Here is a 56,020-nt window from a genome sequence, read left to right as displayed (position 1 = left end):
GTACTGGATCTCCGGGATGGGGAGCATGCCTCCGAGGCCGGCGCCGAGGCCGAGCCCCAGGATGGACGTCTCGTCGAGCAGGGTGTCGAACACGCGGTCGGCGCCGAAGCGGTCCCGCAGGTTCTTCGTCACGCCGTACACGCCGCCCTTGGCCGCGACGTCCTCTCCGTAGAGGACCGCGCCGGGGTGGGCGAGCAGCGCGTCGGTGAGGGTGGCGTTGATGGTCTGGGCCAGGGTGAGCGGGCCGCCCTGCTCGGGGAGCCGGCCACCGAAGGCCTGCGCGCGGGCGGCCGAGCCGGCTCCCGAGGCGCGGGTGGCGGCGTCGGCGACGTGCCGGGCGACGCGCAGGGGCCGGCGGGGGGCGAGCGGCGCGACGATCTGCGCCGGGGTGGCCAGTTTGGGCTCGCCCAGGACCTCCTCGGCGACCTTGCGGACCTGCCAGCCGAGCTCGTCGTAGCGGGTGATGAGGTCGTCGGGGGTGGCCGCGCCGCCGGCGACGAGGAGCTTCGCGGTGGTCACCAGCGGGTCGCGGTCCAGGTCGCGGGTGATGTCCTCGTTCGACCGGTACGCGACCTCGGCGTCCGCACCGGCGTGCCCCATGAGCCGGACCGTGCTCAGGTGCAGGACGGCGGGGCGGCGCTGCTCGCGTACCCAGTCGGCGGCTTCGCGGGCCGTGTCGTACGCGGCGGCCAGGTCGCAGCCGTCGGCGGCGAAGTAGCGGATGCCGGGCCGGGCGCGCAGCGTCTCGGCGACCCAGCCGGGCGGGGACGCGACGCTGATGCCGTACCCGTTGTCCTCGCAGACCAGCAGCAGGGGCAGGTGCCGGTCGGTGTGCTCGTACCAGCCGATGGTGTTGAGGGCGGCCGTGGCGCTGGCGTGGTTGACCGAGGCGTCGCCGAACGAGGCCACCGCGATCGCGTCGCCGGGCCAGGGGCTCTCGACGCCGCGCAGGGCCGGCGCGTGGCTGATTCCCCACGCGAGGCCGACCGCCCGGGGCAGGTGCGAGGCGATCGTGGACGTGGTGGGGACGATCTGCAGGTCGGCCCGGCCGAAGACCTTGTGCCGGCCACCGGCGATCGGCTCGGACGCCGACGCGACAACCCCGCGAAGGACGTCCCGCGCGGCCTCGACAAGCGCGTCCACGTCTTCGCCGGAGGCGCGGCCGGCGGAAGACCCGGAGGCGCGGCCGGCGGAAGACCCGGAGGCGCGGCCGGTGGCGGGCTCGAGCGGCGGGACCTGGGCGGCGCGGACACAGTAGAACGCGCCGGAGCGGTAGTGCAGCAGAGTCGGGTCCGTGGGGCGCAGCGCGGCCGCGACGGCGGCGTTGCCCTCGTGGCCGGAGGAACCGATCGTGTAGAAGCCTTCGTTGAAGCTGCGCAGCCAGCGGGCCGCGAGGTCGAGGTGGCGGCTGACCAGCTGGGCGTCGAAGAGCTGCCGGGCCCGGGCGCCGGTGAGGGCGGAGCCCTCGCGGACCGGGTCGTCGCCCGGCCGGCGGGACCCGGCCGGCGGCAGGCCGGCGACGGCGTCGCGGAAACGCTCGTCGAGGTTCTGCGGGGTGGTCACCCGACCCAGCATTGCCGACCATGGCGAGCCCCGCCACCGCCGATGTGGACGCCCGCGCGGGCGTTCGGGGTAATGCCGGCGAACGGCCTGCGCAGACCCGGTACGGCGTGCTGATCTTGTGACATGGCGCTGTGGGCGGGCCTGGCCCGGCTGGGTCTGTGCGGGCTGTGGTTCGTCGCGGTGGGGACGGCCTTCCTGGCGATGGACCTCTACGTGTAAGACTTCCCGGTCATGGACACCACGGTGATCACCGTCCGGACCGGGAACCGGCCGGTCGTGCGCGACATCACGAGCGAGGCGGAGGATTTCGCCCGCGGTCGCGGCGACGGGCTGCTGCACGTGTTCGTGCCGCACGCCACGGCGGGACTGGCGATCATCGAGACCGGCGCCGGCTCGGACGACGACCTGCTCACGGCGATCGACGAGCTGCTGCCCGCCGAGGACAAGTGGCGGCACCGGCACGGTTCGCGCGGCCACGGCCGCGACCACGTCCTGCCGGCCTGGATCCCGCCGTATGCGACCCTGCCGGTCGTCGGCGGCCGCATCGCCCTGGGCACGTGGCAGTCCATCTGCCTCGTGGACCCCAACGGCGACAATCCGGAGCGCCAGGTGCGGTTCAGCTTCCTGCCCGGCTGAGCCCGAAGTTACTGCTCAGTACGTGTGTCGCGCGTCGCGTAGCCGGACCGTAGGCGTGACGCCGGCCACCGTCAGGGGGCAGGATGGAACCATTCCCGTGCGATTCACACAATGGGGCGCACGGTCCGACACCGACCAAGAGGAATGCCTGTGGCCACGGAACGCAAGCGCCCGGTGATCAGCGACGGCCTGCCGAGCCAGCTTCCGGACATCGACCCCGAGGAAACCAGCGAGTGGGTCGAGTCGCTCGACGGAGTCATCGACGACCGCGGGGCCAAGAGAGCCCGCTACGTGATGTTGCGCCTGCTCGAACGGGCCCGGGAGCGACAGGTCGGCGTGCCGCCCCTGACCTCCACCGACTACATCAACACGATCCCGCCGGAGCAGGAGCCCTGGTTCCCCGGCGACGAGTTCGTCGAGCGGCGGATCCGGGCGTACATCCGGTGGAACGCCGCGATGCTGGTGCACCGCGCCCAGCGGCCGGACATCGGGGTCGGCGGGCACATCTCGACGTACGCGTCGAGCGCCAGCCTCTACGAGGTCGGCATGAACCACTTCTTCCGCGGCAAGGAGCACCCCGGCGGCGGTGACCACATCTTCTTCCAGGGTCACGCCTCCCCGGGCATGTACGCGCGGGCGTTCCTCGAGGGCCGGCTCAGCGAGAACGACCTGGACGGCTTCCGTCAGGAGCTGTCGCACCCGGGCGGCGGTCTGCCGTCGTACCCGCACCCCCGCCTGATGCCGGACTTCTGGGAGTTCCCGACCGTCAGCATGGGCCTGGGCCCGCTGAACGCGATCTACCAGGCGCGGTTCAACCGCTACCTGCACAACCGCGGCATCAAGGACACCAGCCAGCAGCACGTGTGGGCGTTCCTGGGCGACGGCGAGATGGACGAGGTCGAGTCGCTCGGCGCGATCGGGCTGGCCGCCCGTGAGGAGCTCGACAACCTCACCTTCGTCATCAACTGCAACCTGCAGCGCCTCGACGGCCCGGTCCGCGGCAACGGCAAGGTGATCCAGGAGCTGGAGTCGTTCTTCCGCGGCGCCGGCTGGAACGTCATCAAGGTGGTCTGGGGCCGCGAGTGGGACCCGCTGCTCGCCGCGGACACCGACGGCGCCCTGGTCAACCTCATGAACGTCACGCCGGACGGCGACTACCAGACGTACAAGGGCGAGTCGGGCGCGTACGTGCGGGAGAACTTCTTCGGCCGCGACCCGCGCACCCGCAAGCTGGTCGAGCACATGTCCGACGACGAGGTGTGGAACCTCAAGCGCGGCGGCCACGACTACAAGAAGCTGTACGCGGCGTACAAGGCGGCCATGGAGCACACCGGTCAGCCGACGGTGATCCTGGCGAAGACGATCAAGGGCTGGACGCTCGGGTCGCACTTCGAGGCCCGTAACGCCACGCACCAGATGAAGAAGCTGACCCTGGACGACCTCAAGGGCTTCCGGGACCGTCTCTATCTGGACATCTCGGACAAACAGCTCGAGGAGAACCCGTACCTCCCGCCGTACTTCCACCCGGGCGAGAACTCGGACGAGATGAAGTACCTGCAGGAGCGGCGGCGTGAGCTGGGTGGCTACCTGCCGTCGCGGCGCACGAAGGCGATCCCGCTGAACATCCCGGAGTCGGCGAAGTTCGGCGACGTCAAGCGCGGCTCGGGCAAGCAGAAGGTGGCCACCACGATGGCCTTCGTCCGCCTGCTCAAGGACATCATGAAGGACAAGGAGTTCGGGGCCCGCTGGGTGCCGATCATCCCGGACGAGGCGCGGACGTTCGGCATGGACTCCCTGTTCCCGACCCGCAAGATCTACTCACCGCACGGCCAGACGTACACGTCGGTCGACCGCGAGCTGTTCCTGTCGTACAAGGAAGCCACCAACGGGCAGATCCTGCACGAGGGCATCAACGAGGCGGGCTCCACGGCCAGCTTCATCGCGGCCGGCACGTCGTACGCCACGCACGCCGAGCCGATGATCCCGCTGTACATCTTCTACTCGATGTTCGGCTTCCAGCGCACCGCCGACGAGCTGTGGGCGGCGGCGGACCAGATGACCCGCGGCTTCCTGCTCGGCGCGACCGCCGGGCGGACCACGCTCAACGGCGAGGGCCTGCAGCACGAGGACGGGCACTCGATGCTGATCGCGGCGACGAACCCGGCGGTGGTCGCGTACGACCCGGCGTTCGCGTTCGAGATCGCGCACATCGTGGAGAACGGCCTGCACCGGATGTACGGCGAGTCGCCGGAGAACATCTTCTACTACCTCACCGTCTACAACGAGCCCATCGTGCAGCCGGCGGAGCCGTCGGGCGTCGACGTGGAGGGCCTGCTCAAGGGCATCTACAAGTACGCGGCGGCGCCGCAGGCCACAGGCCCGAAGGCGCAGCTGCTCGCCTCCGGAACGGGCATGCAGTGGGCGCTCAAGGCGCAGCAGCTGCTCGCCCAGGACTGGGGCGTCGCCGCGGACGTGTGGTCGGTGACCTCGTGGACCGAGCTGCGCCGCGACGCGGTCGAGGCCGAGGAGCACAACCTCATGAACCCGGGCGACCAGCCGCGTAAGCCGTACATCGAGCAGAAGCTCGAGGGCACGGAGGGCCCGGCCGTCGCGGTCAGCGACTGGATGCGGGCGGTGCCGGACCTGATCAGCCGCTGGGTGCCGAACGACTGGACGTCGCTGGGCACCGACGGCTTCGGCATGAGCGACACCCGGCACGCGCTGCGCCGGCACTTCCACGTGGACGCCGAGTCCATCGCGGTGGCGACGCTGCGCCAGCTCGCGCTGCGCGGCAAGGTGCCGTCGCACGTGCCGGCCGAGGCCGCCAAGAAGTACGCGATCGACGACGTGAACGCCGCCCCGGTCGGCGAGACCGGCGGGGACAGCTGACGACGCCCGGCACCGCGTGATGAGGGGGTGGCCCGCGCCACCCCCTCATTTCTTGCCCTGAACGGCCGAACAGGCCTGCATGGCGCGTCTGCAGATCGGCCACAAGCTTCTCGCCCTGGGCCTGGGCGGCATTCTCAGTACCGCTGCGGTCCTCTTCGGGGTCGGCGCGTGGCAGAGCGACGCGTTCGCCGACCGCACGCAGGCGCAGGTGGAGAAGCTGACCACCGAGGACCTGAACCGGACCACGGACGAGGTCACCCGCCTGGTCAGCTCGGTCGGTGACGAGATCCAGTCCGGTGTGAACGGCGACATGACGGCCGCCGGCCAGATGCTGGCCCAGCGCGGCGGCGTGGAGTTCTCGGACGGCACGGCGACCTGGACCGCCACCAACCAGTTCACCCAGGACAAGCAGACCGTCACCCTGCCCCGGATGACGGTGGCCGGGCAGTGGCTGGGCCAGAACCTCGATCTGCGCAAGCCGACGCCGTTCGTCGACGACGTCGTGTCGCTGCTCGGCGGCACGGTGACGGTCTTCCAGCGGATGAACGAGGCCGGCGACCTGCTGCGCGTCGGCACCAACGTCAAGACCACGGGCAACCGGCGGGCCATCGGCACGTTCATCCCGGCGGTGGGGGCGGACGGCGCGCCGAACGCCGTGGCCACGGCGATCAAGGCCGGCAAGCCGTACCGGGGCGTCGCGCTGGTCGTGGGCTCCTGGTACATCACCGCGTACGACCCGATCAAGGACGCCACCGGCCGGGTGGTCGGCGCCCTGTACGTCGGCGTGCAGCAGTCGGAGGCGCTCAAGGAGCTGACCGACGCGATCTCCGGCAGCAAGGTCCGGGAGAACGGCTGGGTGACCGTCTACAGCTCCACCAAGGCGGACGCGGGCCGGATCATCGCCTCCAGCATCGCCGGGGCCGCCGGACGCACGGACCTGGGCGCCACCGACGCCGACGGCACCAAGTACGTCGAGCAGATCGTCACCCAGGCGCCGAAGCTGACCGGGGGAGCGACCTGGCGGGCCACGTACCGGCTGCCCGGGGCTGCCGGCGCGCCGGCTGGGGACACGACCACGACCGTCGCGTCGTACCCGCAGTATTCGTGGGCGATCGCCGTGGGCGGGTACGACGGCGACACCGCCGGCGCGGTCGACGCGGTGCAGGACGGCCGCCGCGCCATGCTCATCGCCTTCCTCGTGGCCGCGCTGCTGCTCGCGGTGGCCGGCGGGCTGTTCGCCGCCTGGCAGGCCCGCACGATCTCGGGGCGGCTCCGTTCGCTCACCGCGGGGCTGTCGCGGCTGGCCAAGCGGGACCTCACGGTCCGCGTCGCGGCCGGCGGGCACGACGAGATCGGCCGGGCCGGCGCCGCGCTCACCACCGCGGCGGCGGAGCTGCGCCAGGTGATGGCCGAGGTGACCGAGGCCTCGCGCGAGGTCTCCCGGTCGGCGGGGCAGGTCGCGGCGACCGGCGCGCAGCTGACCGCCTCGGCCGCGGCCGCCGCCGAGCAGGCCGGCTCCGCCACCCGCGCGGCCGGCGAGATCTCGGCCGTGGTGCAGACCGTGGCCGCGGGCGCCGAGCAGATGGGCGCTTCGATCGGGGAGATCTCGGGCAACGCCCAGGACGCCGCGCAGGCCGGGCGTGACGGCGTCGGCCTGACCGCCACCGCCTCCGGGGTGATCGACGAGCTGCGCTCCTCCACCGGCCAGATCGCCGACGTGGTCCGGCTGATCGCCAGCATCGCCGAGCAGACGAACCTGCTGGCCCTCAACGCGACGATCGAGGCGGCCCGGGCCGGTGACGCCGGCAAGGGCTTCGCGGTGGTCGCCGGCGAGGTGAAGGACCTGGCCCAGGAGACGGCGAAGGCGACGGAGGACGTCACCGCGCGGGTGTCGGCGATCGAGGGCGACACCGCGCGGGCGGTCGAGGCGATCAACGCGATCACGGCCACGATCGCCCGGGTGAACGACTACCAGAACGCGATCGCCGCCGCCGTGGAGCAGCAGGCCGCGACGACCGCCGAGATGTCCCGCAACATCGTCGAGGTGGCCGGCGGCAGCCGGGAGATCGCCGGCGACATCGGCGCGGTGAGCGGGGCGGTGGAGAGCACCCGCGCGGCGGTGACCGTGTCGCACGAGGCGGCCGGCGAGCTCGACGCGACCGCCCGGCGGCTGACCGAGCTGGTCGACCGCTTCACCGTCTGAAGCGGGACGCGACCCGCTCAGGCCGGGACGTACGTGATGACCTCGACCCCGGTCTTCGTGGTCCAGGAGCCGGTGTGGGTGAGCGCCACCTTGGTGCCCTCGTGCCAGAGCTTGCGGCCCTCGCCGACCACGACGGGGTAGATCATGATCCGGTACTCGTCGACCAGGTTGTGCCGGGTCAGATAGTTGAGCAGGTCGGCACTGCCGTTGAGCAGCAGGGTGCCGGGCCCGGCCTTCAGCCGCGCGACCGCCTCGGAGACCTCGCCCTGCAGGAACGTCGCGTTCCACTCGGGCTCGGTGAGCGTGGTCGTGGCGACGTGCTTGGGCATCGAGTTCATCCGCTTGCCGAAGTCCCCGGTCGAGGCCTCCATCTGCGGCCAGGCGGCCTTGAAACCCTCGTACGTCTTGCGCCCCAGCAGCAGGGCGCCGGCCTCGCGCAGGTTGGCGTCCTGCCAGCTGCCCAGCTCGTCGTTGAAGTACGGCCCGCTCCACGCCGGCTCCTCGAAGACGCCGTCGAGGGTCACGTACGACACCGCCACCAGCTTGCCCATGGCTCCCACTCCCTCAGCTCTCGTCCACCTGCGGGCAATGATCCCGCACCGGCTGGCGATCCGCGGTCTGCGCCGAGTGGGTGGGCGGGTCGGCCGGCCGGTCGGGTTTCTCGGGACGATGCGGGGAGAATGCCCGCCGGAGACGCGGGCCACCCTGCAAGATCGGCGTAGTCGCCCGATCGTTGGCCCGATGTCAGGTGTCGACCGGCAATGGGAAGGTTGGCACGGTGAACGTGGTCATCGACGGACGGTTCGTGCTCAACGCCGCGGACCTGCACCGCAGGCTGGCCGGGGCGCTCGGCTACGGGCCGTACTACCGGCACGATCTCGCCGATCTCCGCCGGCACCTCGCCGCCGGGGACCCGCGCCCGGTGCAGCTGGTGTGGACCCACGCCGACAGCATCCGGATGGCGCTCGGCGCGAGCGCGTACGAGCAGTTCGTGTCGACGCTGACGGAGATCGAGGCCGGCGACGAGGGGCGCGGCTGGAACGAGCGTTTCATCTTCCGCGTACTCGACTGAGGCGGGTGCACCCGCGCTGCACCCGCGGCCGTCTCAGGTCCGGCCCGGCCCGCCCGATTCCTTCTGGCACCTGCGGACGGCTCCGCGGGTGAGCGGGCCCGACCGTACCCCCCTCGGCGGCCGGGCCCGCTCTGCTACCGAGGCCGCCCGGGTTCGGCGGATTCGTCAGAGGCACCGGCCGGGAAGGGCGTGCGATGAGCGGACACCACGGCTCGTCCACCGGCGCCGCCGGCGAGAAGCTGTTCATCGGTGTCGACGCCGAGAAGATCGTGGTGTCGCCGTACCCGATCAAGATGCGGTCGGGGCGCGCCAAGCGCGACCGGCAGGGGTCGGTCGTCGAGGTCGTGCCGGTGGCGGCGAGCGGGCGGAGCAGGGAGGACCGGGTGCGGTTCTCGTCTCAGCTCTCGCTGGCCCTGCTCGTGCTGGTGGCCGTGCTCACCGCGCTCGGCATTCCCTGGTGGGCGGGCGTGGCGGGGGCCGTGGCCCTGGTCGCCTCCGTCACCGCCGGGCAGGCACGGGCCGCCCGCACCGGGGTGCTGGCGTTGCCCCGCGGTGACGACTCCTTCGTTCTGCACGCCGCCGAGGAGCGGGCCGTCTACGGGCGGGCGCTGGCGGTGGCCCGGCGGGTACGGCTGACCTGGCCGGCGTTGCGGCACATGGTCGACGCCGACCAGGCCGACCGCGACCTGACCGCGGCGCTGCGGGACCTGGCCGGGATCATGGCGCGCCGGCAGCAGATCCGGCGGCTGCGGGACGAGCTGGGTGCGGCCTCGCGGCACAATCTCCCCGCCGACAGCCCGGCCGTGCAGGCCCTCGCCGAGCAGCGGCTCCGGGTGGAAGGGCTGTGGCGCTCCACGGCCGAGGCGGCCAACCGGATCCTGGCGAGCATCAACACCGCCGCGCTGGCGGGTGAGGACCTGCTCCGCGAGCAGCGCATCGGCCGGACCGCCCGGGATGCCGAGCTGGCCATCTCCCGGCTGACGGCCGCCGCCGCGGCGCCCGCGGATTCGGGTCCGGAGCTGGCCGAGCGTACGGCGGCCGTCATCGCCGCCTACCGGGAGCTGGCCGCGGACCGCTGAGCCCCGGCCACCGCCTGCTGCACCTCCTCGGTGATCAGATCCATGTTCAGCTGAGCCGCCGTGTGCAGCCCGGCCGCGGCCGCGCTGACCACCTGCGCCATCTGGTCGGCCACGTTCCCGGCCACCCAGACGCCGGGTACCGCCGTGCGCCCCGTGGGCTCAGCCGCCACGGCCGACCCGCGCTCGTTCCCGGTGGCCTCCAGACCCAGCAACCCGAGCACCCCGGCATTGGCCACGAACCGCGGGGCCACGACGAGCGCGTCACACGCCACGATCGTGCCGTCGGTCAGCCGTACGCCGGTCAGGCTGCCGTCCGTGGCGACCACCTCGGCGACCTTGTCCGGCACGACCGTGATGCCGCGTGCGGCGAGTTCGCGGGCCTGGGTCTCGTCCGGGGCCGGGGCCGTGTGCAGGAAGAGGGTGATGTCGTCGCTCCACTGCCGCCACATCTGGGCCTGGTGCAGCGACATCGGGTCGGAGCCCAGGATGCCAATCGCCTTGCCGCGGACCTCGTACCCGTGGCAGTACGGGCAGTGCAGGACCCCGTGCCCCCACTGCTCCCGCAGGCCGGGCACGTCCGGCAGTTCGTCGGTGAGGCCGGTGGTGACCAGCAGCCGCCGGGCGTCGAACCGCCGCCCGTCCGCCAGCGTCACGCCGAGCAGCCCGTCGCCCGGCGCTGCCGACACGACCTCTCCGTCGATCACCTCGGCCCCGTAGCGGACGGCTTCCGCGCGCCCGAGCTCGCGGAATTCCGCCGGCGGGACCCCGTCGCGGGTCAGGTAGTTGTGGATGCCCTCGGCGGGCGCGTTGCGCGGCTCCGCCGCGTCGACCAGCAGAACCTTGCGCAGCGCCCGGCTCAGCGCCACCGTCGCACTCAATCCGGCGGGTCCCCCGCCGATCACGATCACGTCGTACGTCATGCCGCAACGGTGGCCGAGCCGCCCCGAAAGTGGCAAAGTTATTTGCCGTGATGGCAAACGATGAGGTGCTCGCGGCGGTCGGGCCGCGGTTGCGCGCGCTGCGGCAGGAACGCGGCACGACGCTCGCCGCGTTGTCGGAGAGCACCGGCATCTCGGTCAGCACCTTGTCGCGGCTCGAGTCGGGGCAGCGCAAGGCCACGCTGGAGCTGCTCCTACCGCTGGCCCGGGCCTACCACGTGCCGCTCGACGACCTGGTCGGAGCGCCGCCCACCGGGGACCCGCGGATCTACGCCCGGCCGATCAAGCACAGCAGCGGCCAGACGATCCTGCCGCTGAGCCGTCAGGCGACCGGCCTGCAGGCCTTCAAGCACCTCATCCCGCCGGGCCCGGCCGAGGTGCCGGACCCGAAGACCCATGAGGGGTACGAGTGGCTGTACGTGATCAGTGGCCGGCTCCGCGTCGTCCTCGGCGAGCACGATCTGGTCCTGCCGGCGGGGGAGGCGGCGGAGTTCGACACCCGCGTGCCGCACTGGTTCGGCCGCGCCTCCGGCGAGGCGGTCGAGTTCCTCACCATCTTCGGGCCGCAGGGCGAGCGCATGCACGTCCGCGCCCGGTCAACCCGGAAGTAGATCTCTACGGTACGCGACCAGCAGCACCGTGATGTCGCCCGCGGCGCGACATGAATGGTGACCATGGCCCGCATCGTGCCAGGATCCGTTCGCCGGTCACGAGCGGGTTTCATGCGCGGAGGGTGATCATGTGTTCACCCGTTCGGGTGAGTGCCTACCGCAAGGTAGGTCAATACGGTGGCTGCGACATGCATGCCACCGGCAGTGCCCGAATACCGTCCGCCACCAGCTCCGAGGAGCCGGCCGCCGGTCGGTGCGCGGCGTCCGGGCACGAACGCGGCGAGGACGGCTCAGGCGGCGCGGCGGGCCGTGGACATCTGCCGCGGCACGCTCAGCGGGGCGCCGGGCTGCGGACGCCGTCCCAGCGCGTCGAGCGCGTCCAGCAGCATCGCCTGCACGGTCGCAGAGGCGGGCAGCCGCCAGCCGTTCTCCTCCGGGGTGACGGCCCAGCGGACCTGTCCGTCCGGCGTCCGGCTCGGCGCGGCCGGGATCCACGAGCCGCGGCCGTGCCGCAGGACGTCCAGGCAGGACGCGAGCTCGGGGCGCAGCTCGTCGCCGGGGCGTACCAGGAACATCCAGCGTCCGGACGGCGCCACCGCGACCGGGCCGCGGGCGTCCTCGCGCTCCGGTCCGATCACGCCGGTGTGCAGCCGTACCGCGCCGAGGACCCGCAGGCCCACCGCGGCCGGCACCTCCAGGACGTCGAAGGCGCCGCCGGTGGCGAGCAGCACCGTGTACGGCCGGTCGCGCCACCAGCCGGCGATGCGCGCGGGGTCCGCGGACGCGTCGTCCTCCCAGCACTCGATCGCGGGATGGCAGCCCATGATCGGACAGCCGGGCCGGCCGCAGGCGAAGCGGTCGCCGCTGAGGTACGCCCCCGGCGTCACCGCCCAGCCCTGCCGGGCGTAGCGCAGCGCCGCACGGCGCAGGCGCAGCCGATCGAGGAGGGCCCGTGGGCCGATCGGCTCTCGGTTGCTCCACTGCATGGTCGGTTTACCCCCGGTTCGGGACTCGCTGCCGCTATATCAGGCGGGGTTGCCGTTACCAAGCGCGACACGCGTCGTTGGTTCGGTCAGATCACCCATTGCAAGTTGCATGAGAAACTACGAGCAACGGTGGGCAGGCGATCACACAACCTGTGCGACCAGCACGGACGAGTGAGGTCCACACTGCACGTGAAGCACCGGGTGCTCACCGGCGGGAGTCGCCGGGTGAGTTTGGGGAGGCACCGTGGACGAGCTGCCGATCGGCCGGCGAGTCGCCTACTGGCGCGGCCGGCGCAAGATGTCTCAGCAGGTCTTCGCGGACCGGTTGGGCAAGTCCAAGAGCTGGGTCGACAAGGTCGAGCGGGGGGTCCGCCGGCTCGACAAGTTCTCGGTCGTGTACGAGATCGCCGACGTGCTCGCGATCGACGTCCAGCTGCTGCTGGGCAAGGACGTCGAACGGCGGCCGGAGACGCAGAACTGCATCGACCAGGTCGAGGTCGAGGAGATCCGCGCCGCGCTCGAGCGCTACGACCAGATGAGCGCGTTCTTCCATCCCGTCCCGCAGGCGCCGCCGCTGACGGAGATGCGCAAGGCGGTCAGCCACGCCTGGCTGACCTATCAGCACGCGAAGTACGGCGTGCTCGCCCGCAAGCTGCCGCAGCTGCTGCGTGACGCGCAGGCCGCGGACAGCGCCCACGCGAGCGGCGAGGAGGCCCGCGACGCGGCGCACCTGCTCGGGCAGGTGTACCAGATCGCCTCCTCGGCGCTGCGCAAGGTCGGCGAGCACGAGCTGTCCTGGCTCGCGGCGGACCGCTCCATCGCGGTCTCGCAGCGCGCCGGCGACCAGCTGCTGGCCGGGATGGCCAGCCACCGGGTCGGCATGGCGCTGCTCTCGCTCGGCCGGGTCCGCTCGGCCCTCGAGGTCAACGTCAACATCGCGAACCGGCTCGCCCCGACGACGCCGGACTCGGCGACGCCGGAGCGGCTGTCCGTGTACGGGCTGCTGCTGCTCACCGGCGCGATGGCGGCGGCACGCATCGGCGACAGTGCCACCGTGCGCGACCTGGTCACCGGCGCCGAGCAGGCGGCGGCCGCGCTCGGCGGCGACTTCAACTACTACTGGACGTCCTTCGGGCCGACCAATGTGGAGCTGCACCGGGCCGCGGCCGCGGTCGAGCTCGGTGACGGCGGCAAGGCGATCGAGACGCACAACCGGATCGACCAGGAGCACTTCGCCGCGATGCTCCCGGAACGGCGCGCGCACCACTTCCTCGACATCGCGCGCGGGTACACCCAGCTGGGTGATGTGGAGAAGGCCAGCGAGATGCTGCTGGAGGGCGACCGGCTCGCCCCGTCCGAGATCCGCTGCCGCCCGCTGGCCCACGAGGTCATCTCCGACGTGCTGCGACGCACGCGGGGCACCCCGCCGGCACCCATCGCGGAGCTGGCCGAACAGATGGGAGTCGGCGTATGAGGTGGGTTGCGCGGTGAGCACGGCCAACCCCACGCCCGGCGTGCTCTACATCCTGGTGTGCGGCTCACCGATCGCCCGGGACGTGGGTGTGCTCGTCGACCTGGCCCAGCGTGACGGCTGGGAGGTCTGCGTGATCACCACCCCGGACGGGCGCAAGTTCGTCGACGCGGCGGCGCTGCAGGCGCAGACCGGGCACGCCGTCCGCAGCTACTACAAGAACCCGGGCGACGACGATCTGCTCCCGCCGGCCGACGCCATGATCGTGGCGCCCGCCACGGTCAACACCGTGAACAAGTGGGCTGCCGGCATCACCGACACGCTCGTGCTGGGGCTGCTGATCGAGGGGTACGGCTTCGGCATCCCGACCGTCGTGGTGCCGTACACGAACAAGGTCATGGCGATGCACCCGGCGCTGCACGAGAGCATGGCGAAGCTGCGTACCTGGGGCGTCGAGGTCCTGTACGGCGACGACGTGGTGAGCCTGGGCGGTCCCGGCCAGAACGACCGGTTCCGCAGCCGGTTCCCGTGGCGGCGGGCGCTGCAGACCCTGCACGCGCGCTTCGAGACGGACAACCGGGTCGAGCCGGGGGCTCGCTCCTAGGGGGCGTCCCGCAGGCCTCCAGTAGAGTTGGCGGCCGTGACCGACTCCGTGCTCGCCCCGCCGACCGTCCGTACGGTCATCGCCGCCCTCGACCGGCGTTATCCCAGGTCGTGGGCGGAGCAGTGGGATCGGGTCGGTCCCGTGCTGGGCGACTTCGAGCTGCCGGTCGAGCGCATCCTGTGCGTGGTCGACTGCGTCCCGGAGACGGTCGAGGAGGCGGTCGCGGCCGGTGCCGGGCTGATCGTCGCCCACCATCCGCTGCTGCTCAAGGGCGTCTCGTCGGTGGCGCCGGACACGTACAAGGGCCGCATCGTGCACCGGCTGATCAAGGCCGACATCGCCCTGTACGTCGCGCACACCAACGCCGACGTCGCGAATCCCGGCGTGTCCGACGCCCTCGCCGCCCGCCTCGACCTCGTCGGGCTGCGCCCGCTGGCGCCCGCCGCCCCGGGCAGCCCGGCCGCCGGCGAGGGCCGGGGGATCGGCCGGATCGGCGAGCTGGCCGCCCCGATGACGCTGGCGGAGCTGACCACGTTCGCCGCGCGCCGGCTGCCCGCCACCGCGGCCGGGGTCCGGGCCGCCGGTGACCCCGATCTGCTCGTGCGTACGCTGGCCGTCTGCGGCGGCGCGGGCGACTCCTTCCTCCAGCAGGCGACGGCCGCCGGCGTGGACGCGTACCTCTGCGCCGACCTGCGACACCACCCCGCCGGCGAGCATCTCGCCGCGGGCGGTCCCGCCCTGCTCGACGTGGCGCACTGGGCCAGCGAGCGCCCCTGGCTCGACGAGGTGGCCGGGTGGCTGCGCGCGCAGTTCGGCGTGGCCGTCCTCGTCTCCGACCTCGACACCGACCCCTGGACCGTGCACGCGGTCGCCGACGACAAGGAGATCCACCCGTGAAGGCCGCCCCGGAAGCCCAGCGCCGCCTGCTCGACCTGCAGGCCGTCGACACCGCGCTCAACCAGCTCGCGCACCGTCGCCGGTCGCTGCCCGAGCTCGCCGAGATCGACACCGTGGCCCGTGAGCTCTCCGCGCTGGAGGACGAGCGGGCCCGCGCCCAGGTGGCCGTCGACGACCTGGACCGCGACATCTCCCGCTACGAGAAGGACATCGAGCAGGTCCGTACGCGTAAGCAGCGCGACCAGGCCCGCCTCGACGCCGGCGGCGCGCTGCGCGAGATCGAGGGCCTGCAGCACGAGCTGGCGACGCTGAACCGCCGGCAGTCGGAGCTGGAGGACGCCGAGCTCGAGCTGATGGAGCGCCGCGAGACCGCCGAGCAGACGCTCAACGAGGTGCTGAAGCGCATCGCCGAGGCGAGCGAGCGCCGGGCGGCGGCCGAGTCACGACGGGACGAGGCGTACGCGGAGATCACCAAGGAGCAGGAGTTCAAGAACCAGGCCCGCGGCCCGCTCGCCGCCGACCTGCCGCCCGACCTGGTCAAGCTGTACGACAAGATCCGCGAGGAGACCGGGCTGGGCGCCGCGCTGTTCCGCTCCGGCCGGTGCGGCGGCTGCCGCATCGAGCTGTACGGCGCCGACCTGGCGCGGGTGAAGTCCGCCCCCGCCGACGAGGTGGTCCGCTGCGAGGAGTGCCGCCGGATCATGGTGCGTACGGCGGAGTCCGGTCTGTGAGCGACCTCCGGGTGGTCGTCGAGGCGGACGGGGGGTCGCGGGGCAACCCCGGCCCGGCCGGGTACGGCGCTGTCGTGCGCGACACCGGCTCGGGCGACGTGCTGCTCGAGCGGCACGGCTCGCTGGGCACCACGACGAACAACGTCGCCGAATACCAGGGCCTCATCGCGGGACTGCGCGCCGCCGCCGAGCTCGGTGCGGCGCGGGTCGACGTACGGATGGACTCGAAGCTGGTCATCGAGCAGATGTCCGGCCGCTGGCAGATCAAGAACCCGGGCCTGCGCCCGCTCGCCGCGGAGGCGGCCAAGCTGGTGGACGGCTTCGCCGGGGTGACCTTCGACTGGATCCCGCGCGAACGCAACAAGCTCGCCGACGCGCTCGCCAACCGCGCGATGGACGAGGCCGCCGGCAAGCCGGTCCGGGACGTGATCGAGCCCGAGGAGAAGACGCCGCCGCGCAGCTGGGCGCCCCCGTCGATGGAGGCGGCGACGCGGCTGATCCTCGTGCGCCACGGCGAGACCGCCCTCACCAAGCAGGGCCGATACTCCGGCCGCGGCGACGTGCCGCTCTCCGACGAGGGCGAGGCGCAGGCCATGGCCGCGGCCGGGCGGGTGGCCGGCATCAGCCGCGACGTCGCGGCCGTCGTCTCCTCACCCTTGAGCAGATGTACGCGCACAGCCGAGCTGATCGCCGCAGAGGTGGGCGGCGTCTCGGTCACCGTCATGCCGGAGCTGATCGAGTGCGACTTCGGCGACTGGGAGGGCCTGACCTTCGGCGAGGTGCGTGAGCGCTGGCCCGCGGAGATGGACCGCTGGCTCGGCTCGACGAGCGTGGCGCCGCCGGGCGGGGAGTCGTTCCAGACCGTGTCGAAGCGGGTCCGGGGCGCGCTGGCGACGCTGCAGTCCGCGTACCCGTCCTCGGTCGTCGTGGTGGTCTCGCACGTCTCGCCGATCAAGCTGATCCTGCGTGACGCGCTCGCCGCAGGCGACGCGTTCCTGCACCGGCTGTTCCTGGACGCGGCCGGCGTCTCCACGATGGACATGTGGCCGGATGGGGGCATAGCGGTGCGTTCGGTCAACGAGACGGCGCATCTTCGATAGATCGGCTTATTGCTTCTCCAGATCAGGGCGTTTAGCTTCCTCAATCAGGAAAGTTTGTTAAATGCTTCGCCCCTGGAGGGCTTCATGCGCGGACACACCCGTCGCTTCCTCGCCGTCGCCGCGGCCGTCCTGGTCGGCGTCACCGCCGCACCGGGCACGGCCCAGGCGCACGGGAAGAAGCCGTACGTCAAGGTCGGGTACTTCACCCAGTGGGGGATCTACGGCCGGGACTTTCAGCTCGCCAAGGTGGAGAAGTCCGGCGCCGCCGCCCGGCTCACCCACCTCAACTACGCGTTCGGGCCGGTCACGGCGGCCGGCGTCTGCGAATCGGCCGACCCGTGGGCGGACTGGCAGACGCCGTTCTCCGCGGAGCTCAGCGTCGACGGCGTGGCCGACGTGCCGGGCCAGCCGATCGCCGGCAACCTCAACCAGCTCGCCGAGCTCAAGAAGAAGAACCCGGACCTGCGGGTGCTGATCTCGCTCGGCGGCTGGACCGGCTCGGCGCACTTCTCCGACGCCGCGCTCACCGACGCGTCGCGGCAGAAGCTCGTCAGCTCCTGCGTGGACCTGTGGATCAAGGGCAACCTGCCGGGGCTGTCCGCGGGCGTCGCCGCCGGCATCTTCGACGGCATCGACCTCGACTGGGAATGGCCCGGCTCGGAAGGCAACGCCGGTAACGTGATCCGGCCCGAGGACAAGCAGAACTTCACCAAGCTGACCGCCGAGTTCCGCAAGCAGCTGGACAAGCTGTCGCGCACGACGAAGCGGCACTACGACCTCACCGCCTTCCTGCCGGCCGCCCCCGCCAAGATCGACGCGGGCTTCGAGCCGAAGATCTTCAAGTACCTCGACTTCGGTACGGTCCAGGGCTACGACTTCCACGGCTCGTGGGAGGCCCGGACGAACCAGCAGTCCGCTCTGCGCGTGCCCAAGGGCGCGCCGGACAACCCCGACTTCTCCGTCGAGGTCGCGATCGGCGCGTGGCGGGACCGGGGTGCGCCGAGCGGCAAGCTCGTGCTCGGCATCCCGTACTACGGCCAGGGCTGGACCGGCGTGACCGGCGGTGGCAACGGCCTGTTCGCCCCGGCCGCGGGCGGCGCGCCCGGCACCTTCGCCGTCGGCACCGAGGACTACAAGGTCCTCAAGAACCTGCCCGCCCAGGGCTACACCGTGCACCGCGACTGGCGGGCCGGGCACTCCTGGCTCTTCGACGGCACCACCTTCTGGACGTACGACGACCCGGCGCAGATCCTGCAGAAGACGGCGTACATCCGGGCGCAGGGGCTGGGCGGGGCGATGATGTGGTCGCTCGACGGCGACGACGAGAACGCGTCGCTGACCCGTACGATCTCGGCCGGTCTCTGGTCGCCCTGGCGGCACTGATCACCGTACGCAAGGGTGGTGTGCCGTTCGGCGCACCACCCTTGCCGTTCGGCGCAAGGTGATCTCCACTGTGACTTCGCTGTGAAACGTCTCGGTAACGTGCGGCCGATAACCGTCATTCACTCCGATCAGGAGGATCCCACCCATGACGGAACCGGTACGGTCCCCGCGCAGTGACCGCAGCCCCTGGTACTGGCTGCTCCTCATCCCCATCGTCCTGCCCCTGGTGACCCCGCTGTTCAACCGCGACTCGCCGCGGCTGTGGGGGTTCCCGGCGTTCTACTGGTTGCAGTTCCTCTTCATCTTCGTCGGCGTCGCCACGACCTCGCTGGTCTACCAGATGACCAAGCGGCCCACGCGGGTGTCCGCGCCCGAGACCCGGGAGGCCGTCGATGAGTGACCACATCACCGAGATCGTCATCTTCACGCTGCTCTTCCTGCTGGTCAGCGGCATGGGCTTCGTGGCTGCCCGGTGGCGCGCCCCGAAGGACATGGCGCACCTCGACGAGTGGGGGCTGGGCGGGCGCAGCTTCGGCGGCTGGATCACCTGGTTCCTGGTCGGCGGCGACCTCTACACGGCGTACACCTTCGTCGCCGTGCCGGCGCTGATCTTCGGTGCCGGTGCCGCCGGGTTCTTCGCGGTGCCGTACACGGTGGTCATCTACCCGCTGTTCTTCCTGATCCTCATCCGGCTCTGGTCGGTGTCGCACCGGCACGGCTTCGTCACCCCGGCCGACTTCGTCCGCTCCCGCTTCGACTCGCCGCTGCTCGCCCTGCTCGTGGCGATCACCGGGATCGTGGCGACCATGCCGTACATCGCGCTGCAGCTGGTCGGCATCGAGGCCGTGCTCAAGACGATGGGCGTGACGGGGGAGAGCGCCTTCGCCCGGCACCTGCCGATCATCATCGCGTTCGCGATCCTGGCCGCGTACACGTACCAGTCCGGCCTGCGCGCCCCGGCGCTGATCGCGTTCGTCAAGGACACGCTGATCTACATCGTGATCATCGTGGCGGTGCTCTACCTGCCGTACAAGCTGGGCGGCTGGGGCAGCATCTTCGACGACGCGAACGCGAAGTTCCAGGCCTCGAAGGCGCCCGGCGACGGCATCATCCTCAACGCCAACAACCAGCTCCAGTACATCACCCTGGCGCTCGGCTCGGCGCTCGCGCTGTTCCTCTACCCGCACAGCATCACGGGCGTGCTGGCCAGCAAGAACCGCAACGTCATCAAGCGGAACATGTCGGCGCTGCCCGCGTACAGTCTGCTGCTGGGCCTGATCGCCCTGCTCGGCTACATGGCGATCTCGGCCGGCGTCAAGCCGCTGCCCGGCGCCAAGGCCGGCAGCGTGGACAGCAACACGGTGGTGCCGCTGCTGTTCGACCAGCAGTTCCCGTCCTGGTTCGCGGGCGTCGCGTTCGCGGCCATCGGCATCGGCGCGCTGGTCCCGGCGGCCATCATGTCGATCGCGGCGGCGAACCTGTTCACCCGAAACATCTACAAGGAATACCTGAAGAAGGACGCGACCCCGGCGCAGGAGGCCAACGTCTCCAAGATCACGTCGCTGGTGGTCAAGGTCGGCGCGGTCGCCTGCATCATCTTCCTCGACCCGCAGTTCTCCATCGACCTGCAGCTCATCGGCGGCATCATCATCCTGCAGACCGGGCCCGCGGTGGCGCTCGGCCTGTTCATCCGCTGGCTGCACCGCTGGGCGCTGATCGCCGGCTGGGCGGCCGGCATGGCCATGGGCATGTGGATGCTCTACAACATCCCGAACGCCGCGACCGGCCGCAAGCACTTCGGCGGTTCGGCCTTCCTGCTGTCCGACCTGGGCTTCGACAGTCAGAAGACCATCTACGTGGGCTTCGTGGCGGTCGCGGTCAACCTGCTCGTGGCGGTCGTCGTGACGCTGATCCTGCGAGCCGCGAAGACCCCGGACGGCATGGACCACACCACCCCGGACGACTACTTCGCCGACGAGGGCGACCCGCGCCTCGAGAAAGCCCGTACGACCCCCGACGCGGACCCGATCGCCTCCTCGACCTGACCCGCTCCCTCATCCTGCCGCGGCCTCGGACGTCCTATCCGAGGCCGCGGCCTTTGATGTACGAGTCCATGTCCCGCGTGAGCCGCTCGAGGACGCCGGCCAGCTCCTTGCGCTCGTGGCTCGTCCAGTCCTTGAGCACCACGTCGTACAGCTCCCGCCGCGCCTTCGCGACCGCGTCCACCTGCGAGAGCCCCCGCTCGGTCGCGGCGATGACCGTGCCCCGCCCGTCGTCCGGGTCCGGGGTCCGCTCGACCAGGCCGTCGCGGTGCATGGCGCTCACCTGCCGGGTCACCGTCGAGCCGTCGAGGTTCAGGCGGTGCGCGACGGCGGAGACGTTCTGCGGCCCGGACTCCTTGAGCAGGCGCAGAATCACGTACGCGGCGCGGTCCAGCGCCCGGTGCGGCCGCGGTGAACTGCGCCGGGTCGCCTCACCCAGCCGGATGAGCATCGCCACCTGCGTCTCGATGACGCCGAGCGCCGCTTCGTCGTTCGCCATGTGTCCGTCCCTTGTCGTCCCCGGCATTGTGATCGGTGCGGCTGGGGGATCGCTGACAGCCATTCTCAACGGAAGGCCCGCCACAGCAGCACCAATCCGATCAACCCGCCGAACGTGACAATAAGTACCTTCAACACCTTTGCCGGCAAACGCCGTGCCAGCCGCGCCCCCGCGTACCCGCCCACCACCGTCGCGGGCGCCACCACCAGCACAGCCCCCCAATGGATCGGCGCGAACACGGAGAACACCACCACGGTCACCAGCCCGACACAGGCGGACAGCACATTCTTCAACGCGTTGATCCGGTTCAAGGTCTCGTCCAGCACCAGCGCGAGGGCGGCCACGTACATCACCCCCAGGGCGGCGCCGAAGTAACCCCCGTACACGGCCCCCACGAACACCACGACCGGCAACACACCCCGCCGCCGCCGGCTCGCATGCCCCACCAGCGCCCGCAACCGATCCTGAAACCCCAGCGTGGCGGCCGCCCCCAGCACCAGAAACGGCACGATCACATCGAACGCCCGCGCGGGCGTCCCGAGCAGCAACGCACAGCCACCGGCGGACCCGGCCACACACACCGGCACCAGCGACACCAGCCGCCGCCACTGCCCCCGCAGATCCGCGCGGCTGCCCACAACACTGGACACGTACCCCGGAAACACAGCCACCGAATTCGTGACGTTCGCGGCAACGCTCGGCAACCCCACCCCGATGAGACTCGGAAACGTGATCAGCGACCCGCCGCCGGCCAACGCATTGACGGCGCCCGCGACCAGACCGGCGGCGAGCAGCAGAAGAACGTGTCCCACATCCATGATGCGAAAGAATCTACGGCGACGGCCCGACGCTTTCCCGCCGGGCCGGCAGGTCCGGGATCTTTCCCGCCGGGGGTGCCCACTCGCCCGCCCCGCGGGCCGCCGGCGTCTGCCTTTCTCTCCCGCCTCGGCCCGCCGCCTTCTCTCTCGCCGCTCTGCCTGCCGCCTCTCCGGGGCCTCGCCGTTCCGCCCGCGGGCAGCCTTTGCCCGCTGCGCCGGGCCTCGTGCCCGCGCGCCCGCCCGGCGGCAGGTGCGCCGCCTGCGGGCGCGGACCGGTCGCTGCCGTAGGATGACGGCGACGGACGAGTCGGCTGGGCGGTCGCGTCGGCACCCTTGATCGGATGCCGCCGAGGAACGTCCGGACTCCGCAGAGCAGGGTGGTTGCTAACGGCAACCCGGGGTGACCCGCGGGAAAGTGCCACAGAAAACAGACCGCCGGCCCACGGGCCGGTAAGGGTGAAACGGTGGGGTAAGAGCCCACCAGCACCCCGGGCGACCGGGGTGGCTCGGTAAACCCCACCCGGAGCAAGGCCAAGAAAGGCCGCCGCCGCAAGGCAGCGACCGGCGCAGGCGTCCGAGGGCTGCTCGCCCGAGCCTGCGGGTAGGCCGCAAGAGCCTGCCGGCAACGGCAGGCCGAGATGGATGACCGCCCAGCGGCGAGAGATCGCCGCGGACAGAATCCGGCGTACAGGCCGACTCGTCCGTCACCCTCCTGAATCAGCCGGCGTTCGTTCGTCGCCGGCATGCGGCGAAGAACGCGGCATGCGGGCGCCCAGGTCGAAGGCCCGGGGCTGCGAACCCCGGGCCTTCATGGGTGAAGCGATGTCGGGCAGTGCTACTGCCGGGTCCAGGTCCAGTCCTTGATCAGCACCTCGTGCTGCGGGCCCCAGGTGGCCGTGGAGCCGGGGTAGAGGGAGATCGCCTCGGCCTGCAGGCGCGCCGCGACCTCGGTGCCCCAACCGTTCTTGGGCGTCCGGGAGTAGGGCGCCGCGATCGGGGTGCCGTCGATGGAGAGCTCCACCCGCTGGCCGACCGGGTCCACGAGGAAGGTGACCCGGTGCCAGGCCGTGTCCGGCTTCAGGTAGCCGGCCGCCTGCCAGGCGCTGCCGGTCCATACCCTGATCTTGCCGAAGTTCGCGTCCCACGGGTTCAGCACCCACTGGAACGCGGTGCCGTGGTCGACGCGGGTGTTCGCGCCGTCCCAGACGAACAGGCCACCCTCGACGGTCTGGGCGTTACGGGGGCCGCCGGCCGTGGTCGGCACGAAGGGCATCTGGAAGGAGTAGGCGGCCTGGTGGACGAGCGTCATCATGGACGGGTCCGTGACCGGCTTGTAGGTGATGTTGTGCGCCATGATGCCGCGGTTGAGGATGTTGGCGCGCAGCCGGGAATCGGCACCGCGGTGCTCGGTGGTGATGTCGGCGGCGTTCACCGGCGCCTGGCCGGCCGCTGCGTAGAGGCCGTCACCGACGACAGTGGTCCAGCCGGCCAGGTCGGTGCCGGAGGTGGTGACCGGCACGGCGGCCATGGCGGGCGCCGAGAGGGTCGTCGAAGCCGCCACGGCGAGGGCTCCTGCGCCCGCGCCCAGCAGCGTGAGGAAGCGTCGCCGGCCGTGCACGGCCGACTCGTTCAGGTTAGGCATGGGCCACCAGTCGACGGGCAACCGGTAGGACTGAGGCCCGTACGCTGTGACCCTTGTCTCGGCACTTTCCCCTCATGGCGTCGGTGCTTGCGGGGTGGACGAACAGACGGCCTTGAGTGCGGTCGGAAGCGGGAGATGATGAGGCAAGCGACGCTGTTCCTGACCGTGGGACTCCCGGGTACGGGAAAGACCACGGCAGCCCGGCGCATCGAGGTCGAGCGGGAAGCGCTTCGTCTCACGAAGGACGAGTGGGTGAAGGCGCTCTACGGCCACGAGAACCCGCCGGCGGCCGGGGACGTGATCGAGGGACGGCTCATCCAGATCGGGCTGCGTGCCCTGGAGCTGGGTAACAACGTCGTGATCGACTACGGGCTGTGGAGCCGGGACGAGCGTTCCGCTCTGCGCCAGGCGGCGGCTGACCGGGGCGCGACGGTGGAGATGTACTACTTCGCGGTCAGCGTGGCGGAGCAGCGGCGACGACTGGAGCGGCGGCAAGCCGAAGCGCCGCATACGACGTGGCCCATGTCCGACGACGAGCTCGTGGAGTGGGCCGCCCGCATCGAGGTTCCGACGCCGGGCGAACTCGACGGCACTGAAGCCGTTGACGCCCCGCCGGCTGGATTCGCGACCTGGGACGACTGGCGCGGACGCCGCTGGCCGCCGTCGGTTCGCTGACGCGAACCTGCTAGCCGGCACTCCTTCGGCCGACGAGGTGGAAGACGCGGCTGAGCTGCCGGTACGGGTCTCGCCGGCTCGCTTCGAGCTCGACCGCTGCCGTCGCCGCCACCTGCTGGGGGTCGCTGGGATCCAGGGTGGTCCCGCTGAACTCGAGCCAGTCGACGAACAGCCAGACGCCGTACCAGCGCACCGGCTCGACGCCCTGGCCGGCGAGGTGCGCGCTGAGTTCCTCCACCGTGTCGGCCCGGCCCGGCACCCCGAGCACACCGATCTCGGTCCTGCTGTCGAACGAGGCGAGGGCGTCGTCCCAGCGTCGCTCCAGGGCCGGCCGTACCGCTGCGGCCTTGGCGTTCCCCGTCATGATCGAGACGATGCCGCCGGGGACGGCGCACCGGCACAGCTGGTCGAGCATCGGCTCGGGCCGCTCCAGGTATCCGAGGACGCCGTGGCACAACACCGCGGCGAAGCGTTCGCCGTGCACTGCCTCGTACGCGTTCTCGCCGTCGGCCTCCAGGAGCGTCACCCGTCGCTGGACGTCGTCCGGAAGCGTGCCGAGTCGCTGCCGGGCCTTGCCCAGCATCGCGGGGGAGGAGTCGAGGACGGTCACGTCGTAGCCGGCTTCGGCCAGCGGGAACGACTGGTGGCCGGCCCCGCCGCCGACATCGAGCACGCGGGCGGGTGGCGGCGGCAGGTGGTCCAGCAGGTGGTGATGCAGGACGTACGTGCGCACGTAGCCCTTCACGGTCGCGTACGCGTCGTCCGCGAACCGCGCGACCAGTTCGGGGCTTGACCAGCTGTCATCGGCCACGACCAAGAACGTACGCCGCGTCAGGGACGCTCGTGGAAGCCCGGCTGGAAGCGGGGGTCCGGCTCGCCGGACTCCGCCCAGACGCGGCTGCCCCTCGCGGTGACGCCGGGAACGCCGGCGAGCACGCGGTCGGGTTCGGCGAGACCGGCCAGGGAGTTCAGCAGATCCGCCTTGAGCTCATCGGCCGCCGTCTGTAGGTCGTCCTCCTCCGCGGACCAGTCGATGTCGGCGGCGCGGAGACGCTCGACGGCGAGGTTCGTGACGGCCTCGGCGTCGTGGACGGTCACTGTCAGGCGGCAGTAGATCTGGACCGTTGTGGGTTGCGGTGGTTTCACGGCTGCATCTCGCTACCGCTCCGAGGATCCGGCTACGTGGTAGCCGTCGAAGAGTGGTCCGCCGTGCTGGTCGAGGACCTCTCGGATGAGGGCTTCGATCGCGGTGACGTCGTCATGGGCTTCCAGCCATCGTCCGGCGAGGCCTTCGTCGAGGTCGCGGAGTTCGCGGAGGAGCCACTTGCTGGTACCGGTCCAGTGGTCTGCCAGGGCGAGCGCCTGGTGCGCGACCGACGTCCACGCCGTGGTGGCGATGACCGTCCGTTCACCGGGGTCGCCGGCGTGGACGAGGTCGTCGAGCAGGTCGGTGAGGTGATAGCGGGCCCGGTCGCGTTCGTGAGGAGGCAGGGGAGCCGGTCCCGCGGCGAGGACGGCCGCGCACCGGGTCTGCCATTGCCGTGGGTCGCCTGATATCGGGACGCCGGTGGCCACCATGCGGTGCATGACCGGCCGGCGGCCCGGGAGGTCTTTGGTCAGGTAGTGGACGAGTGACTGCTCGTCGTGGACGAACAGTTCGACCGGCCAGCCGCGGTAGCGGCGGGAGTCGCGGTGCGGGACTTGCCGGTCGCCCTCGGGCAGGACGACGACGATGTCGAGATCCGAGCCCGCGGTGCGCTGGGCGGTGGTGACGCTGCCCGCGAGCAGAGCCCACCGGTTCCGGGGAAACAGCTCGGCGACGAGGTTGCGCGCGTCGGCCAGGGGATCGCGATCCATGCGCCCAGCTTGTAAGGCGCGTGGCGGTGAGCAAAGCGTATTTCCGCCGATCGGCAACCGGTCGGTGAGGGGCGATCGAGCGGTGAGGTATCGGAATTGCGGGCCGCCGATATCGCCCTGGTGGCTCGGTTGTGCGTACTCTTCCCCCTGGATGGACTGGCTATCGGGGGAGCGGCCATGGCCGAGGAGAAGACCGGCTGGGGTGGCGGCATCTGGGCCGCCGCCGACCTGATGACCCCGATGGCGATCCGCGTCGCGGCGACGTTGCGCTTGGCGGATCACATCGCCGCGGGCACGCGTACGGTCGAAGCTCTGGCCCCGGCCACGCACGCTGATCCGGACGCCCTCACGCGGTTGATGAATCACCTGGTGACCGCCGGCGTCCTCGCCCGTACCGAACATGGCGCTTTCGTCCTCACCGACCTGGGGGAGCAGCTCCGCGACGATCATCCGGACGGCGCCCGGGCCTGGCTCGATCTGGAGGGTGCGATCGGCCGGGCCGACCTGTGTTTCGGTCAGTTGCTGCACACGGTGCGCACCGGTGAGGCCGCCTATCCGCGGCAGTTCGGCCGGCCGTACTGGGAGGATCTGGCGGCCGACCCGGTCCTGGCCGCGTCGTTCGACGCTCTGATGGGGTCCCGGCTCGTCGACGGCGACGTGGTCGCCGCTGCGTATCCGTGGGGCGACCTGGGGCACGTGGTCGATGTGGGCGGAGGTAACGGCACGCTGCTGATCGCGCTGCTGCGGGCCCATCCCGGCTTGCGCGGCACGGTCGTCGACCTGGCCGGTCCGGTGGCGCGTGCCAGGGAGGCGTTCGCGGGGCTGGACGGCCGGGCCGAGGCTCGGGTCGGAAGTTTCTTCGAGCCGCTTCCGGGCGGCGCCGGCGGTTATCTGCTGTCCGGCGTCCTGCACGACTGGGACGACGAGGCGGCGTCCACGATCCTCACGCGGTGTGCCGAGGCGGCCGGGGCCGACGGCAGGGTGATCGTCATCGAGGACGGCGACGGCGGCCCGCCGGACACCGAGGGGGATCTGCGGATGCTCTGTTATGTGCGGGGCCGGAATCGCACGCCCGGGCAGATCGGTGTGCTGGCCCGGGCGGCCGGGCTGGAGCTCGGACCGGTCCGGGTCGCCGGATTGCGGATGATCATCGAGCTGCGTAGCGGACGTCGCTGAGTCGTCGCAGCGCCGGGCGAGCCGGAACGCCCCCGGCGCGAACGCGCGACCGCGATCATCGCGCCGTGCAGGCCGGCCACGTCGGTCCATGGTGAGGCCGAGTCGTATGCAGCCCGAGGAGGACACGGTCGCGCCGACCGCGGCATCGCCATCGACGAAAAAATCTTCAGCCACCGTAAAAACCGTGCTACGGTATTTTTACGTTGGCTAGAGAAAGGCATGCCCATGGACGTCTCCACCGGGCTCGCGATCCAGACCCACCAGCTCACCAAGACGTACGGCGACCTCACCGCCGTCGACGCCGTGGACCTCGAGGTCCCCGCCGGTTCCGTGGTGTCGGTGCTCGGCCCGAACGGCGCCGGCAAGACGACCCTCGTCCGGATGCTGACCACCCTGCTGCGGCCCACCTCGGGGACGGCGTACGTGTTCGGCCACGACGTACGCGCAGACCCGGACGCCGTCCGGTCCGTGATCAGCCTGACCGGGCAGTTCGCGGCGCTCGAGGAGAACCTCACGGCGCGCGAGAACCTGATGCTGGCGGCCCGCCTCCGCGGCTACCGCAGGGCCGCGGCGAAGCGGGTCGTGTCCGGGCTCATCGACCGGTTCGAGCTCGGCGAGTTCGCCGGCCGGGTGGTCAAGTCGGTGTCGGGCGGCCAGCGGCGGCGGGTGGATCTGGCGGCCGGGCTCGTGGTGCCGCCGCGGCTGCTGGTCCTCGACGAACCCACCACCGGGCTCGACCCGCGCAGCCGCCAGGTGATCTGGTCGACCGTACGGGACCTGGTCGCGGCCGGGATCACGGTGCTGCTGACCACCCAGTACCTCGACGAGGCCGACGCCCTGGCCGACCACATCGTCCTCGTCGACCACGGCCGTACCGTCGCGAGCGGCACGCCCGCCGAGCTCAAGCAGCGGATCGGCGAGCAGCGGGTGGACGTGATCGCGGCGGATACCGACGGCTTCCGGGCCCTGCTGGCCACGCTGGGCGGGAGCTTCGCGGTCACCGGCGCGCCCGAGCGGCGGACCGTCTCCGTCCCGGCCCCGCGCGCCGCGGAGGACCTGGCGCACATCACCTCCGCCGTACGCGGCACCGGCGTCGCCGTGGACGAGATCGCGCTGCGGCGGCCCACATTGGACGACGTCTTCCTGGCCCTCACCGGCTCCGTGCCGGCCGGTTCCGCCGTACCCGAATCCGCTCCGGTCGCCGCGCGACCGGCCGACCCGCAACCGGCCCGCCGCTAGCGGCCGCTCTCAGCCGGAAAGGACCTCGTCATGACGACTCTCATCCTCGAATCCACCGCCTGGCCGGCGGCCGCGGAACCCGTGCCACCCCGGCCGGCCGTAGCCTTCCGCGCGCTGCGCGAGACCGCCCTGCTGATCTCCCGCGGGCTCCGGACGATCGCCCGGGTCCCGATGCGCCTCTCCGACGTCACCCTCCAGCCGATCATGTTCACGCTGCTGTTCCTGTACGTCTTCGGCAGCGCCATCCACATCCCCGGCATGCGGTACCAGGACTACCTGCTGCCGGGCATGATCGCCCAGTCGATCGCCTTCGGCGTCATCGGCTCGGGCGTCGCCACGGCCACCGACTTCGCCAGCGGCGTCGTGGACCGGTTCACGTCGATGCCGATCACCCGTCTGGCCGTCATCACCGCGCAGATCGCCGGGCAGATGATCGAGCAGATCATCGGGATGGTGATCGTCGCGGGCGTCGGCCTGGCGCTCGGCTGGCGTCCCCATCTGAGCGTCACCGGTCTCGCCCAGCTCATCGGCGTGGTCCTGCTCGGGCTCTTCGCGTTCACCACGTTCGGCGTGCTCATGGGCATGCTGCTCGACAGCCCCGACGCCGTGCAGGGCATCGGGTTCGCCATCGTCTTCCCGCTGGCGTTCCTCGGCGGCACCTTCGTCCCGATCGCCGGCATGAGCCTCGTCCCGCGGGTCATCGGCGAGTACAACCCGCTGTCCGCGATCGTCGCCGCGGTGCGGCACCTCACCCAGGGCACGACCACCACAGGCAGCTGGCCGCTGGAACACCCCGTCCCGGCCGCCGTCCTCTACTGCGTCGTCCTCATCGCCGTCTGCCTGCCCCTCGCGCTGCGGGCCTTCGCCCGGCGAACGCGATAACCGGGAGGGACCCGTGTCCGACAACGAACGCCCACCGTCGGCGCCGCTCAGCCGGCGCAAGCTGCTCGCCGCCGGCGCCCTCGGCGCCGCCGGTGTCATCGCCGGAGGCCTGGCGATCGGCCACCAGGGCCAGGCCCGCCCGCCGGCCCGCCCCGCCACCGAGCCGTTGCCCAGCCCCTCCGGAGGTGACGCCGCGCCGGCCACCGCCCCGTTGCGCGCCGGCGGTGCCCTCCGCCGCATCACCCTGACCGCCGCGCCGGCGACCGTCGACCTGGCCGGCCGGCGTGCCGCCACCTGGACCTACGGCAACGGCGCGACCGGACCGGAGATCCGCGTACGGCGGGGCGACACGCTCGCCGTCACAGTGACCAACCGTCTCCCCGACCCCACCACCGTGCACTGGCACGGTCTGGCCATCCGGAACGCCTCCGACGGGGTTCCCGGCCTCACCCAGCCCGCCATCGCACCGGGCGCCCGCTACACGACCAGTTTCGTGGTCCCGGACGCCGGCACCTACTGGTACCACTCGCACCACGGCGTCCAGCTCGATCGCGGCCTGTACGGGCCGCTCGTCGTCGAGGACCCGGACGACCCCGGCGCCGACCTCGACCGGGTCATCGTCCTCGACGACTGGCTCGACGGCCTCGGCGCCACCCCGGACGCGGTTCTGGGCGGGCTCGGCGGCGCACCGGGCATGGCCGGCATGCACGGCGCGGCGCATGCGGGCCAGGGCGCCGTACCCTCCGGCCTGCTCCCGCCGGCACCGATGATCTCGTCGGCGCTCGGCGGGCTGGCCGGCCACATCGCCTACCCGCTGCACCTGCTCAACGGCAGGCCGCCCGCGGATCGCCACACCTTCCGGGCCGGACCCGGCGACCGGGTGCGGTTACGGCTGATCAACGCCGGCTCGGACACCGCCTACCGGTTCGCGGTCGGCGGTCACGAGCTCACCGTCACGCACGCCGACGGCTGGCGCGTCGAACCGGTCACCGTGCCCACCCTGATCATCGGCATGGGGGAGCGGTACGACGTCACCGTCACCGTCCGCTCCGGCGCGTGGCCCGTGTACGCCGCCGCGGAAGGCAAGCCGGGCGGAGCCGCCGCGGTTCTGCGTACCACCGACGCCGCCGTGCGCAGTGCGCCGCCCGCCGGCACCCGGCCGGGCGAGCTCGCCCGCGAACCGCTGGCGTACGACCGGCTGCGTCCCGCGGCGCACACCACCCTGGCGGGGCGCGACCCCGATCGGGAATTCCGGATGTTTCTCACCGGCAGCATGGGCAAGGCGGGTGTGGCCGGCGCCTGGCAGCTCGCCGGCGACACGGCCATGCGCGTCCACAAAGGAGAACGCGTACGCATCACCGTCGTCAACTACAGCGAGGTGTTCCACCCCATGCACCTGCACGGGCACACGTTCGCCGTCGCCGGCCCCGGCACCCGGCGCGACACCGTCACCGTGCTTCCGGGGCAGGCGCTCGGCATCGACTTCGACGCCACGAACCCGGGCGCCTGGATGTACCACTGCCACAACACGTACCACACGGCGATGGGCATGATGGCCACGCTGACCTACCGGTGAGCGGCCCGGCGAGGGGCCGTACCGTTGCGGTAAGTTCCGTCGCGGGACCGCGTTCCGTACTGGCCTGAGGTGATGCGATGACCACCGCCGACATCCGAGCGGCCGGCGAAGGACTGCGCGAGCGCAAGAAGCGTCTGATGCGCCGGCAGCTCGCCGACACCGCCGCCCGGATGTTCATGGACCGGGGCTTCGATGCGGTCAAGGTGGCGGAGGTCGCCGAGGCGTGCGGCGTGTCGGAGAAGACCGTCTTCAACTACTTCCCGACCAAGGAGGCGCTGGTCCTCGACCGGCTGGAGACGATGATGTCGGCCGTGAGCTCCGGCCTGGCCGACCCGGCGGTGCCACCGGTGCAGGCCATGCTGCGGATCCTCGACGCGGAGGTGGCGGGGTTCACGGAGTCCCTCGACGGCCATCCCGACCCGGCCGCGCAGATCAACGGGTTCCGGCGCTTCGGGGAGCTCATCCGGACCACTCCCGCGCTCCGGACGTACCAGAGCAGCGTGCTCGACCGGATCGTCGCGGCAGCGGCTCAGACGCTGGCCCAGCGACTCGGAATGCGCGCCGAGGACCCGGAGCCGCAGATCGCCGCCACGGCCCTGCTGGGCCTGTGGCGGGTGCAGTTCGCCAGCCTCAGCTGGCACCTGGACGCCGGCCGCACCCCGGCCGAGATCCGGCAGACGGTCGCCGCGGACGTCCGGCGCGCCGCGGACCTGATCGACACCGGGCTCGCCGGTCTGGTGGCCGCGCCCAGCGTCCCGGCGGGGCGCTGACCACCCGTCCGCCGGCCCGTTCCGTCACGCCGCCGTGCGGGTGCCGGTGAAGGGGATCGTGATGAGTCCGGCTCGGGCCCTACCGGTGATGGTGTCTCCGTCGACCGATGCCGACGCCTTGATCTTCACCTTGAACGGTGAGACGAGCTGCGCCGTGAAGCTGAGCTCCCTGCCGTCGGTGTGGCCGTCCTGAATAGCGACGCCGTCGTACGTTCCGGTCAGCCGACCGCCGTCGGTCCTGAAAACCATCTCGGCTCGGCCGGGCCCGCCGGGGGTGCGGAAAGCGATTGTCCACGCGCCGTCTACAGCCATTGGCCCGCCCTTCCAGATTCTACAGTGGCGATAAGTTTACACTGACTGAATCTAACTGCAAGGGGTGTGGATCAGGCCGGCTTGGCGGCCGCGATGACCTCGGTCAGCGCCGCGTGCAGCCGCCGCAGGTCCGCGATCGGCAGGCCCAGCCGCTGCACTACCGCCGGTGGAATCTTCTCCGCCTCGGCGCGCAGCTCCCGGCCCTTGGGCGTCAGCGTGATCGCCAGGCTCCGCTCGTCCGACTGGTCCCGCTCGCGGACGAGGTATCCGATCGCCTCCAGCCGCTTGAGCAGCGGTGACAGCGTGCCCGGGTCGAGGGCGAGCAGGTCGCTGAGCCGGCGTACGGACAGCGGCGCGTGCTGCCACAGCGCCAGCATCACCAGGTATTGCGGGTGGGTGAGGCCCATGGGCTCGAGCAGTGGACGGTAGACGGCCACGACGCTGCGTGCCGCCACCGAGAGGGCAAAGCAGATCTGCTGTTCCAGGGCCAGCGGGTCCACGTTGTCGATCGGGTCACTCACTGAACTCTCTTCAACGTGGCGAGGCGGGCCCTGCCGTTCGCCGGACGCCGGCCCGGCGCCGTCGGGCTCGATGCCCGGTTGAAAAAGGTTCACTGCTGCTCTCCTCGGCTCGCCCGCTAGACTACAACGATTGGTGCACCAACTATTGGGTCACCAACGATTCGAGGGAGTGCGGGCATGCCGACGTCGAGCCCGGGACAGAACCGGTTCCTGCGCTGGTTCCACGCGACGTTCGACAACTGGTTCTTCCGGTCGCTCATCGGTCCGGCCCAGACGTCGAACGCGGTGCACGGCTGCGAGCAGGACGCGCGTGACGGATGGAAGCGCGACCTCGAGGCGCGCAAGCAATACACCCGCGAGCAACGCGAACGCAAGCGGCTGGAGCGGGAGGCCGGGCGCCGTACCTGACTAACGGCTGTGTGATGCATTTCTGTCGGGGATCCGGCTGCCGCGTTCCGGACACCGGGCCGCCGCCCTAATCTGCGGGCAAGCCGTTCCCCCAGGAGGCGAGCATGACCACCCCGCAGGACAACGCCGAGTTCGTGGCCCGGCCGGCGGACGCCGTCGCCGGCCTCTTCCCCGACGAGCAGTGCGCGCAGACGGCGGTGGTGTCGCTGCGTGAGGCCGGTTTCGCTCCTTCGGAGGTACGCCCACAGCATCCCGAGCGCTGCCGGCTGCGCGACTGGGGCGGCGACGCGGCGATCATGAATTTGTACGTCGAGGGCCTCCACAAGGGGCATTCGCTGCTGGTGGTCCCGGTGTCCCGGGCCGATCGCGAGCGGGTGGGCCGGCTGCTGGTCCGGCACCAGGGGCACGCCGTCTACTACTTCGCCCGGGACGCGGTCGAGTCGCTGACCGTCCTGGTGTAGGTCCGCTGCCCTCCCGGCCTCGTCCCGGTGCGAGCCGGCCCCGTGCGAGGGAATCGGCTGTCGCGACACGGAAAGCGGGACAGCGGGAATCCCGGCCGGTGTGATGCCGGCCGCGGCAGCCCGTTTCGCGGCACCGAAGTTGCACGGCACGTGAATGAATTCGCCGGGGACTCCGGGGCCGTACGACAGTTTGGTGATCCGTTCCGCCGGTGCCGCCGGCCGGGCGCAGAAATGGCGTCGGAACGCCATTCAGCTGCAGCGATGTCTCGCTGTGGCGGCGGTACGGGTGGTGACCGTCGCGCCCCGCGTGCGCCCCGGAGCGGACATTACGGACTTGCCAGGGTGTGACTACTCACGCAGATCGACTCCGCTCACCGGCGCACCCCCACGGAATAGGCTGAAATCGCTGGTGGTTAACTCTGTCCGGAGCGGACGGTCGGGTGAGTAGGCCGGCGCCGGTGTGACGTGCCATCGGCCTGCATGATCGTGAACTTCTCCACGCGCCGCTCCGGTTGACGTGCAACTTGCACACTCATAGTGTCTGATATGTGACGCCGAGTGTTCGCTGGATGTCCGGCGCGGTCGCGTCGCGGTGTGCGGGGAATTCGGCCGGCGCGAGGAGTTCTTTGTGGCTGTCAGGATCGGCATCAACGGTTTCGGCCGGATCGGGCGCAGCATTATGCGGATCGTCGACGCCGCACCGGAGTCCGGAATCACCGTCGCCGCCATTAATGACATCGCACCGCTGGACCGATTGGCATACGCGTTGAAACGCGACAGCTTACGCGGCCGTTTCGCGGGGACGGTGGAGGCGGCGCCCGGGCGGCTCATCGTCTCCGACCGTCCGATCTGGGCGTTCCACGAGGCGCAGCCCGGCCGGATCCCCTGGTCCGACGCCGATGTGGACGTGGTGATCGAGGCGACCGGCCGGTTCCGCAGCGGTGACATCGCCCGGACGCACATCACCCACGGCGGTGCGCGCAAGGTGGTGATCAGCGCGTCGGCCACCGACCCGGACGCGGTCCTGGTGTGGGGCGCCAACCAGCACACGTACGACCCGGTCCGGCACGACGTCGTCTCGCCGGCCTCGTGCGGGGTCAACGCGCTCTCGATGATGGCGAAGGTGCTGCTCGACCGGTTCGGCCTACGTGGCGTGCAGACCTCGGTGGTGCTGGCGGCGCAGGGCTGGCAGAAGATCCACGACACCACGACCGGCACCTCGCGCGACGATCCCCGGCTGGGCCGGGCCACGGCGGAGAGCATCATCCCGCACGACCACGTCGCCGGAGACCTGATCAGCGTCGCGCTTCCCCAGCTCGGTGAGGTCCGCTACAGCTACTACTGCGTGCCCACCCCGATCGGCTCCCTGGCCGAGCTCGGCGGGTACACCGACCGCCCGGTCAGCGCAGACGACGTCAACCGGGCGATGGCCGATGCCGCGACCGGCACGATGCGCGGCCTCATCGACTACGAGCCCGACCCCACCGTCTCGATCGATGTGCGCGACAACCCCGCATCCTGCCTTTTCGACCCGTCCGGCACGCAGACCACGTCCGACGGCGGTGTCAAGGTGCGAGGCTGGTTCGACAACGAGTGGGGCTTCTCGCACCGGCTGCTCGACCTGGCCCGCCTGGTGGGGGAACGTGAGCCCGTGCCGGCGGGCGCCCGCTTGCTCCTCGGCCGCGGGGTAAAGCATGGTGTAGAACGGATCTGGTGATCCCTGCCGACGCCATCCAGGCCGCCGCCCGCCGCATCGCCGGCCGGGTCCGGCGGACACCCGTCCTCACCGACGGCGCCACGACCTACAAGCTCGAGCTCGTCCAGCACGCCGGCTCCTTCAAGACCCGCGGCATGCTCAACCGGATTCTGGCGGCCGCCGAGCGCGGCCTGCCGGCGGCCGGGGTGGTGGCCGCGTCGGGCGGCAACGCGGGGCTGGCGGCCGCGTACGCCGCCCGCGAGCTGGGCGTGCCCGCCGAGATCTACGTGCCGGTCACCGCGCCGCCGGTCAAGGTCGCGAAGCTGGCCAAGCTGGGCGCGCGGGTCACCCAGGTCGGCAACGAGTACGCGGAGGCGTACGCGGCGGCCGTGGTGCACGCCGAGTCGTCCGGCGCGCTGTTCTGCCACGCGTACGACGACCCGGACATGGTGGCCGGCAACGGCACGCTGGGCCTCGAACTGCTGGAGCAGGTGCCCGGCGGGTTCGACACGGTCCTGGTCGCCGTCGGCGGGGGCGGGCTGATCGCCGGGGTGGCCGCGGCGTTGCACGGGCGTGCGAAGGTGGTCGCGGTCGAGCCGCGGACCGCTCGTGCCCTGCACGCCGCGCTCGAGGCCGGCGAGCCGGTGGACGTGCCGGTGTCCGGAGTGGCGGCCGACTCGCTCGGGGCCCGCCGGGTGGGCGACATCGCCTTCCGGACCGCGGTCGAGGCCGGCATCGAGGCGGTGCTGGTCGACGATCAGGCGATCGTCGAGGCGCGCCGCCGGCTGTGGGAGGACTACCGCCTCGCGGTCGAGCACGGTACGGCCGCGGCCCAGGCCGCCCTGACCGCGGGCGCGTACGTCCCCGCGCCGGGCGAGCGGGTCGTCGTGCTGCTGTGCGGGGCGAACACCGACCCGTCGACCCTTGCCTGAGCGGCACGAGCGGCTCATCGCGCGTACCGGCTGGGTATGGCGATCCTGCCGCGTTTCGCCGTACCGGAAGAGCTTGATCTGATGGTGCGGCCGCCGGCCGGCGCGGGCCTGGATTGGCCGCCCGGGGCGCTGCTCGGCGTGGCCGACCGGCATGTGCGGCCGCCGGCGGACTGAGCGAACCGTCTGCGCACGCAGGGTGATCTCCGCGATGCTGATGGTCATGACAACTGAGGACGTACGGGTGCGATCGGTGCGGCAGTTCCGCCGCTTCGCCCTCGCGGTCTGCATCGCCGGCGCCCTCGTCCAGCTCGCGCTGACGGCGTACTACCTGGGCATGGGGCACAAGGCGACGCCGCACGACGTACCCGTGGGGCTGGTGTCCCCGGTCGCCAAGCAGGCCGCGATCAACGACCTGCTGGAACGCGACGGCGTCTTCGAGGTCCGGATGTATCGCGACGCCGGCGAGCTGCGGGCCGCGATCGAACGCCGCGACGTGTACGGCGGCGTCGACGTGACCGCGGCGCAGCCGCACCTGTACGTGGCGGGCGCCGGGGGAACCGCCGCCGCGAGCCTGCTGCGGACGACGTACACGAGTGTCATAGCGCAGCAGAACGCCCAGCAGATAGCCGCCCTCGCGCAGCAGGGCGGCACGGTCCCGATCGCGCAGGCGCAGGCGCTCGCCACCCCGCCGCCGGTCACCGACGTGGTGCCGCTGCCCGCCGACGACGTCAACGGCGCCTCGCTCGGCTTCCTCACCCAGGCGCTCGCGCTCGGTGGCACCATCGCCTCCGTGGGCCTCGGCCGGCTCATCCCGCGGACCCGCCGGTCCTGGCGGCGCGGGCTCGCCCACCTGGCCACGCTCCTGGTGTACGCGCTGGGCTCGGCCGCCGTGGTGCTCTGGTCGATGAGCTGGTTCGGCGTCGGCGAGGGCGCGAACGGCTGGGAGATGTTCGGCATCTTCGCGCTGGTCTCGCTCGCGATCACGGGCTCGACCGCGGGTGCGGTGGCGCTGCTCGGCCCCGGCGGCGCGCTGGTCGGCGGCCTCTACTTCACCGTCGGTACGGTCATCAGCGGCGCCAGCATCCTCCCGGAGTTCCTGCCCGCGTTCGGCCGCGTCCTGGGCGAGAACCTGCCGACCGGCGCCGGTGTGCAGGCCGTCCGCGACAACCTCTACTTCCCGGCCGCGCCCATCGGCGGTCACCTGCTCGTGCTGGCCCTGTACGCCGGCATCGGCTGCGCGCTGGTGCTGGTCACGAACCTGCTGCCGAACCGCAGCGACCGCATCTCGGAGCTCGACCTGGAGGTGCGGGACCGGATCGAGGGCAACGACGTCCGCGAGCCCGCGCGGATTCCCTTGGCCACATCTTGATCCGTTGTGACGTCCGGCTCGTGGATTCCCTTGACCGATGCGGAGTACGGTCGAGCCGTACTTGAAGCGTCAAGTGCCAGAGGGAGCCGTCATGTCTTTGGGTATTCGCAGCCGTGTCACCGTGCCGCTCAAGTTCGCGGACGGGTACAGCACCACGGCGGAGGTCATCACCTTCGACGGGCTCGCCGACGGCAAGGAGCACCTCGCCCTGGCGCTGGGTGACGTTTCGGGCGCCGGCGTGCCGCTGGTCCGGCCGCACTCCGAATGCCTCACGGGCGACGTCTTCGGCTCCGAGCGCTGCGACTGCGGGCCGCAGCTGCGCGAGGCGGTGGAACGCATCGCCACGGCCGGCGGCTACCTGCTCTACCTGCGCCAGGAGGGCCGCGGCATCGGCCTGTACGCGAAGCTCGACGCGTACGCGCTGCAGGATCAGGGCCTGGACACGTACGAGGCGAACCGGGCGCTCGGGCACGCCGACGACGAACGCGACTACACCGCCGCCGCGCAGATGCTCTCGGCGCTCGGCGCCACCACGGTCGACCTGCTGACCAACAACCCGGACAAGGCCGCGCAGTTGCGTGCGCACGACGTGGAGGTGCGGTCGGTGCTGCCGACGGGGGTGCACGCGTCCGACGCGAACGTGCGTTACCTGCAGGCGAAGGTGTCGCACACGGCGCACACGATCGACCTGCCGCTCGCCGTGTGACACTGCTCCCGCTCAGGGATCCCGCCGCCGCGCCGAACGGACAGGGGTAGGCCGGACTAACGCGCGGAGGTTTCGCTGTGGGGATCGAGGCCGTCAACAACCGGATCGCGGACATCCAGAGCCGCATCATCGCGCTGCAGACCCAGCAGGCGACCAAGGCTGCTCCGGCCTCGACCACCTCTCCGGCCCCTTCGGCCTCGGGGACCGCCTTCGCGTCGGCCCTCGCGGACGCCATGGGTACGCAGGCAACCGGCTCCACCGCCGCCGACAAGACCTTCAAGCTGAACGGCAAGGGGATTCCGGTCGAGCTGGCCGCGTACGGCAACGGCAAGATCCCGGCGTCGGCGCTGGAGAAGGTCGGCAACACCGGCCACAAACTGTGGGCGCCGGCGGCCGAATCCCTGAACCGGATGATCGCTGATGCCAAGGCGCAGGGAGTGCACATCGGCATCACCGACTCCTACCGCTCCTATTCCGAGCAGGTCGACGTGGCCCGCCGGAAGGGGCTGTACTCCCAGGGCGGGCTGGCCGCGAAGCCGGGTACCAGTGAGCACGGGTGGGGGATGGCCACCGACCTCGACCTGAACTCCAAGGCTCAGTCGTGGATGCGCGCCAACGCCTCCCGGTACGGCTTCGTGGAGAACGTTCCGCGGGAGCCTTGGCATTGGGCCTTCAAGCCTTAGTTCTTGGTTGCCCCCGAAGCCGGTGTGGTCCACCTTTTCGATCAGGCGCGGGCTATGACTTCGCCGTGCAGGATCGAGAGCCAGCCGTCTTCGTCCGCCGCCCACTTCTGCCAGCCGTCGGCGATGCGGTCGAGGTCGGCTTGCGTGGCGGCTTTGGTGTCCAGCGCTTGGCGTGCCATCGCGGATTTGGTGATGCGGTCCGCCCAGAGGTTGCCCCACCAGGCTCTGTCTTCCGGGGTTGCGAAGCACCAGGTGCTGGATGTCGCTGTGACGTCCGTCAGGCCGGCGGCGTGGGACCAGGCGAGGAGGCGGCGGGCGGCGTTCGGTTCGCCACCGTTGGCTCGGGCGATGCGCTGGTAGAGGTCCAGCCATTCGGCGAGTTCGGGCAGTTCGGGGAACCACGTGAAGGCTGCGTAGTCGCTGTCGCGTACGGCGATGACGCCGCCGGGGCGGGTGACGCGGCGCATCTCGCGGAGGGCCTGGACCGGGTCGGCGACGTGCTGCAGGACCTGGTGGGCGTGGACGACGTCGAAGGTGTCGTTCGGGAATTCGAGGGCGTGCACGTCGCCGACGGCGAAGGTCACGTTGGTCAGGCCGCGGCCGGCGATCTCCGTCCTGGCGAGGTCGAGGGCGTCCTCGGTCATCTCGAGGGCGGTGATCCGGCCGGGTGTGATTCGCGTCGCCAGGTCGGCCGTGATGGTGCCGGGACCGCAGCCGACGTCCAGCACGGTCGCGCCGGAGGTCAGGTGGGGGAGAACGTACGCGGCCGAATTTTCTGCGGTGCGCCAGCGGTGTGAGCGCAGGACCGATTCGTGGTGCCCGTGGGTGTAGACAGCAGCCATGCCACTGACGCTAGGACCGCGTCTCGAATATCGGGAGAGCAATCTCGATAATTGGGATCGTGACGGATACCTGATTTCCGTACGCGCAGATGGGGCCGTACTTTTGTGCCCATGAGGATCGGCATCGTCGGCGCGACGGGACAGGTCGGTGGCGTCATGCGCCGCATCCTGGCCGAGCGCCAGTTCCCAGTGGACCAGCTCCGGCTCTTCGCGTCCGCGCGCTCCGCGGGCCGCACCCTGCCTTGGCAGAACGGTGAAGTCACGGTCGAGGACGCCGCCACGGCGGACTACCGCGGCCTCGACATCGTGCTGTTCTCCGCAGGCAAGGGCAGCTCAAAGGAGTACGCGCCGCGCGTCGCCGAAGCCGGCGCCGTGGTGATCGACAACTCCTCCGCCTGGCGGATGGACCCCGACGTCCCGCTCGTGGTGGCCGAGGTGAACCCGGACGCCGCCGCGCAGCGCCCCAAGGGCATCATCGCCAACCCCAACTGCACCACGATGGCCGCGATGCCGGTGCTGCGCCCGCTGCACGACGAGGCCCAGCTGGTCGCGCTGGTCGCCACCACGTACCAGGCTGTCTCCGGCGCCGGGCTGGCCGGTGTGGCCGAGCTCGACGAGCAGGTCAAGAAGGTCGCCGACCGGGCCACCGAGCTGACCCACGACGGCGCCGCGGTCGAGTTCCCCGCGCCGCGCTCCTTCGCCCGCCCCATCGCGTTCAACGTGCTTCCGCTCGCCGGCTCGATCGTCGACGACGGCCTCGGCGAGACCGACGAGGAGCAGAAGCTGCGCAACGAGAGCCGGAAGATCCTCGGCATCCCGGACCTCAAGGTCTCCGGCACGTGCGTGCGCGTACCGGTCTTCACCGGGCACTCGCTGCAGGTGAACGCCCGCTTCGCCCGGGCGATCAGCCCGGACCGCGCGCGCGAGCTGCTCGCCACCGCGCCCGGCGTGGAGCTGTCGGACGTGCCCACCCCGCTGCAGGCGGCCGGTCAGGACCCGACGTACGTGGGCCGCATCCGCGCCGACGAGACCGTCGACAACGGGCTGGCCCTGTTCCTGTCGAACGACAACCTGCGCAAGGGTGCCGCTTTGAACGCGGTCCAGGTGGCGGAAGTGGTCGCCAAGTCGCTCTGATCTCCGCTCCGCAAAACCCGTCCCGCCGTGCCGGTGGGGCGGGTTTTGTCCTTCGCGGGACCCCGTCTTGCCGTGCCGGTGGGGCGGGTTTTGTCGTTCCTTCGGGGGGTCTTTGCGACGCTCCACTATGGAAAAACGGGGCTTTTTGCCTGAATCGGTAGCGCATGGTGGGTTTGAGGTGCACAGTGATGTCATGAACGACAGTGGGCCTGGCGGGGGCGGCTATTTCTGGTGCCTCCGGCACGACCGGGTCGAGTCCGGGGACGACGTGTGTCCTGCCCAGTACCGGCTCGGTCCGTACGCCTCCGCTGACGACGCCACGCGGGCACTCGAGACCGTCGAGAAACGCAATGCGGCGTGGGATGCCGAGGATGCCCGCTGGACCGGGGAGGTCAGCTAGGCCCGGCACGACCGCTGTGTCCAAGCCGGAATCTTCGGTCTCCATGCGGAGACTAGCCCGCAGTCATTCGCTAGGAGGAACGACCCCATGGCCGTGACCAAGAAGGCCGCCCCGACCCGGGCTGCCGCGACGAAGCCCGCCGCCCGGCCGGCCGCCGCGCCTAAGCCCGCGGCCGGCAAGCGCGCCGTCGCCGCCACCTCGGCCGCCGGCAAACGCGGCACCACCACCGCGACCGCCGCCAAGCGGACCGCTGCGGCCACCTCGGCCGCCACCAAGCGCACCAGCACCACGACCGCGGCCGCCCCGAAGCGCGCCGCCGCCGCGACGTCGACGGCCGGCAAGCGCACCACCACGGCCGCCGCCGGGTCGACCGCTGCCAAGCGCGCGTCCTCGGCCGCCTCGCCCGCCGCGAAGGCGGCGACCAAGTCCCTCGCCGGCCGCGCCTCCGCGGCTTCGTCCTCGGCCAAGGCCTCGGTCTCGAAGAGCGCATCCGCGAAGACCGCGACGCCCCGCTCGTCCGCCAAGACGGGCACCGCCGGCAAGGCGTCCGCCAAGACGGGCACCGCCGGCAAGGCGTCCGCCAAGACGGGCACCGCCGGCAAGGCGTCCGCCAAGACGGGGACCGCGGCCAAGGCGAAGTCCGCGGTGAAGACGGCCGCGTCGAAGGCCGCCACCGCGGTCAAGTCCACGGCGGCCAAGGCGACGAAGGCGGCGGCCAAGCCGGCCGCCAAGAAGACGACCCCGGCGAAGTCGGCCGCCACCAAGTCCAGCCCGGCCAAGTCGACTGCGGCCAAGTCGGCCACGGCGGCGAAGAGGACGGCGGCGAAGTCGGCCACGGCGGCGAAGTCCGCGACGGCGGCGAAGAAGGCTCCGGCCAAGTCGGCGACCGTCGCGAAGAAGGCGCCGGCCAAGTCCGCGGTGGCGAAGAAGGCGCCCGCCGCGAAGTCGGCCCCCGCGAAGACCGCCGCGGCGAAGAAGGCCCCGGCCAAGTCGGCCACCGTCGCGAAGAAGGCTCCCGCGAGGAGCGCGACCGTCGCGAAGAAGGCTCCCGCGAAGAGCGCGACCGTCGCGAAGAAGGCTCCGGCGAAGACGGCGACCGCCGCCAAGTCCGCGCCGGCGGCGAAGGCGACCCGGGCGACCGGTAACGCCGCCGCCGCGAAGGTGCGTCCCGCCGCCAAGTCGGCCAACGCCAAGCCCGCGGCCATGACCAAGAACTCCGCCACGAACGCCGGCCGGGTGAAGCAGCCCTCCGGCGCCGCCGCGGCCCGGAAGGCGACCGCTGCCAGCAACGGCCGGGCCGGGTCGGCCACGGCGCGCAAGGCGACCGCCAAGCGCTGACCGTTCCGTACGTCCGACAGGGCCGCGCCGTCACGGGCGTGGCCCTGTCGCGTGTTAGGAATGACCCCGTGCCGATCAAACGGGTTGTGGCTCCGCGCATCGACTTCTCCGAGCTGCGGCGGGAGCTGCACCTGCCGGACGGGTATCCGGCCGCGGCGCTCGAGGAGGCCGAGAAGGCCGCCGCCACGCCGCTGCCCGCCACCGACCGCACCGACGTGCCGTTCGTGACCGTCGACCCGCCCACGTCGCGGGATCTCGATCAGGCCGTGCACCTGAGCCGCCGTCCCGGCGGTTACCGCGTCCGCTACGCGATCGCGGACGTCGCCGCGTACGTGCGGCCGGGCGGTGCGCTGGAGGCCGAGAGCTGGGTACGCGGCCAGACTGTGTATCTGCCCGACGGCAAGGTTCCGCTGCATCCGGCCGTGCTCAGCGAGGACGCGGTGAGCCTGCTGCCGGACGTGGACCGGGCGGCCGTCATGTGGACCATCGACCTGGACTCGGACGGCGCCATCGCTGCGATCGCGCTGGAGCGGGCCCGCGTACGCAGCCGCGCCAAACTGGACTATGCCGGGCTGCAGCAGGCCGTCGACGCCGGAACCGCGGCGGAGGCGATCGCCCTGCTGCCCGAGATCGGGACGTTGCTGGCGGCCCGGGCAGCCGATCGCGGCGCCGTGAACCTGCCGCTGCCCGAGCAGGAGGTCGAGCCCGACGGCGACGGCTGGCGCCTGATGCTGCGGGCCCCGCTGCCCGTCGAGGAGCACAACGCACAGATCTCGCTGCTCACCGGTATGGCCGCGGCGACGCTGATGCTCGGCGGCGAGGTGGGTCTGCTCCGCACGATGCCGGCGCCGCGGCCGGAGGCCGTCGTGAAGTTGCGGGCCGCCGCGGCGTCGCTGGACGTGACGTGGCCGGACGGTGCGTCGGTCGGTGCGGTTGTCGCCTCGGTGGATCCGGCCGGGCCGCGGGGGGCCGCGTTCCTCATGCAGGCGGCCGAGTTGCTGCGCGGGGCGGCGTACACGGCGTTCGACGGGCAGGCGCCGGAGCAGACCCGGCACGGCGGGGTCGGGGCGCCGTACGCGCACGTCACCGCGCCGCTGCGCCGCCTCGCCGACCGGTACGCCACCGAGGCGTGCCTCGCCCTGTACGAGGGGCGCGAGGTTCCCGGCTGGGTCCGTGAGGCCCTGCCGCGGCTGCCGAAGGCGATGGCCACGACCGACCGGGTGGCCTCCGCCGCGGACCGGGGCGCCGTCTCGCTGGCCGAGGCGGTGCTGCTCGCGCATCGGGTGGGGGAGACGTTCGAGGCCGGCGTGCTGGACGTCGACGACCCGGCGGAGCCCGGCGCGAAGCCGCGGCCGGCCGGCGGGACCGTGGCGATCGACGAGCCGGCCGTGCAGGCCCGCTGCGTGGGGGAGCTGCCGCTGGGCGAGCGGATCCCCGTACGCCTGGCCGAGGCCGACCCGAAGACCCGGACCGTACGCTTCGAGCGGCCCTAAGGCAGTTGGGGGACGCCCGCGGCGTCCAGCGGCCAATCGGGGTTGTGGGTGATCTCCCACAGGTGCCCGTCGGGGTCGGTGAAGTAGCCGAGGTAGCCGCCCCACTCCGCCGGGCTGCCCGCCTTCACCAGGGTCGCGCCGGCCTGCACGACCGTGCGCAGCGCCTCGTCGACGGCGGCCGGGGAGTCCACGTTGATCGCCAGCATCGTGCCGCGGAAGTCCGTGGCCGGGTTGGGCGGGGCGGGCCGCGCCGGCAGGCCCGCGTCGGCCGACATGTCCTCCGTGGCGACCAGCGAGAGCAGCCCGCCGGCGGTGTGGAAGAAGCTCACCACCCCGGGCACCGAGGCGGGCGACAACCGCCATCCGAGCGACCCGTAGAACTCGGTCGCGCGGACGACGTCGGCCACGCCGAGGGTGGCGAGGCTGACCCGGGCAGGAACGGACATGTGGCACCTCCTCAGGACGAAGTCTGCCACGATGGTTGATCTTGCCCGGGGCCGCCCTGGATCTAGAAGGTGTGCTCCGCGGTCGGGAACTCGCCGTTGCGCACCTCGTCGGCGTAGCGCCGGGCCGCGTCGCCCAGCACGCCGGCGAGGTCGGCGTACCGCTTGACGAAGCGCGGCGCCTTGCCCTCGCGCAGCCCGGCCATGTCCTGCCAGACCAGCACCTGGGCGTCGGTGTCCGGGCCCGCGCCGATGCCGACGGTCGGGATCGGCAGCTCCTTGGTGATCTGCTTGGCGACCTCGCCGGGCACCATCTCGAGGACCACCGCGAAGGCGCCGGCCTCGGCGACCGCGCGGGCGTCGGCGATGACCTCCTCGGCGGCGCTGCCCCGGCCCTGCACCCGGTAGCCGCCGATGGCGTGCTCGCTCTGCGGGGTGAAGCCGATGTGCGCCATCACCGGGATGCCGGCGCCCGTGATGGCCCGGATCTGCTCGGCGACGCGACGGCCGCCCTCCAGCTTCACGGCGTGCGCGCCGCCCTCCTTCATGAACCGGACCGCGGTGCGCAGGCCCTGCACCGGGCCCTCCTCGTACGAGCCGAAGGGCAGGTCGGCCACGATGAGCGCGGTGCTCGTGGCGCGGACGACCGCGCGGACGAGGGGCAGCAGCTCGTCGGCGGTGACGGGCAGCGTCGTCTCGTACCCGAAGACGTTGTTGGCCGCGGAGTCGCCGACCAGCAGCACCGGGATGCCGGAACGGTCGAACAGCGCGGCGGTGTACTGGTCGTACGAGGTCAGCATCGCCCAGCGGTCGCCGCGTTCCTTGGCCGCGAGCAGGTCGCGGGTGCGGACGCGGCGCGTGGGCGGGCCGCCGTACAGGGTGGGCACCTCGGCGGGTGTCTCGGACATCGTCGTCTCCTTCCCTCGAGGCCGCGGTGTGCGGTCCCCGGGTCTGATTCGCATCGTCGCACCCGGGGCGGGCTTGCGGTCAGAGGTGAGTGGAGCCGGTCACACGAGCCTCACGCGCCCTCGCGGAACCGGTTGGTGATGGGCAGGCGGCGGTCGCGGCCGAACGCCTTGATGGAGATCTTCGTGCCCGGCGCGGACTGGCGGCGCTTGTACTCGGCGATGTCGACCATGCGCAGCACCCGGTCGACGAGCGCGGCGTCGTGGCCGGCGGCGACGAGGTCGTCGCGGCCCAGGTCGCCGTCGATGTACCCGGACAGGATCGCGTCGAGGATCTCGTAGTCCGGCAGCGAGTCGGTGTCGACCTGGCCCGGCCGCAGCTCCGCCGAGGGCGGCTTGGTGATGGAGTTCTCCGGGATGGGCGGCTCGCCGCCGCGGCGGGCCGCGTCCTCGTTGCGCCACTTGGCCAGGCGCCACACCATCGTCTTGGGCACGTCCTTGAGCGGGTTGAAGCCGCCGACCGAGTCGCCGTACAGCGTCGAGTAGCCGACCGCGAGCTCGCTCTTGTTGCCCGTGGTGAGCACGAGGTGGCCCTCCTGGTTCGACAGCGCCATGAGGATGACGCCGCGGACTCGGGCCTGCAGGTTCTCGACCGCGAGCCCGGAGAGCGACAGGTTGGCCAGGAACGCGTCGACCATCGGCTGGATCGGCTCGCTGCGGTAGTCCAGGCCGGTGCGCTTGGCCAGGTCGGCGGCGTCGTCGCGGGAGTGCGTGGACGAGTATCCGCTGGGCATGGAGACGCCGACGACGCGCTGCGGGCCGAGGGCGTCCACGGCGATCGCCGCCACGACCGCCGAGTCGATGCCGCCGGACAGGCCCAGCACGACCGAGCGGAAGCCGTTCTTCTCCACGTAGTCGCGCAGGCCCAGGGTCAGCGCGGACCAGATCTCCGCCTCGTCGTTCACCCGCTCCGCGATGCCGCCGACCGCCGGCCCGTCGCTGAGCGGCCGGGGCGTGGCGGTGAGGCGTACGCGTTCGATCGTCATGTCGTCGTCGCCCCGGTCCTCGCCGTGCGGCGATTCCGAGGACGGCGGCGGTACGGGTGCGGCGACCGCGCCGGCCGGTGCGGAGTCGACCTCCACGTCGTGCACGAGCAGCTCCTCGGTGAACTGCCCCGCCCGGGTGAGCAGCTCGCCGGCGGCGGTGACGATCATCGAGTCGCCGTCGAAGACCAGCTCGTCCTGGCCGCCGACGAGGTTCACGTACGCCACGGTCGCGCCCGCCTCGGCGGCCCGGCGCTTGACCAGCGGCAGCCGGACGTCGTCCTTGTCGAGCTCGTACGGCGAGGCGTTGATCGTGACGACGAGCCCGACGCCGGCCCGGCGCGCGGCGGCGAACGGGCCGCCCGCCTGCCACAGGTCCTCGCAGACGGTGAGCGCGACGTCGACGTCGCCGAACCGCACCACGGTCAGCGAGGTGCCCGGCTCGAAGTAGCGGTTCTCGTCGAAGACGCCGTAGTTGGGCAGGTGGTGCTTGTAGTACGTGGCCGCCACCTCGCCGCCGATCAGCAGCGCGGAGGCGTCCCGGCGGCCGCTGCCGGGCACCGCGCCGGCGCTGGTGGGCGCGGGGCCGTCGGCGTCCACGTACCCGACGATCACCGCCACGTCGCCGAGGCCGTCCGCGGCGAGGTCGGTGGCCAGCTGCCGCAGCGCGTGCTGGGACGCCGTGACGAAGGAGTCGCGGAAGACCAGGTCCTCGATGGGATAGCCGGTCAGCATCATCTCGGGGAACGCGACGAGCTGGGCGCCGGCGTCGGCGGCCCGGCGGGTCCAGCGACGGACCGCGGCGGCGTTGCCGGGGACGTCCCCGACGGTCGAGTTCACCTGGGCGAGGGCGATGCGCAACGAGGGCATGTCACTATTCTTGCCCAGGTGGGGCCATCCCATGTCGGTGTCCCCTGCCACCGGTCCCTCATGGTCAGCGTAATCTCGGCGTAACGGAACAAGGGGAGACTGGCCGCCGGGCGAGTACGAGGGGTTGACGTGGACCGACAGCAGGAGTTCGTGCTCCGGACGCTCGAAGAGCGCGACATCCGTTTTGTCCGCCTCTGGTTCACCGACGTGCTGGGCACCCTGAAGAGCGTGTCGGTCGCGCCCGCCGAGCTCGAGTCCGCGTTCGAGGAGGGCATCGGCATCGACGGCTCGGCCATCGAGGGCTTCGCCCGGGTCTCCGAGTCCGACATGGTCGCCATGCCCGACCCCACCACGTTCCAGGTCTTCCCGTTCGAGGGCGGCGCCAGCGGCGAGAGCGCCCGGATGTTCTGCGACATCCTGCTGCCCGACGGCAGCGCCGCCTGGGCCGACCCGCGCCACGTGCTGCGCCGCATGCTCGCCAAGGCGGCCGAGAAGGGCTTCACCTTCTACACGCACCCCGAGGTCGAGTTCTTCCTGGTGCAGGACAGCCCGCTGGACGGCTCGGTGCCGATCCCGGTCGACGGCGGCGGCTACTTCGACCACACCACGCACTCGGTGGCGCGCGACTTCCGCCGCCAGGCCGTGCTCGCGCTGGAGCGCATCGGCATCTCGGTCGAGTTCAGCCACCACGAGGTCGCCCCCGGCCAGCAGGAGATCGACCTGCGGTACGCGGACGCGCTCACCACCGCCGACAACATCATGACGTTCCGGCACGTGGTCAAGGAGGTGGCGCTGTCGCAGGGCGTACGCGCGACCTTCATGCCGAAGCCGTACACCGACCAGCCGGGCAGCGGCATGCACACGCACCTGTCGCTGTTCGAGGGCGAGAGCAACGCGTTCCACGACGCCGAGGACCCGCTCAAGCTGTCCAAGACCGCCCGCGCGTTCATCGCCGGCCTGCTCGTGCACGCCCGGGAGTACACGGCCGTCACGAACCAGTGGGTCAACTCGTACAAGCGGCTCTTCCCGCTGCAGCTGCCGGACCGCATCACCGAGTCGCCGGCGTTCGTCAGCTGGGGTCACCTGAACCGCTCCGCGCTGGTCCGGGTGCCCGCGTTCGGCAAGCCCAACTCGGCCCGCGTCGAGGTGCGCTCGATCGACTCGGCCACCAACCCGTACCTCGCTTTCGCAGTGCTGCTCGGCGCCGGTCTCAAGGGCATCGAGGAGGGGTACGAGCTGCCCCCGGGCGCCGAGGACGACGTGCTCGCGCTGTCGCCGCAGGAGCGCAAGGCCATGGGGTACGACTCGCTGCCGGAGAACCTGGCCGAGGCGATCGACGTGATGGCCAAGTCGGAGCTGATCCCGGAGGTGCTCGGCGAGCACGTCTTCGACTTCTTCCTGCGCAACAAGCGGCAGGAATGGGAGCAGTACCGGCGCGAGGTCACCCCGTACGAGCGGCAGCGCTACCTCGGGACACTCTGATCTTTCGGCCGGGCGGTGGATCACCCGCCTGTGCTGGTCCGATACGGTGCCTCTGACGTCATCGCGAGGGAGACACCGTGCTGGAGAATCTGCTGGAGGGCGCCGGACGCAGCATCGTGTTCGGCGCGGTCGGCATCGGGCTGATGGCCCTGGGCTTCGTGCTCGTCGATCTGCTGACCCCGGGCAAGCTGCGTGACCTGATCTGGGTGGACCGGAACCCGAACGCCGCCCTGCTCCTGGCCTCGAACCAGCTCGGCATCGCGGCGATCGTGTTCACGGCCATCTTCACCAGCTACGAGAACTTCGGCGAGGGGCTGGCCTCCACGGCGATCTTCGGCGTGCTCGGCATCGCGGTGATGGCCCTGGCGTTCCTGGTGCTCGACTGGATGACGCCGGGCAAGCTGGGCGAGGTCATCTGCACGCCGGACCGGCACCCGGGGGCGCTGGTCAGCGCGGCCTCGCACTTCGGCGCCGCCCTGATCGTCTGCGCCTGCATCGCCTGACGCCGCCGGCGCCGTGCAGATCGATCTGGAGCCGGTCACCGCGGACGACTGGCGGGCCTGCGCCGCGCTGACCGTACGGCCGGAGCAGCGTGAATTCGTCAGCGAGGTCACGTACTACCTCTGCCTGTGCCACTACGGCGGCCTGTGGCACCCGCTGGCGGTCACCGTCGACGGGCAGGTCGCGGCGTTCTGCATGTGGGCCGTGGACGACGACCGCAGCCGGTGGATCGGCGGGGTCGTCGTGGACCGGGCGTGGCAGCGGCAGGGCATCGGCCGGGCGCTGGTGCTCGCGTTGCGTGACCGGCTCGCCGCTGAGGAGGGCACGCCGAACGTCGCCCTCAGTTACTCGCCGCGCAACGCGGCCGCGCGGGCGCTCTACCTCTCGCTGGGGTTCGCCGAGACCGGCGAGACGGAGGGCTACGAGGTCGTGGCCCGGTGGAGCGTGCCGCGCGTCGCGTGAACGGGGTGCGGGCGGGGTTTGTGTCGGTCCCACCCGATAGCCTCGACGGGTGGGTACAGCACTGGTGATCGAGAACGACCCGTCGGACGATCTGCGCCGGCTCGGCGACTGGCTCGCCGAGGCGGGGCTCGAGCTGACGGTCGTGCGGCCGCACGCCGGCGAGCCGCTCCCGGAGAGCCTGGACGGCTTCCTGGGCCTGGTCGTGCTGGGCGGCGACCAGAGCGCCTTCCCGGACGGCCAGGGGCAGCCCGGCGCGCCCTGGTTCCCGCAGCTCGAGGGGCTGCTGCGCAAGGCGGTGCGGCACCACGTGCCGACGCTCGGCGTGTGCCTCGGCGCGCAGTTGCTCGCGCAGGCCCACGGCGGCCTGGTGGAGCGCAGCACGTCCGGTCCGGAGATCGGTCCGGGCCTGGTGGGGCGCCGCGACGCCGCCGACGGCGACCCGCTGTTCAAGTTCGTGCCGCTGCTGCCCGACGTGGTCCAGTGGCACGCCGACGAGATCACCGAGCTGCCCGTCGGCGCCGTGCTGCTGGCCGCCTCGACCCGCTACCCGCACCAGGCGTTCCGCATCGGCGACCGGGCCTGGGGCCTGCAGTTCCACATCGAGTGCGACACCGACATGATCGCGGCGTGGGCCCGGTCGGACGCGGACGTCCTCGAGGAGCTGGGCTACGACCCCGACGTGGTCGTCGCCGCGACCGCCGAGGTGCTCGCCGACGTCGAGGAGGTCTGGCAGCCGTTCACCGCCCGGTTCGCCGCGCTGGCCCGCGGCGAGCTGGCCGGCGCCGACATCCCCGCCCCCGGCACCCCGCGCACGCTGCCGCTGCTGGGACAGTGAGATGACCAGGCCCAGCCGGCTCGCCCGGTACGGCTTCGCCGACGACGGCGCGCGTGTGGCCGATCTGCTCGGGCCGGGCGGCCTGCGACTGTGGGACACCGAGGCGCAGGAGCCCGTCGACGCGCCCGCATCCGAGCTGATCCAGGCGCTGTCCCGGGCGGCCGACCCCAACCTGGCGCTGCGCCAGCTGCACCGGATGGTCGACGCGGCGGCGCGGGCCGCGCTGCGGGGCAACGGCGGCCCGGTCACCGGGCCGGGCGAGGAGATCGCGGCGAGCCCCGCCGCCGACGCGATCGTGGCGGCCCTGGCCGACGACGGGGGGCTGCGGCGACGGCTCATCGCCGTGCTGGGCGCCTCCAGCGCGCTGGGCGACCACCTCGTCGCCAACCCCGACCAATGGCGGGTGCTCGCCACCGCCAAGACCGGCATGCCGCCCAGCGCCGAGGGGCGTCTGGAGTTCGGCGACTCGACCGGGGAGGGGGCACCGACCGTTCCGGCGCTGCGCACGGCGTACCGGACGGCGCTCTTGCGCATCGTGGCGGCCGATCTGACCGGTGGCCGGGGCCTGGAGCCCACCATGGCGGCGCTGTCCCGGCTGGCCGACGAGACGTTGTGCGCCGCGTACGCGATCGCCGCCGGGGAGCTGCCGCAGAAGACCAACGAGCCGCGCCTCGCCGTGGTGGCCATGGGCAAGTGCGGCGGCAACGAGCTCAACTACGTGTCCGACGTGGACGTCATCTTCGTGGCGGCCGGCGACGAGGACCTCAGCGCGGGCACCACGGTCGCGGCCCGGCTCATCGAGATCTGCGGGCAGGTGGCCTGGCCGGTCGACGCCGCGCTGCGTCCCGAGGGCAACCGCGGCCCGCTGGTCCGCACGCTGGCCAGCCACCAGGCGTATTACCGCCGCTGGGCTCGCACGTGGGAGTTCCAGGCGCTGCTCAAGGCGCGCCCGGCGGCCGGCGACCTGGCCCTCGCCCAGGAGTGGATCGACGACCTCGCGCCGCTGGTGTGGCACGCCGCCGAGCGCCCCGAGGCCGTCGACGACGTCCGGGACATGCGTCGCAAGATCATCGAGAACGTCCCGGCCAAGGAGGTCGACCGCGAGATCAAGCGGGGGCCCGGCGGCCTGCGCGACATCGAGTTCGCGGTGCAGCTGCTCCAGCTCGTGCACGGCCGCGTCGACGAGAGCCTGCGGGAGCCCGGCACGCTGCCGGCGCTGCGGGCCCTGGTCGCCGGCGGGTACGTGGGCCGCGAGGACGGCGAGACGCTGCTGCGGGGGTATCGCTTCCTGCGTACGGTCGAGCACCGGCTGCAGTTGCAGAACCTGCGCCGGACGCACACCGTGCCCGACGATCCGCAGGCGTTGCGCTGGCTCGCCGCGGCCCTCGGCTACAAGGCGCTCAACGGGCGCGACGCGGTCGAGGCGTTCCGCTCCGACTGGGTGAGCCACGCCGCGCAGGTGCGCCGCCTGCACGTCAAGCTGCTGTATCAGCCGCTGCTCGAGGCGGTCGCCCGGGTGCCGGCCGAGGCGCTGCGGATGACCACCGAGTCGGCCGGGCGCCGCCTGGAGATCCTCGGCTTCGCGGATCCCGCCGGCGCGCTGCGGCACCTGCAGGCCCTGACCGGCGGCGTGAGCCGCACCGCGGCGATCCAGCGCACGCTGCTGCCGATGCTGCTGCAGGACTTCGCCGACGCGCCCGAGCCGGACCGGGGGTTGCTCAACTACCGGCAGGTCTCCGACAAGCTCGGCAGCACGCCCTGGTATCTGCGGCTGCTGCGCGACGGCGGCCCGGTCGCGCGCCGGCTCGCCCGCGTCATCGGCCTCTCCCGGTACGCGACCGACCTGCTCATCCGCGACCCGGAGGCGCTGCGCCTGCTGGCCAACGACGCCGAGCTGCAACCCCGCCCGCGCGAGGTGCTCCGCGAGGGGTTCGTGGCCGCCGCCGACCGGCACCTGCGCGACGGCGCGACCGACCCGGGCCCGGCCATCGCCGCGGTCCGCGCGCTGCGCCGGCGGGAGCTGTTCCGGCTGGCCTGCGCCGACATCCTGAGCCGGGGCGGCGACCTGGCCCCCGCCAACCCGCTCGACGTGCACGCCATCGGCATCGCGCTCTCCGACGTCGCCGACGCCACGCTGGGCGCCGCGCTGCACGCCGCCCGGCGCGTCCACCCGGGCCCCGAGGGGCTGCGGTTCGCGGTGATCGGCATGGGCCGGCTCGGCGGCTACGAGATGAGTTACCCGTCCGACGCGGACGTGCTCTTCGTCTACGCCCCGCCGGAGGGCGCCCCCGAGAGCCAAGCCAGCGCGGCCGCGCAGGCCATCGCCGAGGAGATGCGCCGCACGCTCGGCGCTCCGGCACCCGACCCGCCGCTCGGTGTGGACGCCGATCTGCGCCCCGAGGGCCGGCAGGGTCCGCTGGTACGCAGCCTGAACGCGTACGCGCAGTATTACGCCCGCTGGTCCAAGGTGTGGGAGTCGCAGGCGCTGCTGCGCGCCCGGTTCGTCTGCGGCGACGAGGACCTGGGCCGCGAGTTCGAACGGCTCGCCGACGGCATGCGCTATCCCGGCGGCGGCCTGACCCGCGAACAGGTCACCGAGATCCGGCGGATCAAGGCGCGCGTGGAGACCGAACGGATGCCGCGCGGCGCCGACCCGAACACGCACGCGAAGCTGGGCCGCGGCGGGCTCGCCGACGTCGAATGGGCCGTGCAGCTGCTGCAGTTGCGGCACGCGTACGCCCTGCCGGGGCTGCGCCGCACCCGTACCCTCGAGGCGCTGTCGGCGGAGCTGGAGGGGAAGCTGATCGACAAGGTGGACGCGGCCGCGATGACCGCCGGCTGGACCCTGGCCGCGCAGGTCCGCAACGCGCTGACCCTGGTCCGCGGCCGCCCCACCGATCAGCTGCCCCGGCACGGCGTCGAGCTGGCCGGGGTGGTGCAGCTGCTCGGCGGCGGCGACCCGGGCGAGTTCGTGGACCGCTACCTGCGCATCACCCGGCGGTCGCGGGCGGCGATGGAGCGCGTCCTCGATGCGTGAGCGCCCCGCCGGCACGGGCCCGCGGCGCCGGTGTCCGTCGTGAGCGCCGTCCTGGACCGGCCGCCGCCGCGCGCCGGGCTGCGGGCGGCCGCCGCGCCGATCGCGGCCGCCGTCGTGGTCGCGGTGCTGCTGCGTGTGCCGTTCCTGTTCACCGGGCTCTCCACCGACGAGGGCGGCTACGCGTACGTGGCCCGGCAGTGGGCGCGCGGTGACCTTCTCTACAGCGACGTGTGGCTCGACCGGCCGCAGGGGTTGCTGCTGACCTACCGGGCGCTGCTGGCGATCGACGAGTCCGGCTGGGCCATCCGGCTCGGCGTGGTCCTGGCCGGCGCGATCCTCACCGTGGCCGTGGCCGCGATCGGGTGGGGGCTGGCCGGGCGGGCCGCCGGTGTCGTGGCCGCCTGGCTGTACGCGGTGGTCGGCGTGGCCCCGCACCTGGAGGGCATGACGCTCAACGGCGAGCTGCTCGCGAGCGTCCCGTCGACCGTCTCGATCGCGCTCGCCGTGCTGTGGTGGCGGAGGGGACGATCGCTGTGGTGGCTCGCCGGGGCCGGGGTGCTCGCGGGCGTCGCACTGACCATGAAGCAGTCCGGCATCGACGGTGTCCTCGTCGGGCTGCTCGTCCTCGTCCTCGCCCGGCGCGGTAAACCGGTGCCGGTGTTCCTGGCCGGTGTCGCGCTCCCGCTGCTCGCCTCCGCGCTGCACGGGCTGGCGGTCGGCTGGTCGGCATACTGGACGGCGCTCGTCGGGTATCAGTTGTCGGCGCTCGGCGGATCGGGCTCGAACGCGTCGACCCGCTGGACGGATCTGGGCCGGCAGGCGGGCGACATCGCGCTCGGCGTGGTTCCCGTCCTGCTCGTGTCCCTGCTCGGGTGGAGAGTGCTGGACCGCGGCGCGCGCCGGCTGCTCGGCGTGTGGTTGTTCGCCGGGTTCATCGGCATCAACCTCGGTGGCTCGTACTGGCCGCACTACTTCGTCCAGCCGTTGCCGGCCCTCGTCGTGCTCGCCGCCGTCGCGGTGATCGGGGTGCGCGCGGGGTGGCGGCGGTGGGCGCTGGCCGCCGTCGCGACGGTGCCGACGCTGGTGTGGCTGGCGGCGCTCGTACCCATGTCGCCGGGCGGCCGGGCGGACACGATCCCGTACGATGCGCTCGCGGCCCGCGACGACCGGATCGCGGCCGTGATCAGGGCTTCGACCGGCCCGGACGACCGCATCTACGTCCTGGAGTCCGAGGCGTACCTGTACTTCGCGGCCGACCGCGAGGCCTCCTATCCGTACCTGTGGGGTAAACCGATCGACAAGATCCCGGACGCGCTGCCGCGGCTGCGCGCGATGCTCGCGTCGCCGCAGCGGCCCGTGCTCGTCGTCCTCGACACCCCGCCGGCCGCGGTCGACCCGAGCGGCGGGATCGCCGCGGACCTGGCCGCGTACTACCACCCCGAGACGACCGTCGAGGGTGTGCCGATCCTGCGGGCGAACCCGTGACCGGACCTGCCGCCGACACCGGGGCGCGCCCCTGGCAGGCCGGCGCGGCGGCACTGCGCTTGTGGCTCGGCCGGCCGGCCGGCGTGCGGTGGCTGGGGTTCTTCGGCGCGGTGTGCTGCGCGGCCGACGCGGTGCTGTTCGGCGCGCCCCCGTGGATCCGGCAGGGCGTGTCGGTCGTCAGCATTCTGCGCGGCCCGAACGGCGTGCTGATCATGCTGCTGTGGCTCGCCGGGCTGACCGCGTTGTGCGCCGCCTGGTGGTACGGCCGCCGCCTCGAGCTGTCCCGCCGCTGGATCGTGGTCACCGCGGCGCTGTGGATCGTGCCGCTGCTGGCCGTGCCGCCGCTGGCCAGCCGCGACATGTACGCGTACGCCTGCCAGGGCGCCCTGTTCGACGCCGGCTTCAACCCCTCGCAGGTGGGGATCGCGGCGCAGCCCTGCCCGTGGCTCGACTCGGTGTCCCTGGTGTGGCGCGACACGCCCACCCCGTACGGGCCGCTGTGGATCCTGCTGACCGGCTTCGCCGCGTCGTTCGGCTCGCAGGCCGTGGCCCTCGGCATCTTCCGGGTGTACGCCGTCCTCGCCGTGGGCGCCCTCGCGGCAGCCGTCCCGGCGCTGGCCCGCCGCCGGGGCGTGGCGCCGGAGAAGGCGCTGTGGCTGGTGCTGTGCTGTCCGCTCGTACCGGTGCACTTCGTCGGCGGCGGCCACAACGACACGCTGACGATGGCGCTGCTCGCGGCCGGTCTGGCGCTGGTGGCCGGCCGCCGGCCCATGCCCGCGCTGATCGCCGGGGGCGCGCTGGTCGGCGCGGCCGTCGCGGTCAAGACGACGGTCGGGGTGGTCCTGCCGTTCGCGGCCCTGCTCGCCGCCGGCGGCCTGGAGCTGACCCGTGAGGGGCTGCTGCGGTTCCTGCGCCGCGGTGGCGCCGTCGTCGGGGGAGCGGTCGCGCTGCTGGCGGTCCTGTCCGTCGTCTCGGGGCTCGGGTTCGGCTGGGCGGTCGCGCTGTCCGGCGCGGGTGAGTCGCGCAGCTGGACGTCCCCGCCCACCGCGGTCGGCATCGCCGTCAACGCGGCCGGGAAGTGGTTCGGCGCCGGCTACGACGTCGTGCCCGCGCTGCGGACGGCCGCCCTCGTCGTGCTGCTCGTGGCGCTCGTGGTGATCTGGTGGCGGTTCCGCCGCTCCGACCCGCTGCACGGGGCCGGCCTCGCGTGCCTGGCGGTCATCTTCCTCGCGCCGATCACCCAGCCCTGGTATCTGTTCTGGCCGCTGACGCTGCTTGCCGTCACCACGGTCGGCCTGCGCTGGCTCGAGGTCACCATCGTGG

At 72.0% G+C, this 56,020-nt stretch carries 55 protein-coding genes and 1 other RNA gene (2 of these 56 cut by a window edge); 39 read left to right on the top strand and 17 right to left on the bottom strand.

What is annotated here, in order from left to right; translation table 11 throughout:
- Nucleotides 1–1,575: the 5' portion of a thiamine pyrophosphate-dependent enzyme gene (locus AB0K03_RS17070; RefSeq protein WP_364685306.1), read on the bottom strand. The gene continues 786 nt to the left of window position 1, outside the view; the window shows 1,575 of its 2,361 coding nt (coding positions 1–1,575); its start codon is at nt 1,573–1,575; its stop codon lies off the left edge, out of view.
- Nucleotides 1,576–1,794: 219 nt separating this feature from the next.
- On the opposite strand from AB0K03_RS17070, the gene AB0K03_RS17065 reads away from it, so the two are divergent.
- From AB0K03_RS17065 to AB0K03_RS17055, 3 genes are all read left to right on the top strand, one after another.
- Nucleotides 1,795–2,199, top strand: a complete 405-nt coding sequence (locus tag AB0K03_RS17065) for a YjbQ family protein (protein WP_364685303.1) — start codon at nt 1,795–1,797, stop codon at nt 2,197–2,199.
- A 150-nt stretch (nt 2,200–2,349) separates the two neighbouring features.
- Nucleotides 2,350–5,088 (top strand): pyruvate dehydrogenase (acetyl-transferring), homodimeric type, encoded by a 2,739-nt coding sequence (gene aceE, locus AB0K03_RS17060; RefSeq protein ID WP_364685301.1) that lies wholly within the window; start codon nt 2,350–2,352, stop codon nt 5,086–5,088.
- Between the two features lie 79 nt (nt 5,089–5,167).
- Complete coding sequence (locus AB0K03_RS17055; RefSeq protein ID WP_364685298.1) at nt 5,168–7,291, top strand: methyl-accepting chemotaxis protein; 2,124 nt, start codon at nt 5,168–5,170, stop codon at nt 7,289–7,291.
- A gap of 17 nt (nt 7,292–7,308) precedes the next feature.
- Here the strand turns inward: AB0K03_RS17055 and AB0K03_RS17050 are convergent, their stop codons facing one another.
- A complete protein-coding gene (locus AB0K03_RS17050) occupies nt 7,309–7,842 on the bottom strand; it encodes a dihydrofolate reductase family protein (RefSeq protein ID WP_364685295.1) in 534 nt (177 codons plus the stop codon).
- A gap of 227 nt (nt 7,843–8,069) precedes the next feature.
- Between AB0K03_RS17050 and AB0K03_RS17045 the strand changes: the two genes are divergently transcribed.
- Nucleotides 8,070–8,363 (top strand): barstar family protein, encoded by a 294-nt coding sequence (locus AB0K03_RS17045; RefSeq protein ID WP_364685292.1) that lies wholly within the window; start codon nt 8,070–8,072, stop codon nt 8,361–8,363.
- Nucleotides 8,364–8,557: 194 nt separating this feature from the next.
- Nucleotides 8,558–9,442, top strand: coding sequence for a hypothetical protein (locus tag AB0K03_RS17040; RefSeq protein WP_364685291.1), 885 nt, complete (start codon nt 8,558–8,560; stop codon nt 9,440–9,442).
- On the opposite strand, the gene AB0K03_RS17035 is transcribed toward AB0K03_RS17040, so the two are convergent.
- Nucleotides 9,415–10,362, bottom strand: a complete 948-nt coding sequence (locus AB0K03_RS17035; RefSeq protein WP_364685288.1) for an NAD(P)/FAD-dependent oxidoreductase — start codon at nt 10,360–10,362, stop codon at nt 9,415–9,417. The two genes, AB0K03_RS17040 and AB0K03_RS17035, sit on opposite strands and share 28 nt — an antisense overlap.
- A gap of 50 nt (nt 10,363–10,412) precedes the next feature.
- Here AB0K03_RS17035 and AB0K03_RS17030 point away from each other — a divergent pair, with 50 nt between their 5' ends.
- The gene (locus AB0K03_RS17030) at nt 10,413–10,991 is read left to right on the top strand and encodes an XRE family transcriptional regulator (RefSeq protein WP_364685479.1); all 579 of its coding nucleotides are present in this window, start codon (nt 10,413–10,415) and stop codon (nt 10,989–10,991) included.
- 290 nt (nt 10,992–11,281) lie between these two features.
- Here AB0K03_RS17030 and AB0K03_RS17025 read toward each other — a convergent pair whose 3' ends face one another.
- Nucleotides 11,282–11,977 (bottom strand): bifunctional DNA primase/polymerase, encoded by a 696-nt coding sequence (locus tag AB0K03_RS17025; protein WP_364685285.1) that lies wholly within the window; start codon nt 11,975–11,977, stop codon nt 11,282–11,284.
- Between the two features lie 244 nt (nt 11,978–12,221).
- Here AB0K03_RS17025 and AB0K03_RS17020 point away from each other — a divergent pair, with 244 nt between their 5' ends.
- From AB0K03_RS17020 to mctP, 8 genes are all read left to right on the top strand, one after another.
- Complete coding sequence (locus tag AB0K03_RS17020) at nt 12,222–13,451, top strand: helix-turn-helix domain-containing protein (protein WP_364685282.1); 1,230 nt, start codon at nt 12,222–12,224, stop codon at nt 13,449–13,451.
- Nucleotides 13,452–13,464: 13 nt separating this feature from the next.
- Nucleotides 13,465–14,052, top strand: coding sequence for a flavoprotein (locus AB0K03_RS17015; RefSeq protein ID WP_364685280.1), 588 nt, complete (start codon nt 13,465–13,467; stop codon nt 14,050–14,052).
- Nucleotides 14,053–14,088: 36 nt separating this feature from the next.
- Nucleotides 14,089–14,949: a Nif3-like dinuclear metal center hexameric protein gene (locus AB0K03_RS17010; RefSeq protein ID WP_364685277.1), complete on the top strand. Its 861-nt coding sequence runs from the start codon at nt 14,089–14,091 to the stop codon at nt 14,947–14,949.
- Entirely contained in the window at nt 14,946–15,680 is a 735-nt protein-coding gene (locus tag AB0K03_RS17005; protein WP_364685274.1) for a DUF7581 domain-containing protein, read from the top strand. Before AB0K03_RS17010 ends, AB0K03_RS17005 begins: the two co-directional genes overlap by 4 nt.
- Nucleotides 15,677–16,780 carry a bifunctional RNase H/acid phosphatase gene (locus AB0K03_RS17000; protein ID WP_364685271.1) on the top strand — a complete coding sequence of 368 codons (1,104 nt, stop codon included), beginning with the start codon at nt 15,677–15,679 and terminating at the stop codon, nt 16,778–16,780. Before AB0K03_RS17005 ends, AB0K03_RS17000 begins: the two co-directional genes overlap by 4 nt.
- An 84-nt stretch (nt 16,781–16,864) precedes the next feature.
- Nucleotides 16,865–18,163: a glycoside hydrolase family 18 protein gene (locus tag AB0K03_RS16995; protein ID WP_364685268.1), complete on the top strand. Its 1,299-nt coding sequence runs from the start codon at nt 16,865–16,867 to the stop codon at nt 18,161–18,163.
- A 145-nt stretch (nt 18,164–18,308) separates the two neighbouring features.
- On the top strand, nt 18,309–18,563 hold the full coding sequence (locus tag AB0K03_RS16990) for a DUF3311 domain-containing protein (RefSeq protein ID WP_364685265.1): 255 nt from the start codon (nt 18,309–18,311) through the stop codon (nt 18,561–18,563).
- Entirely contained in the window at nt 18,556–20,208 is a 1,653-nt protein-coding gene (gene mctP, locus AB0K03_RS16985; protein WP_364685262.1) for a monocarboxylate uptake permease MctP, read from the top strand. The genes AB0K03_RS16990 and mctP overlap by 8 nt, the downstream gene beginning before the upstream one ends.
- Before the next feature lie 34 nt (nt 20,209–20,242).
- Here the strand turns inward: mctP and AB0K03_RS16980 are convergent, their stop codons facing one another.
- Both AB0K03_RS16980 and AB0K03_RS16975 read right to left on the bottom strand, forming a co-directional pair.
- A complete protein-coding gene (locus AB0K03_RS16980) occupies nt 20,243–20,704 on the bottom strand; it encodes a MarR family transcriptional regulator (RefSeq protein ID WP_364685260.1) in 462 nt (153 codons plus the stop codon).
- A 65-nt stretch (nt 20,705–20,769) separates the two neighbouring features.
- Nucleotides 20,770–21,522, bottom strand: coding sequence for a sulfite exporter TauE/SafE family protein (locus AB0K03_RS16975; RefSeq protein WP_364685257.1), 753 nt, complete (start codon nt 21,520–21,522; stop codon nt 20,770–20,772).
- Nucleotides 21,523–21,825: 303 nt separating this feature from the next.
- Between AB0K03_RS16975 and rnpB the strand changes: the two genes are divergently transcribed.
- Nucleotides 21,826–22,226: RNase P RNA component class A (rnpB, locus tag AB0K03_RS16970), an RNA gene on the top strand.
- A 131-nt stretch (nt 22,227–22,357) separates the two neighbouring features.
- On the opposite strand, the gene AB0K03_RS16965 is transcribed toward rnpB, so the two are convergent.
- Nucleotides 22,358–23,164: a hypothetical protein gene (locus tag AB0K03_RS16965; protein ID WP_364685255.1), complete on the bottom strand. Its 807-nt coding sequence runs from the start codon at nt 23,162–23,164 to the stop codon at nt 22,358–22,360.
- Between the two features lie 135 nt (nt 23,165–23,299).
- Between AB0K03_RS16965 and AB0K03_RS16960 the strand changes: the two genes are divergently transcribed.
- Nucleotides 23,300–23,839: an ATP-binding protein gene (locus tag AB0K03_RS16960; RefSeq protein ID WP_364685252.1), complete on the top strand. Its 540-nt coding sequence runs from the start codon at nt 23,300–23,302 to the stop codon at nt 23,837–23,839.
- 10 nt (nt 23,840–23,849) lie between these two features.
- On the opposite strand, the gene AB0K03_RS16955 is transcribed toward AB0K03_RS16960, so the two are convergent.
- From AB0K03_RS16955 to AB0K03_RS16945, 3 genes are read right to left on the bottom strand one after another with little or no spacing between them, the layout of a single operon-like run.
- Nucleotides 23,850–24,650 (bottom strand): class I SAM-dependent methyltransferase, encoded by an 801-nt coding sequence (locus tag AB0K03_RS16955; RefSeq protein ID WP_364685249.1) that lies wholly within the window; start codon nt 24,648–24,650, stop codon nt 23,850–23,852.
- 20 nt (nt 24,651–24,670) lie between these two features.
- Complete coding sequence (locus tag AB0K03_RS16950; protein ID WP_364685247.1) at nt 24,671–24,985, bottom strand: hypothetical protein; 315 nt, start codon at nt 24,983–24,985, stop codon at nt 24,671–24,673.
- A 12-nt stretch (nt 24,986–24,997) separates the two neighbouring features.
- Entirely contained in the window at nt 24,998–25,696 is a 699-nt protein-coding gene (locus AB0K03_RS16945) for a nucleotidyltransferase domain-containing protein (RefSeq protein WP_364685244.1), read from the bottom strand.
- Nucleotides 25,697–25,873: 177 nt separating this feature from the next.
- Here AB0K03_RS16945 and AB0K03_RS16940 point away from each other — a divergent pair, with 177 nt between their 5' ends.
- The 5 genes from AB0K03_RS16940 (at nt 25,874) to AB0K03_RS16920 (ending at nt 31,339) form a co-directional block, all read left to right on the top strand.
- Nucleotides 25,874–26,872: a methyltransferase gene (locus AB0K03_RS16940; protein WP_364685241.1), complete on the top strand. Its 999-nt coding sequence runs from the start codon at nt 25,874–25,876 to the stop codon at nt 26,870–26,872.
- 225 nt (nt 26,873–27,097) lie between these two features.
- The gene (locus AB0K03_RS16935; protein WP_364685238.1) at nt 27,098–28,111 is read left to right on the top strand and encodes an ATP-binding cassette domain-containing protein; all 1,014 of its coding nucleotides are present in this window, start codon (nt 27,098–27,100) and stop codon (nt 28,109–28,111) included.
- Between the two features lie 30 nt (nt 28,112–28,141).
- Entirely contained in the window at nt 28,142–28,993 is an 852-nt protein-coding gene (locus AB0K03_RS16930; protein WP_364685235.1) for an ABC transporter permease, read from the top strand.
- A 13-nt stretch (nt 28,994–29,006) separates the two neighbouring features.
- Entirely contained in the window at nt 29,007–30,569 is a 1,563-nt protein-coding gene (locus AB0K03_RS16925) for a multicopper oxidase family protein (RefSeq protein WP_364685232.1), read from the top strand.
- Between the two features lie 77 nt (nt 30,570–30,646).
- Complete coding sequence (locus AB0K03_RS16920; RefSeq protein WP_364685229.1) at nt 30,647–31,339, top strand: TetR family transcriptional regulator; 693 nt, start codon at nt 30,647–30,649, stop codon at nt 31,337–31,339.
- A gap of 24 nt (nt 31,340–31,363) precedes the next feature.
- Here the strand turns inward: AB0K03_RS16920 and AB0K03_RS16915 are convergent, their stop codons facing one another.
- Together AB0K03_RS16915 and AB0K03_RS16910 are read right to left on the bottom strand one after the other, a co-directional pair.
- Nucleotides 31,364–31,651: a hypothetical protein gene (locus AB0K03_RS16915; protein ID WP_364685226.1), complete on the bottom strand. Its 288-nt coding sequence runs from the start codon at nt 31,649–31,651 to the stop codon at nt 31,364–31,366.
- A gap of 71 nt (nt 31,652–31,722) precedes the next feature.
- Nucleotides 31,723–32,172, bottom strand: a complete 450-nt coding sequence (locus tag AB0K03_RS16910) for a MarR family transcriptional regulator (protein WP_364685223.1) — start codon at nt 32,170–32,172, stop codon at nt 31,723–31,725.
- A gap of 177 nt (nt 32,173–32,349) precedes the next feature.
- Here AB0K03_RS16910 and AB0K03_RS16905 point away from each other — a divergent pair, with 177 nt between their 5' ends.
- The 8 genes from AB0K03_RS16905 (at nt 32,350) to AB0K03_RS16870 (ending at nt 38,427) form a co-directional block, all read left to right on the top strand.
- The gene (locus tag AB0K03_RS16905; RefSeq protein WP_364685220.1) at nt 32,350–32,580 is read left to right on the top strand and encodes a hypothetical protein; all 231 of its coding nucleotides are present in this window, start codon (nt 32,350–32,352) and stop codon (nt 32,578–32,580) included.
- A gap of 104 nt (nt 32,581–32,684) precedes the next feature.
- A complete protein-coding gene (locus AB0K03_RS16900; RefSeq protein WP_364685218.1) occupies nt 32,685–33,041 on the top strand; it encodes a hypothetical protein in 357 nt (118 codons plus the stop codon).
- A gap of 628 nt (nt 33,042–33,669) precedes the next feature.
- Entirely contained in the window at nt 33,670–34,758 is a 1,089-nt protein-coding gene (locus tag AB0K03_RS16895; RefSeq protein WP_364685215.1) for a type I glyceraldehyde-3-phosphate dehydrogenase, read from the top strand.
- Entirely contained in the window at nt 34,755–35,669 is a 915-nt protein-coding gene (locus AB0K03_RS16890) for a serine/threonine dehydratase (RefSeq protein WP_364685212.1), read from the top strand. The genes AB0K03_RS16895 and AB0K03_RS16890 overlap by 4 nt, the downstream gene beginning before the upstream one ends.
- 36 nt (nt 35,670–35,705) lie before the next feature.
- Nucleotides 35,706–35,843: a hypothetical protein gene (locus AB0K03_RS16885; protein WP_364685209.1), complete on the top strand. Its 138-nt coding sequence runs from the start codon at nt 35,706–35,708 to the stop codon at nt 35,841–35,843.
- 46 nt (nt 35,844–35,889) lie between these two features.
- The gene (locus AB0K03_RS16880) at nt 35,890–37,038 is read left to right on the top strand and encodes an ABC transporter permease (RefSeq protein WP_364685206.1); all 1,149 of its coding nucleotides are present in this window, start codon (nt 35,890–35,892) and stop codon (nt 37,036–37,038) included.
- A 91-nt stretch (nt 37,039–37,129) separates the two neighbouring features.
- Complete coding sequence (ribA, locus tag AB0K03_RS16875) at nt 37,130–37,744, top strand: GTP cyclohydrolase II (protein WP_364685204.1); 615 nt, start codon at nt 37,130–37,132, stop codon at nt 37,742–37,744.
- A 77-nt stretch (nt 37,745–37,821) separates the two neighbouring features.
- Entirely contained in the window at nt 37,822–38,427 is a 606-nt protein-coding gene (locus tag AB0K03_RS16870; protein ID WP_364685202.1) for a M15 family metallopeptidase, read from the top strand.
- A 41-nt stretch (nt 38,428–38,468) separates the two neighbouring features.
- Here the strand turns inward: AB0K03_RS16870 and AB0K03_RS16865 are convergent, their stop codons facing one another.
- On the bottom strand, nt 38,469–39,269 hold the full coding sequence (locus AB0K03_RS16865) for a methyltransferase domain-containing protein (RefSeq protein WP_364685200.1): 801 nt from the start codon (nt 39,267–39,269) through the stop codon (nt 38,469–38,471).
- Between the two features lie 111 nt (nt 39,270–39,380).
- Here AB0K03_RS16865 and AB0K03_RS16860 point away from each other — a divergent pair, with 111 nt between their 5' ends.
- Both AB0K03_RS16860 and AB0K03_RS16855 read left to right on the top strand, forming a co-directional pair.
- Nucleotides 39,381–40,403 (top strand): aspartate-semialdehyde dehydrogenase, encoded by a 1,023-nt coding sequence (locus tag AB0K03_RS16860; protein WP_364685198.1) that lies wholly within the window; start codon nt 39,381–39,383, stop codon nt 40,401–40,403.
- A 193-nt stretch (nt 40,404–40,596) separates the two neighbouring features.
- Entirely contained in the window at nt 40,597–40,803 is a 207-nt protein-coding gene (locus AB0K03_RS16855; protein WP_364685196.1) for a hypothetical protein, read from the top strand.
- On the opposite strand, the gene AB0K03_RS16850 is transcribed toward AB0K03_RS16855, so the two are convergent.
- Nucleotides 40,800–42,134, bottom strand: coding sequence for a hypothetical protein (locus AB0K03_RS16850; protein WP_364685194.1), 1,335 nt, complete (start codon nt 42,132–42,134; stop codon nt 40,800–40,802). The two genes, AB0K03_RS16855 and AB0K03_RS16850, sit on opposite strands and share 4 nt — an antisense overlap.
- A gap of 75 nt (nt 42,135–42,209) precedes the next feature.
- On the opposite strand from AB0K03_RS16850, the gene AB0K03_RS16845 reads away from it, so the two are divergent.
- Nucleotides 42,210–43,634: an RNB domain-containing ribonuclease gene (locus tag AB0K03_RS16845; RefSeq protein ID WP_364685192.1), complete on the top strand. Its 1,425-nt coding sequence runs from the start codon at nt 42,210–42,212 to the stop codon at nt 43,632–43,634.
- Here the strand turns inward: AB0K03_RS16845 and AB0K03_RS16840 are convergent.
- The 3 genes from AB0K03_RS16840 to AB0K03_RS16830 all read right to left on the bottom strand — a co-directional run bounded on the left by AB0K03_RS16840 (nt 43,631) and on the right by AB0K03_RS16830 (nt 46,895).
- The gene (locus tag AB0K03_RS16840; protein ID WP_364685190.1) at nt 43,631–44,080 is read right to left on the bottom strand and encodes a VOC family protein; all 450 of its coding nucleotides are present in this window, start codon (nt 44,078–44,080) and stop codon (nt 43,631–43,633) included. The two genes, AB0K03_RS16845 and AB0K03_RS16840, sit on opposite strands and share 4 nt — an antisense overlap.
- 62 nt (nt 44,081–44,142) lie before the next feature.
- Nucleotides 44,143–44,985, bottom strand: a complete 843-nt coding sequence (gene panB / locus AB0K03_RS16835) for a 3-methyl-2-oxobutanoate hydroxymethyltransferase (RefSeq protein ID WP_364685188.1) — start codon at nt 44,983–44,985, stop codon at nt 44,143–44,145.
- A 110-nt stretch (nt 44,986–45,095) separates the two neighbouring features.
- Complete coding sequence (locus tag AB0K03_RS16830) at nt 45,096–46,895, bottom strand: NAD+ synthase (protein WP_364685187.1); 1,800 nt, start codon at nt 46,893–46,895, stop codon at nt 45,096–45,098.
- 129 nt (nt 46,896–47,024) lie between these two features.
- Between AB0K03_RS16830 and AB0K03_RS16825 the strand changes: the two genes are divergently transcribed.
- The 7 genes from AB0K03_RS16825 to mptB all read left to right on the top strand — a co-directional run.
- On the top strand, nt 47,025–48,377 hold the full coding sequence (locus AB0K03_RS16825; protein WP_364685185.1) for a glutamine synthetase family protein: 1,353 nt from the start codon (nt 47,025–47,027) through the stop codon (nt 48,375–48,377).
- 77 nt (nt 48,378–48,454) lie between these two features.
- Nucleotides 48,455–48,880: a DUF350 domain-containing protein gene (locus AB0K03_RS16820; protein WP_364685183.1), complete on the top strand. Its 426-nt coding sequence runs from the start codon at nt 48,455–48,457 to the stop codon at nt 48,878–48,880.
- Nucleotides 48,881–48,893: 13 nt separating this feature from the next.
- Nucleotides 48,894–49,340 (top strand): GNAT family N-acetyltransferase, encoded by a 447-nt coding sequence (locus AB0K03_RS16815; RefSeq protein WP_364685181.1) that lies wholly within the window; start codon nt 48,894–48,896, stop codon nt 49,338–49,340.
- Nucleotides 49,341–49,389: 49 nt separating this feature from the next.
- The gene (locus tag AB0K03_RS16810; RefSeq protein ID WP_364685179.1) at nt 49,390–50,175 is read left to right on the top strand and encodes a type 1 glutamine amidotransferase; all 786 of its coding nucleotides are present in this window, start codon (nt 49,390–49,392) and stop codon (nt 50,173–50,175) included.
- A 1-nt stretch (nt 50,176) separates the two neighbouring features.
- Nucleotides 50,177–53,212, top strand: coding sequence for a bifunctional [glutamine synthetase] adenylyltransferase/[glutamine synthetase]-adenylyl-L-tyrosine phosphorylase (locus tag AB0K03_RS16805; RefSeq protein ID WP_364685177.1), 3,036 nt, complete (start codon nt 50,177–50,179; stop codon nt 53,210–53,212).
- Nucleotides 53,213–53,251: 39 nt separating this feature from the next.
- The gene (locus AB0K03_RS16800) at nt 53,252–54,697 is read left to right on the top strand and encodes a hypothetical protein (protein ID WP_364685175.1); all 1,446 of its coding nucleotides are present in this window, start codon (nt 53,252–53,254) and stop codon (nt 54,695–54,697) included.
- Nucleotides 54,694–56,020: the 5' portion of a polyprenol phosphomannose-dependent alpha 1,6 mannosyltransferase MptB gene (gene mptB / locus AB0K03_RS16795; RefSeq protein WP_364685173.1), read on the top strand. Its footprint extends 161 nt past the window's final position; the window shows 1,327 of its 1,488 coding nt (coding positions 1–1,327); the start codon lies at nt 54,694–54,696; its stop codon lies beyond the right edge, outside the window. Before AB0K03_RS16800 ends, mptB begins: the two co-directional genes overlap by 4 nt.

The organism is Actinoplanes sp. NPDC049316 (assembly GCF_040677315.1).
Classification (GTDB): Bacteria; Actinomycetota; Actinomycetes; order Mycobacteriales; family Micromonosporaceae; genus Actinoplanes.
Note: the sequence above shows the minus strand (reverse complement) of the source record. Positions and strands in the feature narration are given on the sequence as shown.

Excerpts from the sequence above, each read along its gene's own strand:
- AB0K03_RS17065 (WP_364685303.1), top strand. The coding sequence starts at position 1,795 with ATGGACACCACGGTGATCACCGTCCGGACCGGGAACCGGCCGGTCGTG.
- AB0K03_RS17055 (WP_364685298.1), top strand. The coding sequence starts at position 5,168 with ATGGCGCGTCTGCAGATCGGCCACAAGCTTCTCGCCCTGGGCCTGGGC.
- AB0K03_RS17050 (WP_364685295.1), bottom strand. The coding sequence starts at position 7,842 with ATGGGCAAGCTGGTGGCGGTGTCGTACGTGACCCTCGACGGCGTCTTC.
- AB0K03_RS17040 (WP_364685291.1), top strand. The coding sequence starts at position 8,558 with ATGAGCGGACACCACGGCTCGTCCACCGGCGCCGCCGGCGAGAAGCTG.
- AB0K03_RS17035 (WP_364685288.1), bottom strand. The coding sequence starts at position 10,362 with ATGACGTACGACGTGATCGTGATCGGCGGGGGACCCGCCGGATTGAGT.
- AB0K03_RS17030 (WP_364685479.1), top strand. The coding sequence starts at position 10,413 with ATGGCAAACGATGAGGTGCTCGCGGCGGTCGGGCCGCGGTTGCGCGCG.
- AB0K03_RS17025 (WP_364685285.1), bottom strand. The coding sequence starts at position 11,977 with ATGCAGTGGAGCAACCGAGAGCCGATCGGCCCACGGGCCCTCCTCGAT.
- AB0K03_RS16995 (WP_364685268.1), top strand. The coding sequence starts at position 16,865 with ATGCGCGGACACACCCGTCGCTTCCTCGCCGTCGCCGCGGCCGTCCTG.
- AB0K03_RS16990 (WP_364685265.1), top strand. The coding sequence starts at position 18,309 with ATGACGGAACCGGTACGGTCCCCGCGCAGTGACCGCAGCCCCTGGTAC.
- mctP (WP_364685262.1), top strand. The coding sequence starts at position 18,556 with ATGAGTGACCACATCACCGAGATCGTCATCTTCACGCTGCTCTTCCTG.
- AB0K03_RS16980 (WP_364685260.1), bottom strand. The coding sequence starts at position 20,704 with ATGGCGAACGACGAAGCGGCGCTCGGCGTCATCGAGACGCAGGTGGCG.
- AB0K03_RS16975 (WP_364685257.1), bottom strand. The coding sequence starts at position 21,522 with ATGGATGTGGGACACGTTCTTCTGCTGCTCGCCGCCGGTCTGGTCGCG.
- AB0K03_RS16965 (WP_364685255.1), bottom strand. The coding sequence starts at position 23,164 with ATGCCTAACCTGAACGAGTCGGCCGTGCACGGCCGGCGACGCTTCCTC.
- AB0K03_RS16960 (WP_364685252.1), top strand. The coding sequence starts at position 23,300 with ATGATGAGGCAAGCGACGCTGTTCCTGACCGTGGGACTCCCGGGTACG.
- AB0K03_RS16945 (WP_364685244.1), bottom strand. The coding sequence starts at position 25,696 with ATGGATCGCGATCCCCTGGCCGACGCGCGCAACCTCGTCGCCGAGCTG.
- AB0K03_RS16940 (WP_364685241.1), top strand. The coding sequence starts at position 25,874 with ATGGCCGAGGAGAAGACCGGCTGGGGTGGCGGCATCTGGGCCGCCGCC.
- AB0K03_RS16935 (WP_364685238.1), top strand. The coding sequence starts at position 27,098 with ATGGACGTCTCCACCGGGCTCGCGATCCAGACCCACCAGCTCACCAAG.
- AB0K03_RS16930 (WP_364685235.1), top strand. The coding sequence starts at position 28,142 with ATGACGACTCTCATCCTCGAATCCACCGCCTGGCCGGCGGCCGCGGAA.
- AB0K03_RS16920 (WP_364685229.1), top strand. The coding sequence starts at position 30,647 with ATGACCACCGCCGACATCCGAGCGGCCGGCGAAGGACTGCGCGAGCGC.
- AB0K03_RS16915 (WP_364685226.1), bottom strand. The coding sequence starts at position 31,651 with ATGGCTGTAGACGGCGCGTGGACAATCGCTTTCCGCACCCCCGGCGGG.
- AB0K03_RS16905 (WP_364685220.1), top strand. The coding sequence starts at position 32,350 with ATGCCGACGTCGAGCCCGGGACAGAACCGGTTCCTGCGCTGGTTCCAC.
- AB0K03_RS16900 (WP_364685218.1), top strand. The coding sequence starts at position 32,685 with ATGACCACCCCGCAGGACAACGCCGAGTTCGTGGCCCGGCCGGCGGAC.
- AB0K03_RS16885 (WP_364685209.1), top strand. The coding sequence starts at position 35,706 with ATGGCGATCCTGCCGCGTTTCGCCGTACCGGAAGAGCTTGATCTGATG.
- AB0K03_RS16880 (WP_364685206.1), top strand. The coding sequence starts at position 35,890 with ATGACAACTGAGGACGTACGGGTGCGATCGGTGCGGCAGTTCCGCCGC.
- ribA (WP_364685204.1), top strand. The coding sequence starts at position 37,130 with ATGTCTTTGGGTATTCGCAGCCGTGTCACCGTGCCGCTCAAGTTCGCG.
- AB0K03_RS16865 (WP_364685200.1), bottom strand. The coding sequence starts at position 39,269 with ATGGCTGCTGTCTACACCCACGGGCACCACGAATCGGTCCTGCGCTCA.
- AB0K03_RS16860 (WP_364685198.1), top strand. The coding sequence starts at position 39,381 with ATGAGGATCGGCATCGTCGGCGCGACGGGACAGGTCGGTGGCGTCATG.
- AB0K03_RS16855 (WP_364685196.1), top strand. The coding sequence starts at position 40,597 with ATGAACGACAGTGGGCCTGGCGGGGGCGGCTATTTCTGGTGCCTCCGG.
- AB0K03_RS16840 (WP_364685190.1), bottom strand. The coding sequence starts at position 44,080 with ATGTCCGTTCCTGCCCGGGTCAGCCTCGCCACCCTCGGCGTGGCCGAC.
- panB (WP_364685188.1), bottom strand. The coding sequence starts at position 44,985 with ATGTCCGAGACACCCGCCGAGGTGCCCACCCTGTACGGCGGCCCGCCC.
- AB0K03_RS16830 (WP_364685187.1), bottom strand. The coding sequence starts at position 46,895 with ATGCCCTCGTTGCGCATCGCCCTCGCCCAGGTGAACTCGACCGTCGGG.
- AB0K03_RS16805 (WP_364685177.1), top strand. The coding sequence starts at position 50,177 with ATGACCAGGCCCAGCCGGCTCGCCCGGTACGGCTTCGCCGACGACGGC.